Raw genomic sequence first — 56,427 nt, 5'->3', positions numbered from 1 at the left:
AGCTCGTTCCGGTGAAGTGCGCGGAGCTGTGTGGGAAGAGATTGATGCCAAGACCAAAACGTGGACGATCCCCAAGGAGCGCATGAAGGCAGGCCGGGAGCATTCCGTGCCACTTTCTCAAGCAGCCTGGGATGTTTTGCAACACGCGCGAGGTCTGTGGCCAGATGGCACAGAGCCTGCTGGTCTGATTTTTCCTGGCACCAAGAACAAGCCTATCAGTGATATGACTCTCACACAGTTGCTGCGTCGAATGCACCAGCCGTACACAGTCCATGGCTTCCGTGCCAGCTTCCGGACTTGGGGCGCTGACATTGCCCACTATGACCACGACATGTTGGAGATCGCGCTGTCGCACATCGTCGGTGATGCCACGGTGCGTGCCTACCATCGCTCCGACATGGTGGAGAAACGCCGGAAGCTTATGGGCGAGTGGGCTATGTACTTACAAGGAAAAAACGCTTTGACTCATCCTCAATGAGTTGAGCTAGCACGTTAATTTCAAAGGATAACTATGGCTCGCGCATCCCAATCCTCGGACGGAGTTGACAACGCTACGGGGAATGAACAGAACACGGATGAGAGACTAACCAAGAAAGTAGCCCCCGCGAAAAATGGAGCGTCTACTAGAAGGGCAGCCCAGACCAGAGAACGTGTGGCTGCAGAAAAAGCGGTTCAAGGTCCTGACAAGGACGATGTGATCAAGAACACGCCAGCTTGGGAGTCATGGAGCAAACGCTACACAGTCACTCTGCAGCACGCCGTCTATACGGTTCACAACATCGTTGCGAATGAGAAGACGTTCAACAAGTTGAAAGAGAAGGGCGATAAAAGAACCAAGAAGTACGGCAACCACTTGAGGACGTTGAAAGACTGGGTTCGTAACGCACCGGATGCACTGCCTAAAGAAGACCGGGACAAGGACGATGCAGTAACGGAGAAAACACGCATCTTGCTAGGGCCCTTTGTGAAGTGGGTGCGTGATGAAAAACCATTTCCTGGACTGAAGGTGCCTAAGGAATTTTTCAAGCTGAAGCCGCCAAGTCTTCATAGATCGCAACTTGAAACAGCTGTTTCCCCAGAGACAGGTGCAACTGCTAAAAATCCATCAGAGTCAAAAGAGCTAGAGAATTCTCCAAAAGAAGCCTGGGCCAAGCTCCTTGTTGCTCTTGCCATTTACGACTACGGACTGCGCCCAAAGTGGCCGGTTGAGAAACTAATGGTCGAAAGTACAGGTAAGAGAAATCAAGGCCTTTACGCAACAATGAGCAAGTTCTGCAAAGAGATCGGAATGCCGGGTCTTGGCAGTACGACCAGCGTGCGCAACGCGGTCCAAAGTGCGGTGGAGTCCCTGGAGAAAGACGAAGTTGAGCGTCTGCAGAGACGTCTTCAAACCATCGACGATAGAAAGCGTGGAGCTGGTTGATCTGAGGGGTTCGGAAACATACAAACGGACACTTAAACGTTTGAACTGAAGCCTACATCTTTTGTTGATGGGGCGTCTAATTCATAGTGATGGCATTGCAGCAGTCGCATCAAACGCCGTCATGAACTCCAACATCGCCGCCCCTGTCAGCACGCCGAAGTTCGGCACGTCTTTTCCTGTACCGATTCGCCTGAGCGCCCTCAAACTGCCTGTGGGCATGAATAAGTCCAAGACGCTGCAGGGCGTGAAGCACCAGCCTTTGGAGGGCAGTCACACGAGCGTCAACGTGATCGCTGCTGTCTCCAATCAGGCCGCTGAGGTAGTCGCGTCGGTTGGCCCCATCTCACCGGATACCGCTGTCGAATTCGACCGCACCGCGCCCTATAAGAAGCCTGTTCGCCGCGCCCCCAGCGTAAGCCTGGAGGGTGATGGCTATCTGCGCCTCGAAGACGTGCTGACCGTTTACCCAGTCTCGCGCTCGGCTTGGTACGAGGGCATCAGACAGGGTATCTATCCAGCCCCCGTTCCGCTTGGCCGCCGCTCTGTCGGCTGGTCTCGCGCAGCCATCCGAGCGCTCGTCGAGAGCCCACCCAAGTTCTAACTCCAGCGTAGTGCTGGGGCACTGAACAGCCCCTATCCACCTGTCATCCAGAACGTACCTGCCTTGCAGGTGCGGGGGCTTTGCTTTGCCTGCTTTTCTTTAACCGACCCAAGGAGCCTTAATTTATGAGTAATTCCAATCACTCCGAGCCAAGCACGCCCACGCCCCTCGCCCTGTCTCAGAAAAAAGAAACACCTGCCAGCACACGGACGCCACCAACTGGTGCAGCCCTCGCCGTCGCTGCGCCTCCCCGCTGCTACGCTCTTTCACTGCCTCCCACCGTATCTTGCACGCTCGCCATCTTCGGCTTGGCGCAGGATCTGCACATTCACGGCACGCTCTATGGCTTGCCTGTCGGTACGCAAACTGTCATCCGAATCCGTGCTGCCGACCATGCTTCGGCCCGCGAACTGAAGCGCCACTTGCAGCAGTTCTCCGACAAGGAGGACGGCGTCACCGTTTTGGGTCCCAAGACCTCTACGCCGCCGGACTATCGCAGTCCCGAGGGGCGCGCACTGATCGGCAAGGTCAAGCCGTTGGAAACCCTGGTGGTGGCAGTACCCCCTGCGCACAAAAAGGTACGCTGGTCCGACGCTGATCTGAACGCATTCAAGGAAGCTATTGAGTCCGAGGGTGTGCTCAGCATCGCTGTCTTCCAGGCGTTGAGCAAGGACGAAGAACTCCTGCTGCCAACCTATTTCGATGCGGCTTTCACCGTCTCCTGCTGCGAGCCCGACGAGGATTTCGCGTCAGCCTATATGGCGGCGCCCATGGTCGGCAGCCTGCTCGCCGCAACAGGCCACAAACCGCAAATCGAGAACATCCGCATGGCCGGTGGCCACATTGAACGCCAGTGTCAACCCTGCGTCTCCTCTGACAAATTGACCCGCGAGATGTATCGAATGCGCGAAGAGGGTCGCTCGATGGCCGAAATCAGCGACAAGCTGGGCTTCGACAAAAGCACCATCTCGCGCCGCCTGAGTGCGCTGCCGTACCACCTGCGCCGCCACTGCATTTGATCCCAGCGTTGCAAGCGTTGCGCTGTTTCCATCGAAAGCTTCACGGTCGATTTTCACGCAACGCCCGCAACTACGTCGTACCTATGCACCAGAAAACTCATCATGAAAAATCGCTTCAAACAGTATTCACCGCGTCTCACCCTTCTTCATGACGGTTTCGACCGCGTGAACCTCTGGCTTGATCGCCCCACGCTTCCGTTCGACGCTCAACGTCTAGCACCGCATTGCCGTGATTTCTCTCTTACTGCCACCCAGCCCAGGTATCACGCCAATCGCAAGGGGCAACTGGCGCTGTACCAGCCAACTGCGTCGTGCCTGCAGATGTTGCGTGACCTCTGCGGCGCAGAGATTGGAATAGGAGTGGTCTACGCGGAAATCAATCGCGATCTTGCTTTCAAGAACGCTCATCTGCTCAGCGCCATGCGCAGTGCGTTCATGGAATCTGCGCACATGCCCTACCAGCGAGGGTTGGTTTCAGATTTCAAAGGCACCTTCTACTGGGGCGTTCGCAGTAAGGCCGCGCATCGTCAGGGTAGCGTGATGTGTCTCTACACGGATCGACCTAGCAAAGTCATGAGCGAAAGCCAAAACCTGAGTTCAACCCCATGTTTTCATTTGGAGTGGCGTGTCAGCGGCAAGGCAGCTCTCGCACGGCTCGGACTGCGCGCACTTGCCGATCTCATCAACTTTGACCACGTTGGTCATTGGCAAGACAACCTGAACCTCTATCAGTTGCCGAGCAAGACTGATTTGGGTCGATTGCTTGCAAAGCTCGATGGCGGTAGTCCGGATGCGAGCAGTGTTGCGTACCTCAAGCGTGCAAATCGTTGGCTTGATGCCCATCGCATCGACGGGCAGTTTGTACTCCACAACGCGCTCAAGACCACCCCGAATCTCTCTCGCTATCTGCCTCGCAATACATGGTTGAAGCTGGTGCTGTCCTGCGAGTAAAAGCACGGTGGCTGCTACTGATATAGAAGCCAATTCTTTCAGAAAACACGTCGTAAAACAGGGTCTTTCAAGCCACTTGTTTCATCAAAAAAAGACGTGTTTTCTCGATGATTTTTTGTACTGCATGGCACATGCGAGCACCGAATCGCAGTGCTCAAAAACATAACCTTTTATGGACCTAGCACTCCACCAGCGTCGCATTGTGCGGACCACGCTGCCGCACGTGGAAGTGGTCGCCAGTCCTGGCAGCGGCAAGACAACCACGCTCATGCAGCGAGCAGCACACTTGATGCGCTTCTGTGTCTCAGTACGCAAGATTCTGGTGCTGAGTTTCTCTAATGAAGCTGTTAGTGAAATCGACCGCCGTTGGGTCCAGCATGTAACCATGCATGCGCGCAAGGCCAATGCGAAATTGAACGCCGATGGGGCGCAGCCAGTGATGATGACGGCGCACGCTTTTGCGCGCAGTGTGGTGGCGCGTGCTGGTGGCTGCGGCGACGTGATCACTCCATCAGTTGCAACTGCTCTTTTGAAGTCGGCCCTGCGCCGTTGCCTGCAGGACGCGCATCGCAAAAAGCTGTGGTCTCGATTCGATACGGCCCGGCGCCGGACCCGCACTCAGTTGGTGCGCATGCTGCTCAAAAGCCCTGAGCTGCTCTCATTGCTGTTGTCGGCCATGCAGTTCGCGCAGGCCGCGCAGATGCCCCTTGGCGATGCGATGCTCACGCCCCAATTTGCTGACGATTTAAAGCCCTTTGCCGTGATCGCCCCCGCCGTTCTGAGCCGGTATCGACTTACCAAGCAAGCGGCAGGGCGTATCGACTTCGGGGACATGCTGGAGCGTGCGATCACAGCCCTTGGTGATGGCCGCGTAGCCATCCCTTTCACACATGTTCTAGTGGACGAGTACCAAGACTGCAGTGCTGCGCAAACTCAGTTGCTCGCCGCGCTCGCCCACCATGGCTGCGAACTCATGGTGTTCGGTGATCCCGAGCAGGCAATCTACGGCTTCGGTGGCAACGGCTATACGCCCCTGCGCGAGATTGTTGATGGTGCGAAGGTCATGTCGCTGCCACAGTCGCATCGGCTGCACGCTGATAACGCGGCACTGGCCATGGCAGTAGCGAATGCTCGAACCTCAAAAATCGTGACGCAACGCCACGGCACGCAGCCAGTGCTGATACGCAGCAGCGACCTCACCGATCAAACGTATTCAGTGGTTCGAGACATTGAGCAGCTATTGGGCCAAGGCGTCGATCCCGCCCGAATTGCTGTGTTAGCACGCACGCGCTATTTTTTGGCTCCGGTGGAACAGCGCTTGCTCGCCAGGGGATTGAACGCAGCGCAGCAGGGCATCACACGCGATCTACGTCATGCTCAGCGCGTGCTACGGCTCGTCAAGTTGGTTGAGTGGCATGGGCGGCGACAAGTGCCCATCGACCCCGACAAAGTCGCTTATGTACTGCGCAATCTCACGTTTGCTGACCCGCAGCTTAGGTTGGAGTCGCTGGCGCGCAGTCTGGAGAGGGCTGCACGCTCGCCTTCGCTGGAAGGTCGTTACCGTGCATGCGGTGATGTGTACTTGCAAGCGTTGGGTGGCGTGCGTGCGAACACGGAGGTGCACCACGATCTGAACCGCTGGGCGCCAATCTGCCGCAATCATGCGTGTGTCGCCGACATGCTCCGGGCACTCAAGCAGCCAGACAAGCCGGTGATCCAGACCATGACCATCCATGCGGCTAAGGGGCGTGAGTGGGATCACGTGTTCGTGGTGGGCGTGGCCGACGGCCAACTCCCGCTGTATCTGGCCAAGGGCACCAAGATGCTGGGGGAGGAACGGCGGCTGCTCTATGTAGCGATTACACGGGCACGGGAGTCACTTCGGTTGTACTTCGCGCCAGTGGACCATGCGCGCAGCCAGCAGCGCTTTGAGAAACGAAGCCGGTTCTTGCGTCCGGCGTCGGTGATGCGTACCGTGCACGTGGTGCTGTCAGAGCCGCCACGCTAGCTGGTGGTCTTGATGGTTGACTTTGGCTATTTCCGCGCTGGCCGGATCGCGTTTTGAGCGATTTTTTGCCGCCGCTGCGCCACCGGTACAAGCTAAGCAGAAAAGTGCGCTGGTTGGCTGTTCTGGTGGCTGCAAACGGCATGCAGAACATCAGAATTTGGTCCGCCAGCGGCAATTCTTCCGTTCAAAGTCCATCAACATCCAGCACAGCAAAACTCATGCTTCGGTTACATGGTGGCTGTTACCAGCGGCTAAAAACACCTTCTTCGGGACCAACTTTTCATGAGTGCCCCTGATGCTTGCGCAGGACGTAGGCCATTGCTTTTTGTCATCTGCTGGGAAGCTCTCGCCGAAGATCGGACATTGACAATTTATACCTTTTCATATATATTTCAATCATGCCAACCCTTGAAAAACCACTGGAGTGGATCGGCAGCAGCTACAAGGACTTATTGGCATTGCCTGACGATGTGCGGCGCCACTTCGGTTTTGCGCTGTCCCTGGCGCAGGCTGGCGACAAGCACGACGACGCCAAGGTGCTCAAAGGCTTTGGCGGTGCCGGTGTGCTCGAAGTGGTGGAAGACGATGCCGGTGGTACCTACCGCGCCGTCTACACCGTCAAGTTCGCGGAAGCAGTGTTTGTCCTGCACTGCTTTCAAAAGAAGAGTAAGCGCGGTATCGCCACGCCCAAAGAGGACATGGACATTGTTCACGCCAGGCTCAAGATCGCCGAGGCGTATGTGAAGGAGTTGCGCAAATGAAAACTCATCTTGTCGATGGCGTTGAACTGCATCGCGGTTCTGGCAACGTGTTTGCCGACCTCGGCCTAGCTGACGCAGAAAAGCTCAAGATCAAAACCGGCTTGGTCGTCGAGATCAGGAAGGCCATGCGCAGCCGTGGCCTGACACAGCAAGAAGCAGCCAAACTGATGGGCATCACGCAGCCCAAAGTTTCCGACATGATGCGCGGCGACTTCAGCAATCTGTCCGAGCGCAAACTGATGGACTGCCTTACCCGGCTTGGCTACGACATTGAAATCAAGGTGCGGCCTGCCAAGTCGGAAGTCGGGCATCTGATGCTCGCTCCAGCGTGAGGGGCTAACATGCCCGAACCTATTTCCGAATCTCGTTTGGGCATGGCCGCTTCAGCACAGCCAGACGCCCGGATGCGGGCCGATGAAATGCTTGCCGCTATGCTGTACCCCTCTGGTGCTGATCTGGCAGAACTGCAGCAAGGCGGAAGTCACCTTGACCGATTGCTTGCTGCGCAGCAGGCTGATGTGAATGGCTTGGTTGCAGAATTCAAGCAGGCTCGCAAACCTCTGCAGCACTCGAGGGGGTAGATAGTGTGTTTATGTCTAGCCTAGTGCGGGCGTGGATGAGTAACTGGAGGATGGCTCTTGAGTTGATAGCGCTGTGCGCGTTAGTGCCGCGCCCTATCCATCGTGCATGGCGCTTTTTATAGACAATCTTTCCATGGGGCTTGAGGTCGCGTTCCAGTCAAAAGAGTTTCGTTCCACGTGTGAGAGTCCCGCGCGGGCTAGGCGCGAGCTTGGCGATAGCGCCGCCTCTACCTTGCGCAGGTGCATCGCCGATCTAGAAGCCGCTGATACTGTCGCGGAACTGATGGAGATTGGGCTGGAGTTTGAGAGTTGCGAGTCTAAGAAGGGGTTGATACGGTTTGGACTTGGTGAAGGGCAACACCTCTACTGCGAAGTGAACCACCAGCATACGCCTATGAGTGGTGAGGCCGTCGATTGGACCAAAGTATCGAGACTGAAGGTAGTCCATATTGGAAGCGATCTATGACACGCTCCACCGATTTTTCCCCTGCTTGGGCGTCCCCACCGGGTGAGACCGTCCGGCATCTTGCCGCCAAGAAGAATCTGCGATTCGACGATCTTGCGCAGGCGCTTGGTGTTCCTCGTGAAGACCTGTCGCAGTTCTTCAATGGCGAACTATCTATCACGCCTGGGCGTGCCAAGGGCTTGGCCGGTGTTGTTGGTGCAAGTGTTCATTTCTGGTTGGCGCGCGAGGCTCAATATAGGCAGGATGGTCAAACACTGCGGGATGAAAGTAGAAGATGGGTTGCCAGCTTGCCATTTGCGGACATGGCTCGGTACGGATGGCTGAACACTACGACCTCGACAGGTGACAAGCTACGACAAGCGCTGGAGTTCTTCGGGGTCACTACGGTTGACGAGTGGCGCGATACTTGGCTTTCTGATCGAGCAGGTCTCACTGCCTATCGCACGTCACCGGTTTTCGCGGCACAATCGGCTTCGGTTGCCGCGTGGCTAAGACAGGGTGAGCTGGCGGCGGCCGAGCTGTCTGCCAGTGCTTGGTCGCGTGACCGCTTTGAGCGCTTACTTCCATCATTGAGGCCGCTGACACGAGTCAATGAGCCAGGCGAATTCATCCCACGACTGCAAGAGCAATGCGCTGCTTGCGGCGTCGCAGTTGTTGTAGTGCGCGCGCCGAAGGGTTGCCCAGCCAGTGGTGCGACCCGTGTGAAGAATGGCAAGGCGATATTGCAGCTCAGCGTTCGCTACCTAAGAGACGACAGCTTCTGGTTCACCTTTTTCCATGAAGCCGGTCACCTTGTGCTCCATGAAGACCGACTGTTTCTTGAGTGGTCCGACAGGCGTGAGCTGGATAGCCAGGAGGAGGCGGAAGCGAACAAATTCGCCGGACAGATGCTCATCCCGCAGTCCGAAGAGGGGGCCTTGCGCGCACTGCCCCATGAGTACCGAAGCATCATGAGGTTCGCGAAGAATCTGTCCATATCACCGGGCATCGTAGTCGGGCAGCTTCAGCACCGAGGGCTGGTCCGCCAGGACAGGCTGAATTTTCTCAAGAAGCGGTATTCTTGGGCCGAGCAGAGCTAGCCCCGGAAGGGGATATAGCGGTTTGGGCTCTTCTGCCAGTTGCACATAGCGTCTTCCATGACTTGCATGCCCACGCCGAGATGGCGTTCAAGTTCAGCTACTCGCGCCTCCAATATCCTGGCCCCGGTATTGGAGTCTATCTGGCCGTCAAACAGTAGTCTGGCACCGCGCTTCGGCCCTGTTGCCTCGTTCATGTATGTAGAGTCCGCTTCGATATTGGCGAGCCCAACCTTGCCAAGCATGGTGAGGTAGTCAAAGCGGCCCGTTCGGCCAAAGCGCAGGACCTTGCGCATCTGCTCATAGAGTACGCTGAAGGTGCGACGTGCGTTCCCGTTTGCTTGAGCCTGTGCCTGAGCAACCATGGCCGTGTGCGAGCCAAAGCCCTTGATCCAATCGACGTAGCTGCGGACGACGGCGCCCGTCCCTTTGGGGCCAGGTTTGAGCGATTCGTATTTGCGGTGGTTACCGAACTTCCCGGCAAATTCTTCGTGGTGTTCCTCGATCCAGTCGGCATAGGATTGCGGATCGTTGACGACTCGCGCCCAACTCCAGGGCAATCCTTCAGAGGCGCCATAGAGCTCTGCTGCAAGTTGCCACTCGGTCCGAAGGTTGCGGCCGCAGTGAGTGGCCAGGAAAACAAGCCAGAATGCCTCCTCCGCCTGCGCCTTGGACAGGGCGACGGCTGCCCTGATAGGGTCGAAGTACGGGCTTCGCGGGTCGGCACGTGCAGCGCTAATAGGGCGCCCACGAACTGTCTGTACATAAGACACTCGCTGGAGGCTGTCGATGAGTTGCCAGATGAACGCGAGCATGTTTTCGGGAGGTGCTGCGCCATGCAGCGGCATCGTGTTTTGGTGAAAGGAGAGGAGCTGGGCTTCCAGAGCCAGTGCCCGCTGTTCTTTCTGTTGCGCGTTCATGTTGCAGCCTTTGGTGTGCCGTTTGCGCCATCGAAGATCGTCACTTGGTCTCTGACCGAGGGCACCATTCCGTAGCGCTTGTTGATATACATGGTGTAAACGTCGTTGCTTAGACGCCGTTTCAGCCGCTTGATTTCGTTCTGGTTGCCAGTCGTCTTACCAGCCTTGTGAATAGTTAGGAGAGTGGCGAGGTCCGCCCAGTAAGTGCCCATTGACTCTCGCGGATCAGTGGTACTCGCGTCGCCGCTCCTCACGGCTTCCTCGAAATTCAAAAGAGTCCTGACGGAAGCCCAGGGGTCGCCTAGAGGCATTGGTGGCATCGGGCGGCGGGGCTGCCACCCCTCATCCAGGTATCGAATAGCCTTCTTGTCATCTCGGTCGTACAAATGCAGGCTACCAACGGAGTGCCGGTACTCCCCCAGTTCGACGTCCAATGACCTGGCTACGAGTTCCTGAATCATGGTGAACGCGAACACGTCATGCGGCAGGCCAAGCCAAGCATCGTTGGACCGCATGGAGGTCAGCATGTGTAGTCGTCGGTCCCTGATTACGAACTGCATGGTGCAAGTGCAGGGAATATCGCTGTGATACTCAAGCGTATCGCGGCGGTCGAACAGCTGTACCACCGCTTGGCGCGAGTCCGGCTTACTCTTCAGCGATGCAATGACTCGAGCCAACTGGTCGTTTGGGCGCTTGCCGAACATTCTGGGGCCATATGCGCCGTGGATGGTCTGATCATCGTCGGACGACTTCTCGTACTCCGCGATGTAGTACTTGATGAAGTCCAGCGTATTGTTGCCGGCGAGTATCCAGAGCAGTTCACCCAGGCAGCTGAAAAGGATACCGCGCGATTCAGTACGACTAAGGCGAAGACGAGGGGCCGAAAGCTTCAGCAGGACGCCGTAGATTTCGCGCGCCGCCCCCTTCGTGGGCTCGATGCGGGTGCCGCGCGTAAGAAGCTGCCGATAAATTTTGGCCAGGAGGTCATCCAGGGAATCGGCACGTACATACACGGTGTTTGATCGCCCTAAGCGAAAAGGGCAAGCTGTGTGTCACTCGTCGAAGTGGCGAAGACTGGTGGGGATACAAAGGCCTGTCGCGCGATACGCACAACCTCTCGAGGGCTGACGGCACAAGCCCCGCTGCGAAGCGCGTTCAGTCGTTGGGCAGCCGTAACGTCGTAGTGGGGATGGCGCGCCCCACGATGAAAAGCGCTGGTAGGTACGCCAATGCGAGCTGCAAATGCATGGAGCTCATCAAGGCTCTCCGCCGTCAGGTGGAACCAGCCACGACCGTGCTTAGTAATATTGGAATCGTCGACGTACACCAATTTCCGCTCCCCCTCCAGAAAATGTAACACGACTACTCGGCCGGTGATCCAAGTTGGTGCTCAGTTGCTACATAGTGCGCCGGTGGCGCTCCGCTGCCAAAGAGAACTCCCCGCCACGTCCGGTGACGGTTGGGCCACGCGCTGTTGACACGCCGAAGCACGTGCCCACGGAGGGAGGGAAACCGGCAATTCCGAATTCGCCGCAGTAATCTCGATAGCATCCAGCAATAAACAGGTTGCCAAGTAGGCAATCAGGAGGCTCGGAGATGGAGTTCAAACAGCGGTCGCTTATGCAACTTGCCCAGCTGATCTGTGGCAACGGTGACCAGAGCAATACATTCTTCCGCTATCGCAGCAGCAGTTACCTGACCGAGTTCTTCCAGGACTGCGATACTGACTATGTTCACGATGGGTCGACACGTGACCGATGGGTGGCGGACGTGCTCAGAGCAATCCTTGCTGAACCTCACCCTAATGCAAGCACGCCCCCAGAGACCTTCTCGAGGGTGATCCGTACGTTGATGGATCAAGGCGACGCAATAAACGAGAGCTCTGAGCGCAAGGGGGCTTTGGAATCCTTGGCGGCAGCTTTGGCACGTGAGGGCTTTGAGCCGTTCTATGCCGACGACAAACAGTGCTACCTGCGTCATTTGGCGACGAACACGATTGCCGTCTCCCAGCCGAACCCACACCGTCCGTTTTCAGCGGCTGAGCAAGCAAGGCGCCAGCAACTCGAGAGTTACCTGACCAAATGCTCGGAAGACGAGTTGATCGAAGAGGTGCTCCTTCCGCTATTTAGGCAAATGGGGTTTTATCGCATTACCTCTGCTGGCCACAAAGATAAGGCCCTAGAGTATGGGAAGGATGTTTGGATGAAGTTCACCCTACCTACTCAGCATCTTTTGTACTTTGGCATCCAGGCTAAGAAGGGCAAGATTGACGCTTCCGGCGCGAGTACAACGAACGTTGCAGAGATTCACAACCAAGTGAGCATGATGCTTGGTCATGAGGTCTTCGACCCGGAAATTGGCAAACGAGTCCTTGTAGACCACGCGTTCATCGTAGCAGGAGGTGAGATTACGAAACAAGCGCGCAATTGGCTGGGCAACAAGCTTGATGCATCTAAGCGAAGCCAAATTATGTTCATGGATCGCGATGACATTCTGAACCTCTATGTGGTTACCAGTCTCCCGTTGCCACTGGGCGCTTTGCCGGTGTCATCATCGTCGAACGACGATGATGAAATGCCCTTCTAACACAGGTTGAAGGGCAAGACATGGGTGCCGACTGGCAGAACTATCAAGAGCAGGCCGCGGCCTTCTTTCGGTCGCTGGGTATGGACGCAAAGACTGACGTCACAGTGCAGGGTATCCGGACGACACATGATGTCGATGTGCTCGTGAAGTCGCGCCATGTGGGTTTCGATGTGACCTGGATTGTCGAGTGCAAGTGCTGGCAGAACCCGGTGAATAAACTACACGTGCTCGCCTTGCGCGAGATAGTCGCCGACACCGGTGCGGACCGCGGCATCTTGCTGTCCGAGCGTGGATTCCAGATTGGTGCAAAGGAGGCTGCAGCACTCACAAATGTCCATCTGCAGTCCTTAGCCGAATCTGAAGCAGCGGCGAGTTCCGAGGTCATCGCTATGCGCCTCGCTGAGCTCAATGATCGCACGCAGAACTGTCGGTTCCTTTACTGGGATCTTCCGAAATCCCTACGCATCCAGTACAACTTACGACCTGATGGTGGGGCGTCCGGCTACTCGGGTGACGTCGTCATCAAGCTCGTCGAGAACACCCTGCTGAAGGCGTTCAGGAGCGTTTACCCGTTTGAAGTTGACTACCTGTCGAGGGCCATTGCACCAAGGAATTTCCCAGAAGCGCTGAGCTCACCAGAACACGTTCTTGCGTATTTGGAGCCTTTGATCGTGGAGCTAGAGGGTAAGCTCTTGACATGCGTCGCAGCGCTCCCCGCCGGCCACCTACTTCGGTTGAACGCTAGTAGTGATATGCAGCGAATCGACTAGCCACTTGCGCTACGAATACGACGAATGCGACGTCACAGGCATACGCTCGCGCTTGCCTCCTTCGGCTAAGTTGTTGACCCCTATGCGGGCTCTTGACTGATTTTTTGAAGAAGGTGTTTTGTCCACAATTTCCACACGATTAGACGGCTTTCCTCGCGATGAGAATACAGCCGCCGTTCGCACCGAACGATGGAGGATTGAAACTCGGTGAGTTAGAAACCGCTTCCCCACTGCAGAGCCATCATCAGGGATGATTGTCGTCTTCTGCATGTCTCCAATCGAAGATGGCGGGTGGAAAAATTCAGCCCTCAAAGCAAACTCGGAATCTTCCTTCTCGCCACTGGGCGGATGTACTTGGCTAGTGTCACGTCAGACTTGTGTCCCGTCTGCTCTCGTATCTGCCACGGCTGCAATCCCTTCTCCGCTGCGCTGGTGCAATAGCCAGCCCTCAAGCTATGGCCGCTGACTTTCTTCGAGTCACCGCCTACGCGCTCTACCGAAGCCTTCACGACCAGCGCCACCGACTGCGCCGACAACCGCTGGCGTGCAACGCGGTCATGGCGGCTGACAGCGCGAAACACGAACCCCTCATTGATTTCCGAAACTTCCAGCCAATGCGCCAACGCATTCACTGGGCAACGCTCGCCATTGGCGTGTGGGATGAACACTGTACGGCCCCGAGCTTCTTGGTCAGTCTTGCTGGATGGCAAGAATATCTCTACCCCATTGGGCAGATGGTTCAAATGCTCCACCTGCACAGCCACAAGCTCCGACCTGCGCATGGCCGACGCGAAACCCACAAGGAGCAAGGCTCGATCCCGCGCTGCTTTGATGGGCTTTTTCTGCTGGTCGATCATCACCAGCGCCGCGAGCAGATCGTCTTTGACCAGCGGCTGCACTTGCCGCTGCTTGGTGCCCAGCGTTCGGCGAATGCCCTGCATCACGCGCTTCACAGTCTCGCTTCGAGCCGGAGATTCGAGAGATTTTTCGAGGTGCGCCTTGTGGATCGCAGTGAGCCGTCGCTCCAGGGTAGCTACCGAAAATTTTTCCGCGCAACGGGCTAGGTAATCGGCCAGAACCACTGGACTGGCTGGAATGGACCCGCCGTTGGCGAAAAAATGCTTCAGATCAGAGGCGTAAGCGCGCTTGGTGGCGGCTGACTGGCTGGCCGCCATGAACTGCTCAGCCGTGGCCGAAAAACCGCTCAAAACGCCCTCTGGCGGCGTTTGTGGCGTGGTGTTGGATGCTGTGGTGCTACATGCAGACAAAGCTGCGCCAGCGCCCTCCAGTGGAGTGCGAATTTTCTTCATGGTGAGTTCTATAGACGGGTTGGAAAAAACAATAAAAAACGGCCCGCAAATGGGGCCGTTTTAGTGGTTATCTGGCTGTCGATAACTGTGCATTAACACTACCTGAGATTCGAGGAAAATTCCCAGACTACAGGGGAGTAAACGGATGTGCGAAGCCGCACTCCAACGCTATGGCTGGAGACGGAAGCACTACTTTCAGCGGGTTAATGGACGGGAAAAATTTTCCGCGTTTTTAGGCGCGTAGACGTGTGGCGTCGGCACGCACCAAGGGCAGGGCAGCCAAATCAGACGGGGAGTTCGGTGAGAAAAAAACAAACTAACTTCGGTCGCGTCAGTCAGTAAACCTTGCCTTTGCGGAAAGATATATTTCTATTTTCTCAGGCTATTGGTGTCAAGGCAACTGAAACGTTTTTTCCTTTGATAAAACCGATAAAACAATCGCCTCTATATTATGAATAATATACAAGTAAACAAGAGCTTTTCAAGAGCCTAAGAGAGATGTTGAAGGTACATCATATTGGTTTTCTGATAGCTCAGACCGCAAGCGATGATCCAACAAAACGTGCAAGATATCGCGCATTTTATCTGGTGTGGCGACGATGCGGCCTTGATCGTCAAACTGGATTCCCCATCCTCGCAACTGATTAATATCACGAAGTCGCGTCATGTAATCCGGGCTGTTGTAATAGCCTCTTGCCTTGATAACTGCCATACGACGAAGGTGTGTCGCATTTTTCCCAATGAATGTGTCAAAAACGTCTATGTTGGCTATTGCCGCCGAGAATCCTAACTCTTGTTTCAATTCGATATAGGCTGACTCATAGGTGTCTTTATGACTTAGCAGCGACTCGAATGCCGGCTTGTTTGCCATGAAAACATGAGAGCCACTCATGAAGAAATCAAAATTCCTTGCAATCGTGAACGACGGATTTTCAACAATGTCCAAGCCCGCCTGATTGAAGACAATATTCATCATCCCTCTTTTCTTGCGAGTTGCCCAATCGGCATTTGTCTTCTTCACGCAATAAAGGATTGCGTTACCATGGCGCATGCGGAAAACATATCCTGCGGCGTTATTTAGCTGCTTGACGTTTTTAACCAGGCACTCCTCCATGGGCTTATCTACGAGTGCCCGAAGATTAAAGAAGAGGGTATCGCCTGACGGCACCGACAAAAATCCATCCTCAGTCGGTTGGCTGAGTAAGCTGTATGCCTCGGAAAGTGTGTGACTATATTGGTAACTTACCACCAACGATTTCAGCTCAGACTCAAGAGCATCACTCATTACGACAGACACAGCCGTAAACGGATTTGTCGCAGAGTTTGTCAAGCGCTTTTTGAATATCCAAAGTGAAGCAAATGATTCGGCAACATCGAAGGTGCGAAATGCTTGCAGGTCATTTTCCACTGTCATTTTTCCCCCTTGTGTAAAACGTAGATTCCGTGAACTAGGCAGGATTCAAGTCGGTCGCCTGGTTGAATCTGATCTTGTGACAGAGCCTTAACGCACCGCTTCTGCCCTTCGGTCAATATATTGAGTTCATACAGTTGCCAACCAGATACCAAAAGGAATGGATTCATGAGAATTTGACCCGATCGATACGTGATTACGAACATCAATAATATAAATAGCAGAAATCCATAGAATTTTCCTTCTGCACCAAGATCAATTCCCATGAAGGAAACAACATAAGGGAATACGTAGTTGATGAGGTCATTCGGAACTGACTTTGAATCAAGAACTTCAAGGGTTGAGTAAGCGTAAAGCCCATTCATCATAATAATGAAAAGGATCAAGCTCAACGCGCATATTGCCAGCAGACTGAGTGCTCGGCTTGGATTTTCTAGCTCTGGAAGGTGGCATGTGGATATCGCAGCTATTGTGCAAATGGGCTCCTTCCACGACGCATCCTTGATGTCTTGAACAACAAGAATCAAGCTCAAGGGGAAATAGGACCCTAGAAAAAGTAACAAGGCTGGTAGCAGACGCATTTTCATATCAGGGCCTCGTCCTGCTAAGTTCTTGGGATGAGGGTTTGGTTATGTGCAGAAGCCAATAACCTCGAAATACTCGCATCAAACGCCCGCTTAAAATCTGGGTCACCTGCATAGCGTTTATACAAGTCGAGTTCCCGGCGGCGCTCAATACTGACAGCGTGCTGGATCAGTTTCTCTAGTGCCAACTGCCGGTTCTGGGCATCGGGGTTGTCTTCGACCTGTGCCTTGTAGTCAGCATGGTTCACCACATGCTTAGCGATATTGATGAACTTGACGCGCTGTTCTTCGGGCGTGGCCTCCCAACCAGCGAAGTGTCGGTCGTTAAAGGCACGAACGATCTCTTCCAGCGGGTCTTTGTCACCCGGCCCCATGTGTGGGCCGCGCACGTTCGGGTTTTGCGGCTCCAGCTCGGTTTCAGCGGCATCAAGGCCAATCCTGGCTTCAAGCCTTGATCGTTCCAGCCCATAGGTGGAGAGGTCAACGCTGTTCAGCAACTCGTCCAGCTTGTCCTGGTCGGGGTCTTTGACCTTCAGCTTGGGGATCAGGAACTTCAGAAACCAATGCAGCATTTCCCAGTTCACGTTGTTGAACGGGATGATGGCCGCCACCTGGGCGTAAATCTTGACGAACTGCTTGCCCTTGATCTTGAAGTCGATGCGTTGCTCGTCGTCCAAGTCGGCCTCGAAGCGGGCCACCACCGTGTCAATGCTGGGGGCGAGTTCTTCGGCTTCGGCGCTGGCAAAGAACTTCTCGTTGAAGCTCGTCACCTCGGCCCAGTCGTAGATGCCAAAGTTATCGAGCACGTCTTTCAAGTCGTGCAATACGTTCACGTCCGTTGGCTCGCTCAGGCTGGTGGACGTGTAGAACGGGTCAAACGCCGCCTTGATGTCATCCACGGAGTTGTAGAAGTCGAGCACGAAGGTATCGGCCTTGCCCAGCTTCCAGTTGCAGCGGTTGAGCCGGGACAGCGCCTGCACGGCCAAAACGCCTTGCAGCTTCTTGTCCACGTACATCGTGTGCAGCATGGGTTCGTCGAATCCGGTCAGGTACTTGTTGGCAACCACCAGAATCTTGGCATCGTCCTTCTCGAACTCATCGGGCAAGTCCCGCGCAGAAAAGCCGTTCAAGGACTCTTCGGTGTACTTGATGCCATCAACCGTCTTTTCGCCGGAAAAAGCGACCAACACCTTGAAGGGCGCATTGGCTTCTTTCAGGGCCGCGCGGATAGCAAAGAAATAGCGGATGGCGCATTCAATGTTCCGTGTCACCACCATGGCCTTGGCCTTGCCCTTGAGCTTCTTGGCCTGCCAGACGCTGGCCGTGAAGTGATCGACCATGATCTTGGCCTTCACCTCGATGGTCTTGGGGCTGGCTTCAACAAAGGCTTTGAGCTTCTTCTGCGCCTTGGCGGTATCGAACAGAGGGTTGTCCTCCACCGACTTCTGCACCTCGTAGTAGCTCTTGTACGTGGTGTACTTCTCCAGGACGTCCAGGATGAATTTTTCCTCAATGGCCTGCTTCATGGAATACAAGTGGAAGGGGTAGAACTTGCCATCTGAGGCTTGGCGGCCAAACTTTTCCAGCGTGGCAGGCTTGGGCGTGGCAGTGAACGCAAAGTAGCTGGCGTTCTTGCTCATCTTGCGCTCGTTCATCGCCGCCAGAATCTGGTCTTGAACATCCACTGGTTCGTCACCGTCTTGGCCCGCCAAGGTTTCATTCACCTTGTCAGCAGCCACGCCGGATTGAGATGAGTGCGCCTCGTCGATGATGACGGCGAATTTGCGGTCAGACAGTTGCCCGATGCCATCCACGATGAACGGGAACTTCTGCACCGTGGTAATGATGATCTTCTTGCCAAGCTCAAGGTTGTATTTGAGCTCCTGCGCACTTTCGCAGTGGGCAACGATGTTCTTGGTTTCAGAGAACAACTTGATGTTGTCTTTGAGCTGGGTGTCCAGAACGCGCCGGTCTGTCACCACCACCACGGAGTCAAACAGGTTTGCCATACCTGTGATGTCGTACTGCTCCACCAGTTGATATGCCAGCCAAGTGATGGAGTTGGACTTGCCCGAGCCTGCCGAATGCTGAATCAGGTAGGTCTGGCCCACACCCTTCTGCCGGGCATCTACCAGAATGCCGCGCATCCCGTCGAGCTGGTGATAGCGTGGGAAGAACAGCGCCTTGCGCTCCTTGCCGGTCTTCTTGTCCTTCTCGACGGTGAATTTGGCGAATTGCTCAATGATGTTGGTCAGGCTGCGGCGTGGCAGGATGTCTTGCCATAGGTACGCCGTCTTGTGCCCGTTCGGATTGACCGGGTTGCCCTTGCCGTAGTTGAACCCTTTGTTGAACGGTAGAAAGTTGCTGTCGTTGCCCGCCAGTTGGGCGCACATGAAAGCTTCGTCCGGGTCTACCGCGAAATGCACCAGGCAGCGACCAAACTCGAAAAGCGGTTCCTTCGGGTCACGGTCTGAACGGTACTGGCGAACGGCGTTCTGCACGTTCTGGCCTGTCCATGGGTTCTTGAGTTCCAGCGTAGCCACCGCCAGGCCGTTGACGAACAGGGCCATGTCTACCGACTTGAACGCATCCGTCCGGCTGTAATGAACTTGCCGGGTCACGCTGAAGCGGTTGGCCTCGAAGTTGGCCACCACCTCCGGGTTGAGGTCGTTGTATGGCAGGCGGTAGAGGAGATCGAAGTGGGCATCGTCAATGTCCAGCCCTTTCTTCAGAACGGCCAGAACGCTGTCTTTCTTGATCTTCTTGTTTAGCCGCTCCAGCACCAGCCGCTGCCAGTTGGGGCGGTCTTTCAGCTTCGCCAATTCCTTGGGCTGGGTGGCTTCGAGGAATTCCCAAAAGAGCGAGCCATCAACAGCGAACTCCCTGTCAAAGTCAGCCGGATCGCCAACGCGATAGCCGTCCTTCGCGAGTGCGTTTTCGATATGCGATTCAAGCGCGGCTTCGTTGGTTTTGCTGACCATTTTCTCCCCCTTACACCCGAATCTGCCCAGTAACCGTTGTGGCTATCAGAGTGGTCCGCATTTCTTGCAGATTATCAATCTCAACTTCAACAGGCCGCTCCACTTTTTTAAATTGCTCTTGTATTGAATGAATTGCCGCAACTATTTCTTTTTGTTCAGCCAACGGTGGGCAGGGCACCTTGATTCCACCAAACCTGTCGGAATATAGCCGCAGGAACCCCGATGAACCTGTTCCCAAACCCTTTGACTCAGTGAGAAACACCCCTTGAATCGCTGAGTTGCGGAATAGCGCTAAGAAATACTCTTGAACAACGTCTACGATGGGGTCAAAGACAGCATAGTCAGGACTTACGAGACCATGTTCGTTTGCGATAGCAAACAGGCCCATAGACGCACGCATTCGATTCATTACAAGCTGGCCAGGTTGTACAAGTTTGTAACCAATAAGTTGATCTGCTGTGATCGGCTTATCGGAAACATCGTGATGGCGAACCAATTGCCCGGACATGCGAAGTGAATAGAGTACTTCTTTCCCCGTATTTGACCTATGGTCAATCTCTTTGAAGATATGCTTTAAATATCGAATGTCCCAATGCGTTGGAACTATGCCCGCCCAAGCAATGCCAGATTGATGCCTTGGGACTTCCATACTCAAACCATTTGTTACGGCACGGTTAATCAATATTCTTTTCTGCTCTTGCAACAGCTCAAGAAGTCTTTTCTTCTTATCAATGGCGGCATCAATCTCTGATGTTTTTTGATCTAAAAATTTGACGATACGTACTTGCTCCGCAATTGGCGGGATTGGCATGGCAAGACTGAAAAATGCGTTGCTAGTTATAACATTCCGAAGCCCCGTATAAAGTGGGCGCAGTTGTTTGTTGTTATCAAGCGAGAGATAGTAGTAATAGGCGAAGGGGCTCGAAACCTTTTCGTTGCAGCGAACAACCGTGTACGCACCAGTAATCATTCCGTGATGCACTGCTCGACCAACAGTCCTAGGCGTTTCTTCTACGTCGAACAGACAAAAGATAAGATCATTAGGCGCGACTATCTTGTAGGTATTGAACTCAGCAGGGAACTTGCCCTTTGGATTTTCCATGTCGCGCAGGATTACCCCTTGCAACGTCAGTGACAGCAGCTTGAAAGATGCTGAGTTTTCACCAACAACATCTTTCTGTTCAGAGAATAAAAATTTGTTCTTCTTTATATTCCAATGGGCTGGGATTTCTCTGATCGATTCGACGCCACTCGCTTTATAACTTTCATACCGTTGCATCCGCCACCTCCTGCAAACGGTTCAAAGACCAGAGCTGCTTGGCAATGCCTTGATAGGCTGCATACCGTTCGTCAAAACTGACCTTCTTGAATTCGTCGAATGACTTGAAAGGGAGGCCGGTGCGTGCCATCAGTTGTAGGAAACCGGGATTGTGCTGGTAGCAGGCGCTGTGCAGCGAACGCGCCAGCAGGTTTTCCTTCTGGTAGTGCGCCACCTTGTCGGAAAAGGTCTTGTCGTTCAAGCTGGCATTGATTTTCTTCGGCAGGAGGACAAGGCCACCAATGCGGTTGCGGTAGCTGGCAAACTCTTGTGCATGGGCGAATTCGTCTGCATGGCGCTCGAAGTGGTTGGCCCACAGGTGTTCGATTTCGTAGGCGTTTTTGCCTGAGCGCACGATGTATTCCAGGTAGCGCCCCGGCTGACCGCTCTGTTCCTCCACCCAGTGAGTGAAGCGGGCCAACTGACGGTGTAGGCTCTTAGCGTTCCAGTTAATCAGCGACGGCTGATCTTCAAGCGGGAAATCCTTCTCGTCGCCGGTCAGACGTGCAATCAGCTTCTCGCGCAGTGCCTCTAGTGACAGGTTGCGCAGTTCCTTGGTCAGCAGGAAAGTGGCGTACTGCAAGGTGGAATAGTCGATGGACTTGAAATTCCATAGACGGCGATTCAGCCAGCAGTCCAGATAGTCAGCGGTCAGGCGCAGCTTGGCTTTAACAGTTGCTTCGTCATCGGTGGGCAGCAGTGGTGCCAGCAGCACCTGAAACTGCTGGGTGAAGCCATGGTCTGAATTGAAGCGGATGGACTCAAGCCCCGGCTTTAAACTCTCGCAGGCCTCCAGGAGTTCCAGATACACACGAGCAAAGAAGCGCAGGTCTTGCCGCACCCAGCGATTGAAGTCATCGCTGACGTTCAACCCCACCAACTCGTGATTGGTTCGCACCCAGCGGTGGTACTCCGTGCCGATGAGATCAAAGTCTTCAGGTTTGGCACCTTTTTTCCGCTCACGGATGTCGCCAGCGTACTTGGCGCGTAGCCATGCCTTGAAGAAATCAGCCTCGGTTTCCTTGGTATCGCGGTCGTTGTCTCGCTTGGCAAATGTCAGCAGCCATTGCTTGATTTCCTTGTTGGCCTCAGCCCGCTTGGTCGCATCGGTGATGCTGGCCAGCAGGTAGCCCTTGAGCATGTCGGTGTTGCTCAAGGAAAGGCCACGGTCATTCATGGTCTCGAAGATGGTGTAAGCATCGGCATCGGCGTATGCCGTGATTTCCACCAAGTGCACCTTTTCCAGCAACCAATCGACAAAGTAAGGCAGCGCCTTGGTACCGGATATGTCTTGCGGGAAAGCATCGCCAATATCGTTGAAGCGCCCAATCAGGTTGTGAACCGATTCGGACTGGTCGGCAGTGTCATAGCCCTTGCCATCAAACAAGGCCTCCATGCAGTCATTGCGCTCCGGCACATTCAGGTTGAAAGACTTGGTGCCAAACTTCTTGGAGAAGATCAGTTCTTCAACGGGTTCCGCATCGTCGCGGTCTTTTTGCTGGCTATGCAGGTAGAGCAAGAGCAAAGTCAGGCTGGTCATGCGCTGCTGGCCGTCAACAATGAGGCGTTCGCTGATCTGCTGCTCGTTCTTACGCTGGCTGATAACAATGGAGCCAAGGAAGTAGTGGCCGTAATTGGCAACGTCGGCGCGTTGGTGGGCTTCTTGATAGTCCTCCAGAAACGCGCCGGTCAGGTCAGACACAAGCTCAACCATCTGCTTGGTCTGCCACTTGTATTCGCGCTGGTAGTAGTCGATACCGTACTTAGCACCGGACAGCAGTTCGCGCACCGTGCGGGTCTTGCCTTGGATTTCTTGCATCACTTGGCTCCCGATACAAAGCTGACCAGTTGTTTCAACAGACCATCGGTTTCAGCTTCCAGTGCCAGGATTTCCGCCGTCACTTCTTCGAGGCTGCGCAATGGCTTGTGCTGATAGAAGTATTTGTTGAAGCTGATCTCGTAGCCGATCACGGTTTTGTCGAGCGCAATCCAAGCTTCGTCAACGTGGGGGCGCACCTCTCGGATGAAGTATTCATGGATAACGCTGGAGGCCGTGGGCTCCTTGCTTTTGGCCAAAGGCACGTTCTCGGTGTCGCGCAGCTCACTGTCGGGTTCGTACTCGACGAATTCGCCTGCCTTGGTGCTGGGCCAATAGCCGTAATCACCCAGCCGCTCGGCGGTGGTCTGCAATTCTGAGAGCATGTCTTTAAGTTTGGAACCACTCAGCTTGTGCTGCTTCTTGATAACTTTGGCAGCCCGTGGATCGCGCCAGCTCACGGCATTCAAAACCTGCTTGCGCTCTGGTGTGGAAAGCTTCAACTTCAAGGCGGCGCAAGCCTCATCCACCATGGTTTCAAACAAGTTGAAATCGAGGTGTTCATCAGCTCCCACCTTGGCGGCAATCTGCTGTGCGGCCAGCATGATGTCGCGCTGAGCCTGCCATGTGGTCTGTGCCAGTAGCTCTTTGCGGTTCTTGGGCGAAAGGGTGATTTCTTCGCGCTCAAGATGGTTCTCAATGGCTTCGGCGTGGGATTTGAGGTCGCTGTAGACCTCGTCACCGTATTTGCCATAGACCCATTTCATGATCTCTTGCATGCCCGGTGCGAAGCGTAGTGTGGCGATGCGCTCCGGGCTGAACTGCGCGGCCAGACGCAAGGGGCGCTCAACCGTCACTTTGTAATAGCCAAAGTCCCGGTTGTCGAATACCTTAGATATACCTTCATTCGCAAGGCTCAGGTAAAGCTGGGTGATCTGTTGGATGTGCTCGGCGGTGAATTCGCAGTTCTTTTCGCCGAGGTTCTTACGCAGCTTCTGGTACAGGTTAGATGCGTCGATCAACTGCACCTTGCCTCGCCGCTTCTCCGCCTTATGGTTGGACAGCAGCCACACGTAGGTGGTGATGCCAGTGTTGTAGAACAGGTTGTTCGGCAACTGAATGATGGCTTCGAGGTAGTCGCTCTCGATGATGTGACGACGGATGTTGCTTTCGCCGCTGCCTGCATCGCCAGTGAACAAGGCCGAACCGTTGTGGACGGATGCAATGCGCGAGCCAGAAAAGCGAGTTGCGTTCTTGTCGCTCAGGTCTGAGCGCCTTTTCATCTTGTCCACCATCTCCATCAGGAACAGCAACTGACCGTCCGATGAGCGCGGAATTGCTGGATAGAAGTCGAACGACTCACCGGTGTAGTCCGAAAGATTGACTTGAAAGCGATGATCAAGAACCTCTTTGCCCTCAATGATTCCTTTCTGGTCGCTCTTCCAAGACTTGCCGTAAGGCGGGTTACTCAACATGTAGTCGAAGCGAGTGCCCGAGAAGTCGTTGGTGGCCAAAGTCGAGCCAAATTTGATGTTCTCGGGGTCGTTGCCCTTAATCATCATGTCGGACTTGCAAATGGCGTAGGTCTCGGGGTTGATCTCTTTACCGTACAAGAACACGCCCACCTTGGCCTTGATCTCGCCTTCGGCATCGGTCACGAAGTCTTGCGATTCGGTCAGCATGCCGCCGCTGCCGCACGCGGGGTCGTAGATCGTCAGCGGGTTTGGTAGCTGGTCTTTCACAGGGATGAACACCAGATTGGTCATGAGGTTGATAACCTCACGCGGCGTGAAGTGCTCTCCCGCCTCTTCGTTGTTCTCTTCGTTGAACTTGCGGATCAGTTCCTCGAAGACGTAGCCCATGCCAAGGTTTGACAGACCTGGCTGTGTACGACCATCCGGCCCCTTCCGGTCGTCTGGGCTGAGGTTGATTTCCTCAGATACGAACTTTTCAATCACGTCATGCAGTACGTCCGACTGCGCCATCTTGCGAATCTGGTTGCGCAGGTCAAATTTATCAACGATCTCTTTGACGTTATCGGAAAAGCCGTCAAGGTAGTTCCTGAAGTTGGCTTCGAGCTGCGACGGATTGCCTAGCAATGACTTGAGGGTGAACTTGGACGTGTTGTAGAACACGTAGCCAGAGGCTTCGCGCAGGCCATGGGGATCAAGATCGGCCATGTCTGCGTCTTCGCGCTGGAAACGCACCTCTTCCAGCACCGTGGCTTTTGAAGGCTCCAGCAGGCAGTCCAGTCGCCGAAGCACGAACATCGGCAGGATGACATCGCGGTATTTCCCGCGAACAAATACATCACGAAGGCAGTCGTCGGCGATTGACCATATGAACGAGACGATCTTGTTGTGTGTTGAGTGATCCATTTATCAGTTCAGATTGTTGTTTTGCTCGCTAACGCTTAGGTTGTGGTGCGCAATTTAATGAGCAACGTCCATTGCATCCAACTGTAACTGGTCAGAACATCAAGCCTTGATGTTGTGCAAACCTTGCAATCCACGATGACAATCAGACGTTTAAGGCCGGAAAATTGCTTAAAAACGACGAAATTGACCAGTTTTGACGCCAATAAAGCACTTTTAAACATCAAAAGTGACAATTTTTATTGTTATATCCTTAATGATATATAATATCAAGAAAACAACGTTATTTTGAATAAAAGCCGTATTCGGCTAGATTTCAGCGGTTTTTTGGTGGTTTCTCATAAAGCTTGGCTGAAATTCAGTGATTTCAGAGACCGTTAAGTTGCACCATCGCTATGCCCGAGCTTTGTGCACGCCTAGCTTCGATCGCGCGCCACTGCTAGTGCACGTGCTTGAGCCGTGTTTCTTGTAAGTCATTAACGGCTCACCAGATTCTTTTCTCGTCTGGAGCAGAGGACTCGGCTATCTACCTGTTCGATCAGATTGGCGTGGTTTCGACCAAGGAGTATCCCGATGGCGACCTACGTGTCCCCGATCTGCGCGGCAGTGGATGCCACCGGACTTAACTCGTGCGGTCGCAGCAGAGCAGCCTATGCCCCAGGCAATGCATCCTTCCGCCGCCATCACATGAGCCGCCTCCTGCATCGCATTGGGGTAGTTCTGCCTCGCTTGTTGGACGGGCAAGCACTGATCCGAGAAAGCGGCGCTATCGAGCAGAGGTGCTGGCGCGAACTCGGATACGAAAAGCAGCCCGTTTTCGATGGTGATGTGCCTGCATTTTTGATGGTGGACGGTGTCGGTTATCCAGTTGCCTTGTCATCCCCAGCAGACCCGGTAGAACTGGCAACTCGGCTGGCTGCATTGGAGCCATCACCACCGCCAGCGGTGTCACGCATCGGTACGAATCTGGACACGCTGGCGTGGCTGCTGAACTTCACTCCATTCGAGTTTCAGTGGCTGCTGTGGTCCTACTGCGTTCGGCGCTTTGGCAGTGGGATCTTGCCAGGCATCCCATTGCGTGATGCCACTCACGGCTGCACCGAGCTGGCGCTGTTGTGCGAGATGCCGGTGGACGCAGTACGAGATGCCGTGGCATCACGCCGGTTATACGCCTGGGGCTTGCTGGAAGGCGGGGATGCCGAAGGTGCGATGCCATCCATGCTCAGCGGCTGGCTGTTGGCCACCGACCAGTTTGTCGAGTGGATCGAGCAGCCTTATGGCTCGGACACTGACCTGTTGATAGCGCTCTGCCAGGCGCAAGTTTCGTTGCCAGCCTCTCGCTGAGGCTCTGTCTCTCGGCGGCTGTTTTTCTGCAGCCGCGCTGATTTCTTTCACCCGCGTTTTCTATCCGGTACCTGCTTGCGGAGGACTACGCACGCCCGTTTTTTTTCACCTTTTTGTTTAGTTCCACATCTACGGAGATTTTCATGACCACAACACCCACGTCCACAACCAATGCAGCGGCTCCTGCACCGACCACACCAACGAACATTTATTCCAACACCGCCCGGTTCCCGCTTGGCCAGATTGTGACAACGCCCGGAGCATTGGAACTGCTGCAAGAAACCGGCTTCAGCGCAGCCGCTTTGATCTCACGACACTCTCAAGGAATATGGGGTGATCTGTGTGAAGAAGACCGCGCAGAAAACGAGTTTGCTGTGACCCGACGCCTGCGGATTCTGAGTTGCTACCGGCTGGTGGATGCCGAGCGGCTTGCGGCTACGCCACTCGACAAGCGTAGTGCTCTGCCCACCATCTGGATCATCACAGAAGCCGACCGCAGTGTCACCACGCTGTTGCGTCCAGATGAGTATTGATATGTCCAAAGCCGTCTCATCGAAGCGCGCTGAGCCGTCTTACACGTTTCAGCGCATCCATGCGGCGCTGCAGACCGGCCATGCACTCACTGTTCAACAAAAGCGCGAAGAGCCGGTGCCGGTCTTCATGCAGCAGTCGGTTCTGGACGCATCTTGTGGGACTCACATGCTCGCGATGCTGTTGGTCATCCTTGGACTTGCAAAAGCCTCGGCGCTGCACGACATGTCACGGCGCAAGCATGGTGTAGCAGCCGCAGTGTGGACCGCAATGTCTCCGTACTACTTCACCGGCATCAATCCGAAAGATTGGGCGGATGAAGTAAACCGGCTGGGACTGCCACTCGAACTCACCGCTCGCTACTGCAGTGAGCACGATGTAGATGCCCCCGCCGTCAAATGGCTTATGCAAGGCGATCTGGTTGCCATTGCATTTGCCTCGGTAAAGCATCACCGCACCAAGCACTGGGCTCTCGCGGTAGGTGTGGAGGGCCCGGTAGTCGGTCAAAGCCACTTTCCGCAGCGCATCCTGCTACTGGACAGTGGTGGCGCAGAACCATGTTTCCATGCCCATAACGCACGGCTGCGTTTGCCAGATGCAGGCCCCGGTAGTCGTCGTGCCAAGCCTGGTTGGCACAAAGAGCCCAAGCAGAAGATGATCATCTGGATGCATGAGTCGGAGTCTTGGCAACCCGAGGCAGTGCGGTTACTCGCAGCCATACGTGTGCGGAGAACGTCATGACACTGAACCGGCGCGAATTTTTGCGGACGCTGGCTCTGGTGTGCATGCCAACTCCTTCGGTCGTGTACTCGGAGAGGGTTCTTGACGATCTGTGGGCGGCGACAGAGCCAGAAGCGATGCCAGCATTGGACTGGGGCGATCTGAGCGCGGTGATGGCGTGTTGGGGGCGGTTCACATGGAGCCATGTCGTTACCGGCTATCACTGCGACCTGCAAACCATGCTCCACGACAGCATCACGGCCACCGGAAAGCAGGTTTCACCAGAACGCCCATCGACTGTCATCGTTGTACTGCGGGGCGGCTCCGGCTTGCATCTGGATCAGTGCAGAGCGGTATCCAGCGCGTTCCCTAGCGCAGTGCCAATCTGTTCTGAACTGTGGTTTGCTGCAGCGCCTGCCCCGGCGTTGGTGGACAAGCTGCGACTGACAGTGGTTGTGAGCAGCTGAAGCGAGCTGACCAGAGGCTACTTGGCGGCAGCTTTACCCGGCGCTTTGGTGCGCTTGGCTGTTGGCTTCTTGTCGAGCACCGCTTGATTGGCGCGACGCAGTGGCCCACCCTCGGTGGTGGGTGGATGTGCCAGCCGAATGTCACTGAACAGGTCAGCCAGGGTGATGTTTAGCACGTGGCAGATGGTGGCCAGTGTCAAAACACTCGGATTCACCAGACCCAACTCCAGTTTGGACACCCGAGTGCGCTCCACTTCAGCGCTCATTGCCAATTCCAACTGCGTCATGCCGCTTTGCTCGCGGAAGTGCCGCAGGTTCTGACCGACCGCCAGCGTGATGGCATTGGGTATGAGCCGCACTTTGCGGCGGCGCTGAACCAGCGTCTCGCTGGCAGTGCTTTGTTTCTGTGGGGCAGTCCGTGACATGCTCCACAGGCTCTCGAAATGTGCCTGTTGAGGAAACGTCTTATAAGGAACATTGCATGCCAAAATGTTCCTTGAGAGGCACAAATTTTTACAACCAATAGGAAGAAAAAATGAATCCCAAAAGAGCTACTGCCGTGACCTTGGCGGCAACGTCCGTGGTTTTGCTGGCTGCATGCGGAGACAAAGCGCCGTCCTGCGCTGATCCGGCCACGGTATCGCTGGTGCAGCAGATTTACCAGCAGAGCTTTGACAAAGAGCATGCCAGCATGAGCCCTGAGCGTCAGCGCAGCGTGCAGATCACCAGCAAGAACACCAAAGTCACGGTGGAGTCCATCACCACTGCTCGCAGCGACGAATCGACAGGGAAGAAGACCTGCTCAGCAATCCTCACCGCAGTGATGCCGCAAGACGCCATCCCTACCGATCAACGGATGCTCAATCACCTGCGCGGCACGTATGAGCCTCAAGGCGCCGCGTTGGAGGGCAATACGGTCAAGGGCAATGTGACCTACACCGTTCAGCGTACCGAAGACAGCAAGGAGATTCTGGTCAAGCTCACGGGGCACTTGGCATTCATGGGGTTGTTCCACGACCTGGCGATGCTCCGGGTGTTCGACAAGAGCGAAGCGGAGATTGCCAAGATCGCTGGTGAAGCTCTGCCAGCGGCTGAGGTCAAGCCAGCGGAGCCAACTCCAGCAGAGGTTTCACCAGTCGCCCAACCTGCGCCAGCCGTAGCTGCGCCAGCGCCTGTGAACACAGCACCCGCTGCAGCGCCAGTTACTTCACCAGCCAACGTGACGGCTGCAGCTCCGGCTGTGACCGTGCCGCACCTATGCACGGCTGCTGAGACCCCGATCTTTGCGTGTTCCACCGGCAAGAAGCGCGCCTCGGTTTGTGCTGGTCGAGCTGGTGGCTATGAGCAGTTGACATACCGGATAGCGCCGCTGGACGGCGCTGCGGAGATGGAGTATCCGAACGGTGGTACTGGCGCAGCTTCAGCTTTCCAGCGTGGCTTGCAGGTCGTTCAAGACGGTACTGCAGTGAACTTCCTGTCCTTCGACAAGGGCAACTATCGCTATGTTGTTTATGCCGGTGACGGTGAAAATGGACGCAAGGGAGTGGTGGTGGAGCAGGGCGGCAAGCGCATTGCTGATCTGCGTTGCCAGAGTGACGCAATGTCTCGGATTGATCCAGTGCAGCTTCAAAAGATGGGGCTGAGCCTAGACAGCCGGACGCTGCCACTGCAGTGAGCACCTATGTTGGAATCAAAACAGAATATGAAAAATCGACCTCGCACCGCTATCTGCTCGCTTCTTGGTGTCGTAGTGCTGTTGATGGCATCGGCCTCATCCTGGGCAGCCTCAGACGATGTGATTCCCGTCGAGAAGTACCAACCACCCATCGTGGAGCAGTATCCACCGGCATCATCCCATGGCTGGAACATGGAACGACCGCTGGTGAACAATGGGCTCAACCTGTTCGCCCCCAACGTTTCGTCCTATGACGGCAAAGGCATGCTGTTCTCTAGCTGGACAGCACAGAACGGTCGAGTGTTCGAGCGCCCAACCATCATCATCGTTCATGGTGGTCATGGTGTGGCACCCGGCAACCTTGACACCGCTGTGTGGGCCAAACGCAATCTCGACGCCAATATTCTGATTCTCGATTCGTACTGGTCGCGGGGGCGCACTGAAAACTGGCTCAGTTGGACCCGCTTCGGTGCCAACATGCGTGTGCTCGATCTGATCGCCGCTGCTCGGTTCACGCAATCCGAAGGTGCTGATCCTAAGAAGACGTTCGTGATTGGCGACAGCCAAGGCGGGTGGACAGTGCTGAGAGCGTTCACGAACCACAACCTCAGTGGTGAAGTGAAGTCGCTTCTGGCTGGTGGTGTTTCGCTGTACCCCAACTGCTACGTGAAAGAGTCCATTTTTGGTCGTTCACCCAGCGGTAGTACAGATCGCGAAGACGCTCCTCCGCTGGGCAACTATGTGGCGCCTGTGATCGCTTTCACCGGAACTGCCGACACGGCCACACCGCTGTCTCAGTGCAACGTGGACAAAGTATTCAAGGGCGTCGAGAAGTGGACAAACTTTGAGGGCGCTACGCACGCATGGGATTCACCAACCCGAGGTGTTGGTCGTCGGGCGGAAGACAACGTGTGCACTCGGGCACTCAACAAGTACAACCCGTTCCCGATCTGCAGCAGCAATAAGTTCACGGACATTGCGCGGAGCGACATTCTGGCGTTTGTTGAGAGACACCTTCCAAAAGCACCGTGACCGAGCAAGCGGGCACTAGATCAAGCCGGACAGCATTCAATGTGCCAATTGCTCTCAAGACGAACGAGCCTTCGGTGTGATCAGAATTTGTACTGATCGTCCGAGGCGGTCTAGCGGAATCCTATTGAAGCCACCAATGAAAGATGGTTAGAAAAGTGGCTAGAAAACAAAAAAGCCACCTTGCGGTGGCTTTTTGCTTTCTAAATCAATAACTTAGAAAATTTTTGTGGCGGAGAGGGCGGGATTCGAACCCGCGGTGGGGATTAGCCCACACACGCTTTCCAGGCGTGCGACTTAAACCGCTCATCCACCTCTCCGAAGCCTGCTATTGTAGCAGTGCTTTCAGGTCATTTTTTGGTTCGCGGAAGTCCTGCGGAATTTAGTTGGCAGGCCAGGCTTGGAGCGGCGCGGATTCGATCTCGGGGCTGGCCGGCGCAGCGTCGCCGACTCTCACGACGCGGTTGCGCCCTGCGTGCTTGCCGCGGTACAGGGCTGCATCGGCCTCTTGCGTGGCGCGGTCCAGGTCCTGTGCGGTGGCAAAACCCTCGGAGATCCCGATGGTTACGGTGCAGAGGATGGGGCTGCTCGGGTCAGCGGGCATCGCCACCTGGCTGTGCTCGATCGCCGTGCGCATCCGGTTGGCCAGGCGCAGGGCGCCGGCTGCATCCGTGTCCAGGCAGACGATCACGAATTCTTCTCCGCCCACGCGGCTGGCCAGGTCCGCCTGGCGGGCGGTGTTCCGCAGCACGTCGGCCACATGCACCAGCACGGTGTCGCCGACCTTGTGGCCGTGGGTGTCGTTGATGTGTTTGAAGTGGTCGATGTCCACGATCAGCAGGTGCGCGGGGCCTGCGGTCCGTGATCGGAAATGTGCCTGCAGCCCGTCGACCAGGCCGCGCCGGTTCAGCAGCCGCGTCAGCGGGTCGTGGGCCGCCATGGCGCGTAGTTCGTCCGTCAGGCGGCGCAAGACCAGCCAGATGAGGGAGGGCGCCAGCACGGTCGCCAGGAAGGACATGTAGAGATAAAACACCGTCTGGAACCGGCTGTCCATGTCCAGTGCCGGCAGCCCGTCCCGGACAATGATCACAAACTTCATGGCGTTCAATGCCAGGATGCCGCCGATCAGGATGGCGAACAGCGCCATTTCCCCCCGCAGGTCCTTGGCAAAGGTGCGGGTGCCGTAGACCACGGTGACCGTCATGGCCAGAAAGAGCAGGGCGGAGGCGCCAGCCAGCATGGCGTACCGGGCCGTGGACCCCAGTGTCCATTGCACCAGCATTTGCGCAGCGGTATAGGCCAGCGCCATGCTGACCAGCGGGCGCCACAGCCGCGTAGGGCGGCCGAAAAACCGCATGGCGCCCACCCAGTACACGGCGGGTGCACACAAGGTCAGCGTGTGGTTGAACACGCTCATCGCATTCCACCCCGGGGGGCCGCCGAGCAGTTGCAGCACGTAGGCCGAGCCCAACAGCAGGTTGCCGACGGCGAACACTTCCATGCCCATCTTCTTGTCACGCAGGCGTGCGCTGATCAGCAGGAACATGGCGCCAAAGCACAGCAGGTGCACGCACAGCATGCCGACGATGAGGGTGGCGCCCATGGGTTCTTGTACGGGGAGAGGTGTGTGAATGGCTGGTGAGGAAAATGTCCGCCATCCTAGCCGAGGCTGTACTGCGTCACCCCTTTGGCAAGGGTGATGTTGCGTACCAAAAAAACAAACCAACCGCCTGTTGCATTGGCAGGATTACTGCGCCTGACATCAAAAAACCGGTGCCGGACGCTGAAGGCATTGCCTTGCAGCGTGCCGGTGACCGGTTCAATAGTTCAACGGTATCGCGGGCCGGTGGCAGCCCCCGTGCCGCATGACATCAGATGCGTGGTGTGCTGGTGGTCTGCACCATCTTCATTGCCGATGCGATCAGCGCCGAGACTTCGGTCATGTTGCTGGGCACGATGAGGGTGGTGGTCGCATCCGACGCGACCTGGCTGTACGCCTCCACGGCCTTTTCTGCGACCTTCAGTTGGACGGCCTGCTCGCCGCCCGGCTGGCGGATGGCGGACGCGACGCGTTCGATGGCCTGTGCATTGGCTTCGGCCACGGCCTTGATGGATTCGGCCTCGCCCTGCGCCTTGTTGATGACGGCCTGTTTTTCACCTTCGGAGCGGGCGATGAAGGCCTCACGTTCACCCGTGGCGATGTTGATCTGCTCCTGGCGGCGGCCTTCGGATGCTGCGATCAGCGCGCGCTTTTCGCGCTCAGCGGTGATCTGGGCCTGCATGGCGTGCAGGATTTCCTTAGGGGGAGTCAGGTCCTTGATCTCGTAGCGCAGCACCTTCACACCCCAGTTCAGCGCGGCTTCGTCGATGGCCTGGACGATTTGCGCGTTGATGATGTCGCGTTCTTCGAACGTCTTGTCCAGCTCGAGCTTGCCGATGACCGAGCGCAGCGACGTCTGGGCCAGCTGGGTGACGGCCATGATGTAGTTGCTCGATCCGTAGCTGGCGCGCATGGGGTCGGTGACCTGGAAGTACAGGATGCCGTCCACCTGCAGCTGTGTGTTGTCGCGCGTGATGCAGATCTGGCTGGGCACGTCGAGGGGAATTTCCTTCAGGCTGTGCTTGTACGCGACCTTGTCGATGAAGGGCACCAGCAGGTTCAGGCCGGGCGCCAGCGTGCCGGCGTATTTGCCCAGGCGCTCCTTGACCCAGGCGTTTTGCTGGGGCACGACCTTGACGGAGCGCGCGATGAAGATCACGGCGATGATGAGTATGACGACGGCAACGGCAAGTTCCATGGGACAGCCTTTCTGAATGGTGAGTGAATAGGGGAAATTGAATAGGGAAATGGGCAGCCAGGATGAGTGCGGGAGGCCCGTTACACCGGGTCCACCAGCAGGCGGTTGCCTACCAGTTCTGCGACGCGGTGCATGCCGGTCGATGGGGTGATGCCGGGGCGGTGGATGGCCGTCCACTGCGCGCCGCGGTACTTGACGGTGGTGGTGCCGTCGATGTTCCAGCTGTCGATGAGCACAGTCTCGCCCACGTCCATGTTGACGCTGCGGTCCGCGCGTGCAGACGGGTCTCCGGGGCGCCGCTTCTTGAGCTGGTAGGACGCCACGACAGCGCCGCCGCCCACGACCGCAGCCGCCACGATCTGCAATGCGAACGACAGTCCCAGGTGGGCGCCCAGGGCCGCTGCAGCCAGGCCGACGGCCACCATGAGCAGATAGAAAGTGCCGGTGAGCAGTTCTGCCACGACCAGTGCCCCTGCTGCCAGCCACCAGATGGTGGATTCCTCCATAGCGAACCTCCTCGTTGTGGTTGTGTTTGTTGCACCACATTCTGGGTCAAAAGCATGGCAGTTCAAAGGTGCGTCAACGTTATTCCTTACACTTCGCGCCTATTTCGTTTTTTGGCCGGCAGGGCACGGTTTCACGGAGGCTGCGCATGAAGTTTCGTTTTCCCATCATCATCATCGATGAGGACTATCGTTCCGAGAACACCTCGGGTCTGGGCATTCGCGCGCTGGCGCAGGCCATCGAGGCCGAGGGTTTCGAGGTGGTGGGGGTCACCAGCTACGGTGATCTGTCGCAGTTCGCGCAGCAGCAAAGCCGCGCCAGTGCGTTCATCCTGTCCATCGACGACGAGGAATTCACGGTGGGCGAGGGGCTCGACCCCATCGTGCTGAGCCTGCGCAACTTCATCGGCGAGGTGCGCCGCAAGAACACCGAAGTGCCGATCTACGTGCACGGCGAGACCAAGACCAGCCGCCACCTGCCCAACGACATCCTGCGCGAGCTGCATGGCTTCATCCACATGTTCGAGGACACCCCCGAATTCGTGGCGCGCCACATCATCCGCGAGGCCAAGAGCTACCTGGAGAGCGTGCAGCCGCCGTTTTTCAAGGCGCTGCTGGACTACGCCGAAGACGGCTCGTACAGCTGGCACTGCCCCGGGCATTCGGGCGGCGTGGCCTTTTTGAAGAGCCCCGTGGGCCAGATGTACCACCAGTTCTACGGCGAAAACATGCTGCGCGCCGACGTGTGCAACGCGGTGGAAGAACTGGGCCAGCTGCTGGACCACAACGGTGCCATCGGCGAGAGCGAGCGCAACGCCGCGCGCATCTTCAATGCCGACCACTGCTTCTTCGTGACCAACGGCACGTCCACTTCCAACAAGATGGTGTGGCACCACACCGTGGCCCCCGGCGACGTTGTCGTGGTGGACCGCAACTGCCACAAGTCCATCCTGCACAGCATCATCATGACCGGGGCCATCCCTGTGTTCATGAAGCCCACGCGCAACCACTTCGGCATCATCGGCCCCATTCCGCAAAGCGAGTTCGAGCCCGCGGCCATCCAGGCCAAGATCAAGGCCAACCCGCTGCTCAAGGGCGTGGACGCCAAGAATGTGAAGCCGCGCGTGCTGACCCTCACGCAGTCCACGTACGACGGCGTGCTCTACAACACCGAGACCATCAAGGGCATGCTCGACGGCTACGTGGAGAACCTGCACTTCGACGAGGCCTGGTTGCCCCACGCCGCGTTCCACCCGTTCTATGGCACGTACCACGCCATGGGCAAGAAGCGCACGCGCCCCAAGCATTCGGTGACGTATGCCACGCAGTCCATCCACAAGCTGCTGGCCGGCATCAGCCAGGCCAGCCACGTGCTGGTGCAGGACTCGCAGACCACCAAGCTGGACCGCCACCTCTTCAACGAGGCCTACCTGATGCACACCAGCACCAGCCCGCAGTACAGCATCATCGCCAGCTGCGATGTGGCCGCTGCCATGATGGAGCCGCCCGGCGGCACCGCGCTGGTGGAAGAGAGCATCCTGGAGGCGCTGGACTTCCGCCGTGCCATGCGCCAGATCGAGAACGACTTCGGCAAGAAGGACTGGTGGTTCAAGGTCTGGGGACCCGACAAGCTCGTGGAAGAGGGTATGGGCCGTGCGGAAGACTGGATCATCCGCAGCGACAGCAAGAGCAAGAAGGCCGGCGCCAAGTGGCACGGCTTTGGCCAGCTGGCCGATGGCTTCAACATGCTGGACCCGATCAAGTCGACCATCGTCACGCCGGGCCTGAACCTGGACGGCAAGTTCGACAAGACCGGCATCCCCGCGTCCATCGTCACCAAATACCTGGCCGAGCACGGCGTGGTGGTGGAAAAGACCGGCCTGTACAGCTTCTTCGTGATGTTCACCATCGGCATCACCAAGGGCCGCTGGAACACGCTGCTCACCGCGCTGCAGCAGTTCAAGGACGACTACGAGAAGAACCAGCCCATGTGGCGCATCCTTCCGGAGTTCTGCCAGCAGCACAAGCGCTATGAGCGCATGGGCCTGCAGGACCTGTGCCAGCACGTGCACGAGATGTACGCCAAGTACGACATCGCGCGCCTGACCACCGAGATGTACCTGTCGGACCTCACGCCCGCCATGAAGCCGTCGGACGCTTACGCGCACATCGCGCACCGCAAGACCGACCGCGTGGAGATCGACGAGCTTGAAGGCCGCATCACCGTGGGCCTGGTCACGCCGTACCCACCGGGCATTCCGCTGTTGATTCCGGGCGAAGTCTTCAACAAGAAGATCGTGGACTACCTCAAGTTCGCGCGCGAATTCGCCAAGCTGTGCCCCGGCTTCGAGACCGACATCCACGGCCTGGTCGAGGTCGAGGACGAGAACGGCCAGGTGCGCTACTACGCCGACTGCGTGGCCGACGAGAAGAAGGGCAAGAACCCCAAGCCATTGGCGACAGCGAAGAATCTGGTGCAGGTAGGCGGCGACGGCCCCTACGGCCGCACGATCTGATCCTGCGCGCCTTCTGCCGGGCAGGTTGACCGGCTGCGCACCTTGCTGTGCACGCCCCGGTGCACACAGCCCGTTCACCACCATCGCTCCTCGGTGCAAGCCGCGGGGCGATTTTTTTTGTATCCGCGCTGTTGCAAATCTTTTTGAATCCGGCAGGCGAAGCCGGGCGTATTGACTGGTAGCCGCGTGCATTTCATGCGGTGTGAGACATCCCTTTCATACTTTCAGGAGATTTCCATGCGCACTTCTTTCAATGCCCGTATCGCTGCCGGTTTGTTCGTTGCCTTGTCTGCCGGTGCAGTGCCCGCCTTCGCCGCCGACGTCATGGTGGGCGGCGCCCCCATGCTGGCCAGCAAGGACATCATCGACAACGCGGTGAACTCCAAGGACCACACCACGCTGGTGGCTGCCGTGAAGGCTGCCGGCCTGGTGGAGACGCTCAAGGGCCCAGGTCCCTTCACCGTGTTCGCACCCACCAACGCCGCTTTTGCAGCGCTGCCCGCCGGCACGGTGGACACCCTGCTCAAGCCTGAGAACAAGCCCACGCTGACCAAGGTGCTGACCTACCACGTGGTGGCCGGCAAGTGGGACGCTGCAGCGCTGTCCAAGATGATTGCCGACGGCAAGGGCATGGCCAGCATCAAGACCGTGGCGGGCGGCACGCTCACCGCCAAGGCCAGCGGCAAGGCCATCATGCTGACCGACGAAAAGGGCGGCACGGCCAGTGTGACCATTGCCGACGTGTACCAGTCCAACGGCGTGATCCACGTGGTGGACAAGGTCCTGCTGCCCAACTGATCGCTGATTCGTTCGTGAGCCCCTGAGGACACGAATGACACCCAGGCGCCACGCCGTGCAGTGATGTGCGGCGTGGCGTTGTGCTTTCAGCGGCGACAGTGGCCTCAGCGGCTCAGCGGCTCGGCGGCAGGTCTTCGCGCACGCGCACAAAGCTGGCAAAGCGCGGCAGCCCACCGTCGTGCGTACCGCGAAACCGGTAGGTGACCCAGCTGCCGATGGGCGGCGGATCGGCCCGCTGCGCGTCGCTGAAACCGGCGCCCAGTTTGAATCTCTGCCCTGATGGCATCTCGACCAGCAGCGCCCCCAGGCGGCCCTCCAGACGGCCCTTGCCGGGCACGTGGGCCACCACGCGCGCTTCGGTGTCTTCGTGGGTCTTGACCTTGATGAGGTCATCGCTGCGCCCGCCCTGGTACAGCGATGCGCCTCGGTGCAGCATCAGGCCTTCGCCGCCCGCACGCACCGTGCGCTGCAGCAGTGCCTGCAGTGCGGCGTCCGTCGCCACGCGGTGCTGCTGCACGGCCTGAACCCACGGCTGATTGATGGTTGCGACCACGGCTTGCAGCGCGGGGATACGGTCGTCGAACGTGCCCGGGTGCCGCGGCAGGTCGAACACCATGAACCGCATCTGCCGCCACGCGGCATCGTCGGCATGCTGCTGCCGGGTGGTGGACTGCGCATGGGCAAAGCGCCCGCGCCCCGCCCACAGCTCGCCATCCATCGGCGTGTCGGGCCAGCCTGCGGTGAACCACGCCGGCGCAGCCACAGTCTCTCCACCGCGAGTGCGCAGCGTGCGGCCATCCCAGTAGCCGCGCACGCCGTCGTACTTTTCGCTGACCCAGTAGTCCGCCAGGGGCATACCCGGGCGGTACACGTTGGCCAGCAGCAGCGCCGGTGCGTCGCCTGCGCGGGCGGGCGCACCGATGGCTGTGGCTGTCCCCGACAAGGCCAGCCAGGCCAGCCAACGTCTGCGAAGCATTTGCTATTGAATTGATAGCTGCTACCGCTTGACTATCCAGCGGTAGCGCTTGTTTTGGCTTGAAGACCGGTGGTCAGGCGGAGTCGGACCCGGTCAGACCTGGTCGGCGCTCAGGCCCGCGGTCTGGCTGAAGCCGCCGTCCACGTAGGTGATCTCGGCGGTCAGGCCCGAGGCCAGGTCGGACAGCATGAAAGCGGCCACGTTACCCACGTCCTCGATCGTCACATTGCGGCGCAGCGGCGAGGCGTCGGCCACGCGGGACAGCAGCTTGCCGAAGTCCTTGATGCCGCTGGCCGCCAGCGTCTTGATGGGGCCGGCGCTGATGCCGTTGGCGCGGATGGCGCGGCCGTCTTCGGTGCGGCCCACGGCTTCGGCCAGGTAGCGCACGCTGGCTTCCAGGCTGGCCTTGGCCAGGCCCATGGTGTTGTAGTTGGGGATGCTGCGCAGCGCGCCCAGGTACGACAGCGTGAGCAGCGACGACTTGTCGTTCAGGTAGGGCAGGGCGGCCTTGGCCATGGCCGGAAAGCTGTACGCGCTGATGTCGTGCGCGATGCGAAAACCTTCGCGCGACAGGCCTTCGAGGAAGTTGCCCGCAATGGCCTCGCGCGGTGCAAAGCCGATGCTGTGCACGAAGCCGTCGAACTTGGGCCAGGTCTGCGCCAGGTCGGCGAACATGCGCTCGATCTGCTCGTCGCTGGACACGTCGCAGTCAAGGATCAGCTTGGAGTCGAACTCGGCGGCAAAGTCGGTGATGCGGTCCTTGAAGCGCTCGCCCACGTAGCTGAAAGCCAGTTCGGCGCCTTGTGCGTGGCAGGCCTTGGCGATGCCGTAGGCGATGGAGCGGTTGGACAGCACGCCCGTGATGAGCAGCTTCTTGCCGGTCAGAAAACCCATTGTTGTTCTCCTGTGGAATGCGTGAAAAAAGAGGGCGCTTCGGTGTCGCCCAGCGGGTCAGGGGGGAATCCCCAGAGCCTGTGCGGCGGCCGCGCCGACGTAGTGCAGAATTGTCGCATGCGGTTTTGGCTCACTTTCTTGCTGACGGTATGCGCGGCTCCGGCCTGGGCCGCCCACGGCTATGCGCTGTGGGGGGACCTCAAGTACCCCGAAGGCTTCTCACATTTCGACTACGTGAACCCGGACGCCCCCAAGGGCGGCGAGTTGCGCATGGTGAGCAACCTGCGCTACTCCACCTTCGACAAGTACAACCCGTTCACCATGAAGGGCTCGGTACCCGCGTACCTGAGCGACCTCATCTTCGAAACCCTGCTGACCGGCTCCATGGACGAGACCGCCTCCGCCTACGGCCTGCTGGCCGAAGACGTGCAGGTGGCCGACGACCGGCTCAGCGCCACCTTCCGGCTGCGGGCCGAGGCACGTTTTCACAACGGCGACGCGGTCGAAGCCGCCGACGTGAAGCACACCTACGAGATGCTGATCAGCCCGCAGGCATCCCCCAGCTACGCCACGATGCTGCAGGAAGTGGCCGGCATCGACGTGCTGGACAAGCGCACCGTGCGCTTTCGCTTCAAGCAGCCCAACCGCGAGCTGCCCCTCACCGTGGGCAGCCTGCCGGTCTTCAGCCGGGCCTGGGGGCGCGGCCCGGACGGCAAGGCCAAGCCGTTCGACCAAATCGTGACCGACACCCCCATCGGCAGCGGCCCCTACCGCATCGGCGACGTGAAGTTCGGCCGCGACATCACCTACCAGCGCGACCCGCAATACTGGGGCCGCAATCTCAATGTGGTCAAGGGCGCCTTCAACTTCGACCGCATCACCGTCAAGATCTACAAGGACAACACCGCCCGCCTCGAAGCCATGAAGGCGGGCGAGTTCGACTTCATGACGATTTACTCGGCCGGCGACTGGGCCCGGCGCATCGACGGCAAGCTCTTCAAGCAGGGCGTGCTGGTCAAGAAGGACATGAAGCACCGCTTGCCCGCAGGCTTTCAGAGCTATGTGCTCAACACCCGCCGCCCCCTGCTGCAGGACGTGCGCGTGCGCGAGGCGCTGGGCCTGGCCATCGACTACGAGTGGATGAACCGCCAGATGTTCTATGGCGGCTACCCGCGCGTGAAGGACCTGTTCGGCAACACCAGCTGCGAGGCCACCGGCACCCCGGGGCCTGAAGAAATGGCTCTGCTCGAGCCCTGGCGCGGCAAGGTGCCCGACACCGTGTTCGGCCCCATGTACACGCCGCCCAGCACCGAGGGCGAAGGCCATTCGCTGCGCGACAACCTGCGCCGCGCGCGGCAGCTGCTGGCCGACGCGGGCTGGACCTACCGCGATGGAGCCCTGCGCAATGCCGACGGCAAGGCGATGGAGATCGAGTTCCTGGACAGCAAGGAAGGCGGTGCCCGCACTGTCACGCCATGGATCCGCAACCTCGAAAAGCTGGGCATCACCCTGCGCTTCGCGTCGGCGGATTTTGCGCTGTACCTGCAGCGCCTGGACAAATTCGACTTCGACATGATCAGTTTGGCCTACCCGGGCACCTACAACCCCGGTCAGGCCATGAAGGAGCTGTTTGGCAGCCAGGGCGTCAAGGTGGAGGGCTCCAGCAACCATGCCGGCGTCAACAGCCCTGCCGTGGATGCCCTGGTCACCAAGCTCACCCGCGCCACCAGCCAGGCCGAGATGCTGCCCGCCTGCCGCGCGCTGGACCGTGTGATCATGCACAGCCACTACCTCATTCCGCAGTGGACGCTGGCCTCGCACCGCGTGGTCTACAACCAGCAGCGCCTGGCCTATAAAGAGCCCATGCCGCCCTATGCCAAGGCCGAGGAATGGCTGATGTTCTCGTGGTGGAGCCAAAAGCCGTGACACACACCCTGCCGCGCTGCGCGATGCCCCCGTCGGCTGTGATGCCGCCACAGCGCCACAGCACGCGTCTTTTCACCCATCACTGAACATGCTCGCCTACATCGCCAAACGCCTGCTGCTCATGCTGCCCACCCTGCTGGGGGTGTTGCTGCTGACCTTTGCGGTGATCCAGTTCGTGCCCGGCGGGCCGGTGGAACAGTACCTGGCCGAGTCCCGTGCGGCGGGCGCCAAGGGCGGTGTCGAAACCGGTGGCATGGCCTACCGCGGCGACCAGGGCGTGGACCCCAAGCGGCTGGAGCAGATCAAGGCGCTGTACGGGTTCGACAAGCCTGCGCACGAGCGGTTCTTTCAGATGCTGGGCCAGTTCGCACGGTTCGACCTGGGCAAGAGCTTTTTCCAGAACAAGGACGTGTGGAGCCTGGTGAAAGAAAAACTGCCGGTGTCCATCAGCCTGGGCCTGTGGACGTTTTTCATCAGCTACCTGGTGGCCGTGCCGCTGGGCGTGGCCAAGGCCGTGCGGGCGGGTTCGCGGTTCGATCTGATCACCACGCTGCTCGTGCTGGTGGGCTACGCGATACCGGGCTTTGTGCTGGGCGTGGCGCTGCTCGTGATCTTCGGCGGGCAGCTGCAGTGGTTCCCGCTGCGCGGGCTGACCTCGTCCAACTGGGAAGAACTGTCCTGGGGCGCTCGCATCGTCGACTACCTATGGCACATCACGCTACCCGTTACGGCCATGGTGCTGGGCAGCTTTGCGGTGACCGCTATGCTGACCAAGAACGCGTTCCTGGAAGAGATTCGCAAGCAGTACGTGCTCACGGCCCGCGCCAAGGGGCTGTCGGAGCGGCAAGTCTTGTGGAAGCACGTGTTCCGCAATGCGCTCATCCCCATCGTCACCGGCTTTCCGGCGGCGTTCATCGGGGCGTTCTTCACGGGCTCGCTGCTCATCGAGACGCTGTTCTCGCTCGACGGCCTTGGCCTGCTGAGCTATGACAGCGTCATCCGGCGCGACTACCCCGTCGTGCTGGGCACGCTGTATCTCTTCACCCTGATCGGCCTGTTGACCAAGCTCGTCAGCGACCTGTGCTACGTGTGGGTGGACCCGCGCGTGAAGTTTGATTGACCCCCTCCACGGCATGAGCATCGCTTCTTCTTCGCCATCGCTTTCGCTGTCCCCGTCCCGCCGGGCCTGGCTGCGCTTCAAGCGCAACCGGCTGGGGTACTGGAGCCTGTTGATCTTCAGCGTGCTGGTGCTCATCAGCCTGGGTGCAGAGCTCATCAGCAACGACAAGCCCATCATCGTGCGCTACGAGGGGCAGACGTACTTCCCCATGCTCAAGAACTACCCCGAGACCACCTTCGGCGGAGACTTCGAGACGCCCACCGACTATCTGGACCCCTTCATCAAAGATCGCCTGAAGCAAGGCAGCAACTGGGCGGTCTACACCCTCAACACGTACGGTCCCAACACACTCAACTACTTCGCCAAGTCCCCCAACCCGTCGGCGCCCACCACCGACAACTGGCTGGGCACCGACGACCGGGGCCGCGACCTGCTGGCGCAGTTGCTGTACGGCTTTCGGGTGAGCGTGCTGTTCGGCCTGGCGCTCACCGTCACGGGGGTGCTGCTGGGGGTGCTCACCGGCGCGATCCAGGGCTTCTTCGGCGGCAAGGTGGACCTGGCGTTCCAGCGCTTCATCGAGATCTGGGGCTCCATGCCCGAGCTGTACCTGCTCATCATCTTCAGCGCCGTGTTCGCGCCCAGCGTGTCGCTGCTGCTCATCCTGCTGTCGCTGTTCGGCTGGATGGGCCTGTCGGACTACGTGCGCGCCGAGTTCCTGCGCAACCGCCAGCTCGACTACGTGAAGGCCGCACGCGCCTTGGGCGTGGGCAACGGCCAGATCATCTGGCGCCACATCCTGCCCAACAGCATGACGCCTGTGGTGACCTTCCTGCCGTTTCGCATGAGTGCGGCGATCCTGGCGCTGACCTCGCTCGACTTCCTGGGCCTGGGCGTGCCGCCCGGCACACCGTCGCTGGGCGAGTTGCTGAGCCAGGGCAAGAACAGCATCGATGCGTGGTGGATCTCGCTGTCCACCTTCGCCGTGCTGGTGACCACTTTGCTGCTGCTCACCTTCATGGGTGACGCGTTGCGGGATGCTCTCGACCCCCGAAAGGCCGACCAATGAACGCCTCCACGCCCGGCACTGGTGGCTCATCACCGTCATCGCGCGGCAACGCTGCTGCAGCCCCCCTGCTCGACGTGCGCGACCTGCACGTGCGCTTCGGCGCCAAGGAAGTCGTGCGCGGCGTCAGCTTCACCATCGCCCCTGGCGAGAAGCTCGCGCTGGTCGGCGAATCCGGTTCTGGCAAGACCATCACCGCGCTCAGCCTGCTGCGGCTGGCGGGCAATGCGGCCATCACGGGCCAGGCCCATCTGCGCGGGCAGCGCGACCTGCTGGCGCTGACCGAACGAGAGATGCGCGGCGTGCGCGGCGGAGAGATCGCCATGGTGTTCCAGGAACCCATGACCGCGCTCAACCCGCTGATGACCATCGGCGTTCAGATCGCCGAGATATTGCAGCTCAAGAAGGGCCTCACCGGAGCGCAGTGCGCCCAGGCCGCCATCGAGCTGCTGGCCAAGACCGGCATCCCCGAGCCCGCGCGGCGCGCCAACAGCTTTCCGCACCAGCTATCGGGCGGGCAGCGCCAGCGCGCCATGATCGCGATGGCGCTGGCCAGCGAGCCGCAACTGCTGCTGGCCGACGAGCCGACCACCGCGCTGGACTTGACCCTGCGCGGCCAGATCCTGGACCTGCTGTCCGACCTGCAGCGGGCCAACGGCATGGCCGTGCTGCTCATCACGCACGACCTGAACCTGGTGCGCCGCTTTGCCGACCGCGTGGCCGTGATGGAGCAGGGCGTGCTGGTGGAGCAGGGGCCCGTGGCCGACGTGTTCAACGCGCCGCAGCATGCCTACACCCGCCGCCTGATCGCCAGCCAGCCGCGCCGTGATGTGGCACCTGCCGACTCGCCCCCGGGTACACCGCCGGTGATCCACACGCAGGATCTGCGCGTCGTCTACCCCACGCCGTTGCCGGGCATCCGCGGCTGGTTCAAAAAAGGCGAGTTCGTGGCAGTGCAGTGCGCCACGCTGTCGCTGCTGCCCGGTGAAACGCTGGGCGTGGTGGGCGAGTCCGGTTCGGGCAAGTCCACGCTGGCGCAGGCCATTCTGGGCCTGCTGCCGCACACGGGGCAGCTGCAGGTGGGCGGGCAGGCATGGCAGTTGCCCGCCATGCGCAACACGCCGGCCAACCAGCAACTGCGCCGCCGCGTGCAGGTGGTGTTCCAGGACCCGTTCTCGTCGCTGTCGCCGCGCCTCACCGTCGAAGAGATCGTGGGCGAGGGCCTCAAGGTGCACGAGCCTGCCCTGAACACCGCCGAGCGGCGCACCCGTGTGGAGGCCGTGCTGTCGGAAGTGGGGCTGACCGAAGCGCAGTACCCGCGCCTGCTGGAGCGCTACCCGCACGAATTCTCGGGCGGCCAGCGCCAGCGCCTGGCCATTGCCCGCGCGCTGATCGTGCAGCCGCAGGTGCTGGTGCTCGACGAGCCCACCAGCGCGCTGGACGTCAGCATCCAGCAGCAGGTGCTGGGCTTGCTGCAACGGCTGCAGAAGGAAAAGGGATTGAGCTACCTGCTCATCACGCACGACGTTGAAGTCATTCGCGCCATGGCGCACAACGTGCTGGTGATGAAAGACGGCGCGGTGCTGGAGCACGGCGTGGTGGACCAGGTGCTCGACGCGCCGCAGCACCCGTACACCCAGCGGCTGGTGGCGGCTGCCACGGTGCCGGACGTGGCGTAGAACTCTGCGTTGACGATGCTCCGTGCCCGCTGCCGCTTGTCAATCAAACGGTATGCGCTATTGAATCGATAGCGTCAGGGTATGGTGTGGTATGGCAGAGCTGCGGAATGCTTCGTGGAAAAGCTTCTTTCCAGCACTTGTCTCGAAGAGACTGCATGACCCAGATTCCTCAGGCTGCCCAATGCCGCCTGAAGCTGGATATTGCTATCTCTGGGTCACAACGCACGCTCGCCCCTCAGTCATCACTTGAAAACGATCAGGTCCTCACGGCGCGCTTGGCGTGCTGCTCGCCAGCGGCTGGCGCCCACAGGATTTTGCGCACATCGATGCCCATGGTCTGGGCGCGCTCCAGCAGATGTTCACGCACATGCCCGGGCAGGGTGGGGGTGCGCGACAAGATCCACAGGTAGTCCTTGCTGGAGCCCACCACCATGGCCCACTGGTAGTTCTCGTCCAGCGCCACCACGTTGTAGCCGCCGTAGAACGGGCCGAAGAACGACACCTTCAGCGCTGCCTGCGCAGGGTCGCCCACAAAGCTGGCGGTACCCTCGGCCTCCTTCCACTCTTTGCGCGCAGCGTCGTAGCCCCGGTTGACCACCTTCACCGTGCCGTCGTCGTTGCGTGTGTAGGTTGCGCTGGTCTGTGTCAGCCCGCGTTCGAACGAATGGTCGATGCGCGCCACTTCGTGCCAGTGCCCGGTGTAGCGGTTCACATCAAACCCGCTGACGGGCTGAATGCCCTCCGGGCTGCGGGGCGTGGAGCACGCCGAGAGCACCAGCACGGCCAACAGCGCTGCCGCGCCCACCACAAGGGGCCATGGCGAGCGGCGGCTGGGAAGTATGTGGATGCGCATGGTGTTCTCCTGCAAGGTGTTGTGGGTGGGAGCGCCGCTGGTTGCGCGCCGGTCCTGCTGTCTGACTGCCCACGAATGTAGATTTGCCCAAGGGCTGCCTTTGTAGGTGGGCGCTGGCACGGTGTGTCGGCAACTGGTACGCAGGTGCAGGCAGCCGGAGTGGGTGGGCGGTGTGGGTGGGCGGTGTGGGTGTACTGCGCGATGCGATGCGGTACGGCACATTCGTCTGGCCGTGGCGGGCGCGCACTTGTGGCCAGCGGGCCCGGGGCGACACAATGGCTGCACCGCCCCTGCTTGCTGCTTGTGGATCACCTCACCACGGCTTTCACCAACGCCCACACCGTGCCCCATTCCACCCGTTCTCTACCTGCCCAGTTGCTGGCGCTGTACCGCCATGTCCATGCCCGCGAGCCTGCTGTTGCCGCTGCCGGAAAGCCGCCACAGTCCTTCATCTGGGCGCTGACCACACCATCGTGGCCAGCGGAGCCAACCCGCTGGAGCCGGCGTTGGTGGTCACCCTGGCGCTGGGCTACCACCAGACAGCGCACGATTTCTTTCGGAGTGCTGTGCCCACGCCGCAGGAGCTGGAGACCGCCATTGCCGCGGTGGAAGATGAAATTCACGCAGCGCACCGACTGCAGCGCAGCGACCCGGGTCACGGCGCTTTGTATGCCCAGGCCCTGGCGGCCGGGGCGTCGCCGCCTTGGTCTTCCGACCCGGGGCTGCACGAGTTGGCAACGCTGGCAGGCATTCCACCGGGCCCCGTGCGCGTGCTGTCGCTCAATGCGATGGAGCGCCTGTTCAACCGCCTGGCCTCCGTGTCCGAAGGCCGCCCCGCCGCACACGAAGGACTGCCTGACAGCGCGTCCTTTGCCGCGCGCCTGTTGGTGCTGCGGGAGCTGATGCACCACATGCCGTTGACGGCGGTCACGTTGGTGGGGGAGATCGTCTCGTAGGCAGTGTTTGGAGTGGAAAAGGGCTGCCAGCGCTTGATGGTCAATCGTAAGTAGCTACTTTATTGATAGCAATGGCGCAGAGCCTGAACGCAGCTGCGCCGTATCGGCGGGCGCAAGAATCACGGCGCTGGTTGCCTCGGCTTGGGTGTGAACGCTGCCAAGCCACTCGAGCCATCAGGCATAGGTATCGACCGACTCCCCCAGCCCCGGCTTGCGACTCGCCGCACCTTTGATTGCAGACGCTGCAGCGGGCTTGTCCTTGTCTGCCTTGGCCTGCTGCTGCGCCTGCACCCGGTCCATCTGCTCCTGCTGGCTCTGGCGCTGGATGGCGGCGATCTGCTGCTGCACCATCTGGATCTGCGCCTGCAGCAGCTTGATCTTCTCGGCCTTGGCCTTCGCTTCCATGTTCTGGCCCGCCACGCCGCGCAGTTCATCGGTCAGCTCGCGCAGCTGCTTTTGCAGCTTGTTGATGTTGCTGGCGGCATTGGCGCTGGATGCTACGCCCGAAGAAGAGGTGGCACTGGAGATCTGCATGCCGTGTTATCGGCATTTACGCGGCAATCTCAAGGGCTGGTTATGCATTCGCGGATGGATGGGTGGCGTCAACTGCGCAGCGGCGCGGCAAACCAGTCCCGCAAGAAATCGGCCAGGGCCCGCGTCTTGGCAGACAGGTCGCTGCGCGTGGGGTACACCAGCGTCACATCGGCGGCAGGCAGCAGCCACGCAGGCAGCACGCGCACCAGCCGGCCAACTGCCAGGTGGGCCGCCACGTCCCATTCGGACCGCATCAGCACCCCGTGGCCTTCCAGCGCCCAGGTGGTGGCGGCCGCACCGTCGTTGGTGCTGAGCATGCCGCGCACCTTCACCGTCTCTTGCCGCGCGCCCTGGTGCAGGTGCCAGGTGCCGTACGTCTCGTCGCTCTCGCGGATCACGATGCACTGGTGGGCCAGCAGGTCGGCGGGCTGCGCGGGCTCGCCCGCCTGGGCCAGGTAGGCCGGTGATGCGCACAGCACGCGCTGGTTGGCCAGCAGCCGGCGGGCGGTCAGGCGCGAGTCCGGCAGGTCGCCAAAGCGCACGGCGGCGTCGAAGCCTTGCTCCACCAGGTTCACGGGGCGGTCGGTCAGGTGCAGTTGCACCTCCACTTCCGGATAGGCCCGCGCAAAAGCCGACAGGGCGGGCGCAATGTGCGTGCGACCAAAGCCCAGCGTGGCGGCCAGTTTGATCAACCCACGGGGCAGGCTGCGCGCGCCGGCGACCGTGCGCTCCAGCGCTTCCAGGTCGGCCAGGATGCGAACGCCGTCCAGCAGGTAGGTCTCGCCTTCCGGGGTGAGGTTGATGCGCCGGGTCGTGCGGTGCAGCAGGCGCACGCCCAGGCGGTGCTCCAGCTGCGCCAGGCGCCGGCTGACTGCGGGCGGGGTGATGCCCATCTGCTGTGCGGCCGCCGCCAGGCTGCCTTCCTTCATGAGCAGGGAAAAGAAGCGCAGGTCCGAAAAACCGTCCATGGAGATGCCTGATTCGTGTGTTGGATGTATGAATGAAGTAATTTTGACGGTATTTATGGCTTTGAACATCACTCCTAAGATCCCAACCACAACAAATACCCGCAGGAGACAAACCCATGACCGCTGCTTTCACCATTCCCCTCCGATCGCGTCGCTTGGCGGCCAGCGCCGCCGCACTGGCCGCGCTGGCCCTGCTGTCGCCCGCCGCGGCCCTGGCACAACCGGCCGGCTATCCCAACAAGGCGATCAAGCTCGTGGTGCCCTACGCGCCGGGCGGCAGCGCCGACATCGCGGCGCGCCTGGTGACGGACGAATGGGGCAAGGCGCTGGGCGGCTCGCTGTTCATCGAGAACAAGGGCGGCGCAGGCGGCAACATCGGCGTGGACATGGTCGCCAAGGCTGCGGCGGATGGCTACACCATCGGCCTGCAGACCGTGTCCCTCGCCATCAACCCCAGCCTGACGGCCAAGATGCCGTACGACACCCTGAAGGACCTGGCGCCCATCGGCATGGTGGCCAGCTCGCAGCACGTGCTGGTGGTCAACAACGCCTTGCCGGCCAAGACCGTCAAGGAACTGGTGGCGCTGCTCAAGGCGCAGCCGGGCAGGTACTCCTACGGCTCTGCGGGTGCGGGCAGCACCTTCCACATGTCGGCCGAGCTGTTCAAGGCGGTGGCAGGCACGCCCATCGTGCACATCCCGTACCGCGGCGGCGGCCCGGCCATGATCGACACCATGTCGGGCCAGGTGGCGATGAGCTTCCCCGTGCTGTCGGCCGCGCAGCCGCATGTGCAGGCGGGCAAGCTGCGGGCGCTGGGCGTGACCGGCACCCAACGCTCCGCGCTCATGCCCGACGTGCCCACCATTGCCGAGGCCGGCCTGCCGGGCTACGCTTTTGAAACCTGGTTCATCGTGTTCGCTCCGGCGGGCACACCCCGGCCCATCATCGACAAGCTCAACACCACGCTGAACCAGGCCCTGAGCACGCCTGCGCTCAAGGAGCGCATGGCCAAGGACGGGTTCGATCCCATCCCTTCGACGCCCGAACAGGCCCGTGCGCGACTCGAGAAGGAGATGCCGCAGTGGGCCAAGTTGATCAAGGAGCGGGGCATCACTGCCGAATAGGTCCCGCCGGAATTCCAATGACACCATGACCACGACGACCCCGCTTTTCCCTGGCTTCAACGCCCACCGCGTGCCCACGCCCGACGGCCAGCACATCCACGCGCTGGTCGGCGGCACGGGCCCGGCCCTGCTGCTGCTGCACGGGCACCCGCAGACCTCGGCCATCTGGCACAAAGTGGCGCCGGTGCTGGCCCAGCACTTCACGCTGGTGCTCGCGGATTTGCGGGGCTATGGCGATTCGGCCAAGCCCACCGGCGATGCGGAGCATGCGCTCTACAGCAAGCGCACCATGGCCGCCGACATGCTGGCCGTGATGCAGCACCTGGGCCACCCGCGCTTCACCGTGCTGGCCCACGACCGGGGCGCGCGCGTGGCGCACCGCCTGGCCGTGGACCACCCGGCGACCGTGCAGCGTTTGGTGCTGCTCGATATCGCACCCACGCTCGCGATGTACGAGCAGACCAGCAACGCCTTCGCCCGTGCCTACTGGCACTGGTTCTTCTTGATCCAGCCTGCACCACTGCCCGAGCGGCTGATCGAAGCCGACCCCGCCGCCTATGTGCGCGACGTGATGGGCCGGCGCAGCGCGGGCCTGGCCCCGTTCGACCCCCGGGCCCTGGCCGAGTACGTGCGCTGCCTGGGCCTGCCCGGCGCGGCCCACGGCGTGTGCGAGGACTACCGCGCCGCCGCCGGCATCGACCTGGTGCACGACCGGGCCGACCGCGACGCGGGCCGCCAACTGGCCGTGCCGCTGCTGGCCCTGTGGGGCGAGCAGGGCGTGGTGCACCAGTGCTTCGAGCCGCTCAAGGAGTGGCAGCGCGTTGCGGCCGACGTGCGCGGCCATGCGCTGCCCTGCTGCCACTACATCGCCGAAGAGGCGCCCGAAGCGTTGCTCGACGCGGCGCTGCCTTTCCTGCTGGCCGGCCGATAGCCCGCACGCGCATCCGCAGACCCACACAGACACCCACACCCACCACGATGACCATGACCACCCCCACCACGCTCTACCAGAAGCTGGTCGCATCGCACACCGTGGCCGTTCTCGATGAACAGAACGTACTGCTCTTTTGCGACCTGCACCTGATGAACGAATACACCAGCCCCCAGGCCTTCGCCGGCCTGCACGAGGCCGGGCGCGGCGTGCCCGTGCCGGGGCAGAACGTGGCGGTGGTGAGCCACATCATCCCCACGCACCCGGTGCGCTGGCGCACCATCCAGGACCCGCCCTCTGCCCTGCAGGCCAGCAACCTCAAGGCCAACTGCGACCGCCACGGCATCCCGCTGTTCGACACCAACGACCCGCTGCAGGGCATCGAGCACGTGATCGCGCCCGAGCACGGCATGGTGCGCCCGGGCATGGTCATCATCTGCGGCGACAGCCACACCACCACGTACGGCGCCCTGGGCGCCTTGGGCTTCGGCATCGGCACGTCCGAGGTCGAGCACGTGCTGGCCACGCAGACCCTGGTCTACCGCCTCGCCAAGGACATGCGCATCCGCGTGGACGGTGTGCTGCCCACGGGCACCACGGCCAAGGACCTGATCCTCATGGTCATCAGCCGCATCGGCGCGCAAGGCGCACGCGGCTACGTGGTGGAGTTCTGCGGCAGCGCCATCAGCGCGCTGTCGGTGGAGGCGCGCTTCACGCTGTGCAACATGGCGGTGGAGGCGGGTGCGCGCGGCGCGCTGATCGCGCCCGACGCCACCGCCATCGACTACGTGCTGGCCAAGGCCCCCGACATCACCGGCGACGTGCGCACGCAGGCCCTGGCCCACTGGGCCACGCTGCGCAGCGACGCGGGCGCCGCGTTCGACGTGGAGCATGTGTTCGACGCGGCCGAGGTGGCCCCGTTCGTCACCTGGGGCACCAGCCCCGACCAGGCCATGGCCATCCACGCCACCGTGCCACGGCCCGAAGACATCGCCGATGCCGTGCAGCGCAGCAGTGCCGAGCAGGCCCTGCGCTACACGGCGCTGTCTGCCGGCCAGCCGCTGGCGGGCGTGCCGGTGCAGCATGTGTTCATCGGCTCGTGCACCAACGCCCGGATCGAGGATTTGCGCGAGGTGGACCGCGTCGTCGGCCACCGCCATGTGGCCCACGGCGTGCGCGCCATGGTCGTGCCCGGTTCCGGCGCCGTGAAGGCCCAGGCCGAGGCTGAGGGCATTGCCGGGCGCCTGGTGGCCGCTGGCTTCGAATGGCGCCAGCCCGGCTGCTCCATGTGCCTGGCCATGAACGACGACGTGCTGGCCCCCGGCCAGCGCTGCGCCTCCACCACCAACCGCAACTTCGAGGGCCGCCAGGGCCGTGGCGCCATCACCCACTTGATGAGCCCGGCCATGGCCGCCGCCGCTGCCGTCACCGGCTGCATCACCGACGTCAGAACCCTGGAGGTGACCGCATGACCGCCGACCATAACCACAAGCACAACCACGCCACCGTGCGCGGCCACGCCGCCGTGCTCGACATCGCCAACCTCGACACCGACCAGATCATGCCCAAGCAGTTCCTGCGCGGCATCGACAAGTCGGGTCTGGCGCCGGGCCTGCTGTACGACCTGCGCTTTGACGGCGCCGGGCAGCCGCGTGCAGACTTCGTGCTCAACCAGCCAGCGTTTGCCGGCACCGACGTGCTGCTGGCCGGCAGCAACTACGGCTGCGGCTCCAGCCGCGAGCATGCCGTGTGGGGCATGCAGCAATACGGCTTCCAGGCCGTGGTCGCGTCGAGCTTTGGCGAGATCTTCTACTCCAACGCCATGAACAACCGCCTGCTGCTGGCCATGGTGGCCGAGGCCGATGCCCAGGCTTTCAGGCACGAAGCACGCGCCGCTGCGGGCCCGCTGGCCATCGAGATCGACGTGGCGCAGCGCCAGGTGCGCACGGCGGGCCACAGTGCGCCGTTCACCATCTCCGAGCGGCACCGGCGCATGTTCCTCGACGGGCTGGACGTGATCGGCGCGTCGCTCACCTACCGGGACCAGATCGAGGCGTTTGCCGCACAGCACTGGGCCGCCCAGCCCTGGGTGCGCGATGTGGCGCGTTTGACGCGGGACCGCCTGAGGGCATGACCGCCCAGCGCGGGCGCTGCCCGCCGCTGTGACCTGATACCGGTGTGCGCGGGTGCACGCCGGTAGACGCCGGTACGCGCGGGGTGTGGGTCCCTGCAAGATGGCGTGATGTGGTGCCAGGTGGTGTGCCGATGGCGGCCGCCTGCACCGGTGCGCCGCAGGCGCCCTATAGTGGCGGCTCCTCAGGCCTTCATCCCCACCCATGCCATCTTTTTCCCTTACCCGTGGCGACTACGCCGATCTGCAAAAACGCATCGTCGCTCAGGCCAAGGCCCAACTGCGGCGCGGTGATGGCGCTCGCGCTGGCGGCAAAGGGGGATCATCCAACGACGATCCCGGACGGTGGTGGCTGCCGCTGGTGCTGTGGGGCGTCTCCGTGGTGCCGCTGGTGCTCCTGTTCCGCTGGCTGGAGTCCTTGCCCGACATGGGCACCCATCTGGCCATGGGGGCCGTGGGCATCGTGGTCGGCGCGTTGGCATTCTGGGCGCTGGTGCGCAGCGGCAGCAGCTCCCTGCAGCAGGCCATGTTCGAAGACGATGGCTACTGCCTCGCGCCCCAGACGCTGGATGTGCGGGAGGACTGCATCGAGCAGCGGTCCCACGCGGCCCACACGCTGTGGCAATGGGCCGGGTTCAAGCACCGGCAGGAGAGCGATAACTTGGTGTTCCTGTTCGTGGACAACGCCGTGTGCCTCATGGTGCCCAAGTCCATCCTCACGCCCGAGGCCTGCGCGCTCATCGAGCAGCGCGTGCCACTGCAGGCGCTGTGAAGCGCCGGTTACACCGGTTGCGCCGCGCGGCGCACCGGGCTGGCTGACTCAGGGCTTGGGTGCAGGCGCTGCGGCGGGCTTGCCGGCCTGCGCCGCCTTCGCGGTCTTGTTGTAGACCTCCATCACGGTGGCGAAGTCGCGCTCGAAGTTGATCGGCAAAAAGGTGTCGTTGCCCGGCAGCAGCTGGCGCAGCTTGGGCGAGAAGCTGTAGCTGTACGAGCACTTCTTCACCCGCGCCTGCAGATCGGGCGACACGTCCTTGCCCAGGGTCCAGGTCTCGGTCATGAAGGGCGGGCTCTCCCACAGCGTGCGAATGCTCGACCCCTTCACATCGCCCTTGACCACCATGCGCTGGTACAGGTCGCTGGCCACCGCGGCGGCAGGGTAGAAGCCATGCATCACACCGGTCACCGAGCGCTCGTGGCCGTTGGAGAACACCACCTCGTAGTTCTGGTCCGGCACCAGGCCAATGGCCGGGAACAGCGCGCGCGGCGCCAGGTTGCCCGAGTTGGACGTGGGCGTGGTGTGCGCGATCTTCTTGCCCACCAGGTCCTGCGGCTTGGTGAACGGGCTGTCCACCCGCGCGATCAGGATCAGCTTGTACGAATTGCGCTGCCCGCTGGCCTTGTTGCCCGGCACGCCGAACGGCGCGGGTTGGCCGGCTGCGATGAGCTGCGGCACCAGGCCGGGGTTGACCTGGGCCAGCTGGGCCTTGCCCGCGATCAGGTTGTCGATGAGGTCCTTCTCGGGCAGCACGTCGATGTTGGTGCTGCGCTCCAGCGACTCGCCCTGCAGGTTCTGCAGGTCGATGTTGCCGCACCGCGCCAGGTGGTTGAAGTAGTCGCCCCACAGCAGCATCGTCTCGCTCTTGGCATACGTCTTGGGCATGGCCACCACCAGCTTTTCGCGCGGGCCGCTGAAAGCGGGGGCCGGGGCTGCGGCGGCGCGGGCAGCAGCTGCGCGGGCCTGGGGCGTGGTGGCAGCGTCGGTCTGGGCCTGCGTGGCCACCGGGCCGAGCGTGAGCGTGGTGCAGAGCAAAAATGCGCCGGAGCGGGCGTGGGAACGCATGGTGAATCTCCCTCAGTGTCTTGTGGTGGTGCCGGCCTTACGCTTGGCTCGCGCAGGCGTGGTCTGAATTGGCCCGCAAGGTGATGTCGAACGGGGGCTGGCAGCAGCTACAGGCAGCTAGCGAGTATGCATGAAGCTTTCGCTTACAAAGGCCGAATGCGTCCAGCGGGGTAACAGACGGGACTCCCAGAGTTTGCATTGTCATAGGCGAAATCGCAGCGGTTGACACTGCGTCAAGTGGTTTGCAAGCGCCATGGACAAGGTGGAGGTGGCGCCACATCGCGCAGTTGGTAACAATTCGTGCATTCCAACGCGAGCCCCTTTTCTACCGCCTCTACCGCCGAGCCATGTCGCAAAACGCCCATACCCTGCACCTGTTCTTCGAAGACCCGATCAAGCTCAAGACCTTTCAGCTGGTCTACCAGTACCTGGTGGCCGACAACACCGAGCAGGCCGAGCGCTGGGCCGACAAGCTGGGCGGCGTGGACCTGGGCGCGCTGTGGGATGCGCAATGGTTCAACCAGCAAGTGTCTGCCGAGCGCACCCACCTGCTGCTGCGCTTTGACACCGGCACCCACGATGACCTGCCCCTGCGCGCCCTGGAAACTTTGTTCGCCCATGGTCTGCAAGCGGCAGTGCTGGAGGTGTTCTACGACCAGGTGGGCGAGACCGAGCGCATGCACTTCGACCAAGGCCAGTGGGTGTCGCGCAAGGCGTTCTTCGCGGCCTACCCGCAATGGCGCGCGGTGGTGGAGCCCGCGGTGGAACGCGACAGTGCGAGCGATGGCAACGCTGAAGACAGCAGCGAAGACGAATACTGCCACTCCAAGGACCCGGCCAAACCCGTCAGCGTCAGCAAGCTGCGCCAGCAGGAGGCCGAACGCAAGCAAGAAGCGCAAGAGGCCGCGCAGGCCTTCATCGACATGGCCCGCGCCATGGGCAAGAGCGGCAAGTCGCCCGTGCAGGGGTTCATCGCCGTGCTGTTGTTGCGCGCGGGGTTCAAGGGCCTGCTGCAGGCCATCGCCTTCACGGTAGTCACCGTGCTGCTGTTCAAGGGCTTGTGGCTCTGGCTGGGCTTGGGGCTGGTGCTCGCCATCGTGCTGCCGCTGTACTACATGCTGAGCGAATACAAGGACATCCATGGGGATGACGATGACAGCGATGCGGAGGGTGGTGATGGAGATGGGGATGGAGGTGGCAATGACGACGGTGAAGCGCAATTGGCCGAAGCGCCCGCTGGCGACGACGCCGACGATGCCGCCAACACCCCAAAGGCCCCCCAGGCCGGCCACTGAACACAATGACTGACGACGAGGGAGCGATTCCAACATGCTGACAAACATCGAATGGTGGGGCGGGCTGATCTTCGTGCTGGGTGCCATCACCTACCGGCTGGTCATGGGCGCGCTGGAGAAGAACGAAGACGGCATCCACTGGTACCGCGGGCTGATGCACGCGTTCTTCCTGCTGCCCGCCGTGGTGCTGGCCGGGTACTTCTACCCCCTGCCGCGCGCCGGATGGCAGTACGGCTACCTGGCTGTCCTGGGCGCGTCGCTGGCCGTCGTGCTGGTGATGCTGGTGCAAGAGATCACCGGAGACAGCCCCGCGGATGCAGAGAAGAAAAAGGCCGACAAGGCGAAGACGAAGGGGGAGGGCGCGGAAGAAAATCCGCAAGCCAAGAAGCAGCCGTTCGACGCCGCTGGCGGTGACGAAGATGACGACGAGCCAGGCTGGCTGATGACCGTGGTGGGCGCGCTGGCGCTGTACAGCCCGGTGCTGGTGGCCTGCGGCCTGGGCTGCCACAAGGCCTGGCCCATGGTGCAGCGGCTGCTGTGATGCATGCCGCCCCCGGGTGTGCCTGGGGCGCATTGCAGGGCCGGCCGGCTGCGGCGCCCATCACAATCGGCAGGGGCCGGCCGGCCCCTTCATCTACTTATCCATGACCCTTTGCCCCGCGCCCATGTGCGCCCACGCCTTTTCCGTCCATGGCCCAAGATTCCTTCGCTGAGCTTTTGTCGCTCTACATGCGGCGCATTCGCGCCAGCGCCTCCGGCGTCGCCACCGAGATCGGCCTGAGCCGCGAGGCGGTCAACA

General features: G+C 59.9%; 54 protein-coding genes and 1 tRNA gene (2 of these 55 cut by a window edge). 34 read left to right on the top strand and 21 right to left on the bottom strand.

What is annotated here, in order from left to right:
- The 11 genes from ASF16_RS22010 to ASF16_RS25710 all read left to right on the top strand — a co-directional run.
- Positions 1–478 carry the 3' portion of a site-specific integrase gene (locus ASF16_RS22010; RefSeq protein ID WP_162241096.1) on the top strand. The gene continues 803 nt to the left of window position 1, outside the view, so only the last 478 of its 1,281 coding nucleotides appear in the window; its start codon lies off the left edge, out of view; its stop codon occupies positions 476–478.
- Between the two features lie 174 nt (positions 479–652).
- A complete protein-coding gene (locus ASF16_RS26380) occupies positions 653–1,423 on the top strand; it encodes a hypothetical protein (RefSeq protein ID WP_156372190.1) in 771 nt (256 codons plus the stop codon).
- A gap of 121 nt (positions 1,424–1,544) precedes the next feature.
- Positions 1,545–2,024, top strand: coding sequence for an AlpA family transcriptional regulator (locus ASF16_RS25715; protein ID WP_235507477.1), 480 nt, complete (start codon positions 1,545–1,547; stop codon positions 2,022–2,024).
- A gap of 125 nt (positions 2,025–2,149) precedes the next feature.
- Positions 2,150–3,043 carry a helix-turn-helix domain-containing protein gene (locus ASF16_RS22000; RefSeq protein ID WP_156372189.1) on the top strand — a complete coding sequence of 298 codons (894 nt, stop codon included), beginning with the start codon at positions 2,150–2,152 and terminating at the stop codon, positions 3,041–3,043.
- Positions 3,044–3,145: 102 nt separating this feature from the next.
- Positions 3,146–3,994, top strand: coding sequence for a hypothetical protein (locus tag ASF16_RS21995; protein WP_156372188.1), 849 nt, complete (start codon positions 3,146–3,148; stop codon positions 3,992–3,994).
- A gap of 172 nt (positions 3,995–4,166) precedes the next feature.
- Entirely contained in the window at positions 4,167–6,002 is a 1,836-nt protein-coding gene (locus ASF16_RS21990) for a UvrD-helicase domain-containing protein (RefSeq protein ID WP_056172193.1), read from the top strand.
- Between the two features lie 22 nt (positions 6,003–6,024).
- On the top strand, positions 6,025–6,288 hold the full coding sequence (locus tag ASF16_RS26375; protein ID WP_162241095.1) for a hypothetical protein: 264 nt from the start codon (positions 6,025–6,027) through the stop codon (positions 6,286–6,288).
- A gap of 112 nt (positions 6,289–6,400) precedes the next feature.
- On the top strand, positions 6,401–6,763 hold the full coding sequence (locus tag ASF16_RS21985; protein ID WP_056172191.1) for a type II toxin-antitoxin system RelE/ParE family toxin: 363 nt from the start codon (positions 6,401–6,403) through the stop codon (positions 6,761–6,763).
- Positions 6,760–7,095: a helix-turn-helix domain-containing protein gene (locus tag ASF16_RS21980; protein WP_056172190.1), complete on the top strand. Its 336-nt coding sequence runs from the start codon at positions 6,760–6,762 to the stop codon at positions 7,093–7,095. The genes ASF16_RS21985 and ASF16_RS21980 overlap by 4 nt, the downstream gene beginning before the upstream one ends.
- Positions 7,096–7,104: 9 nt before the next feature.
- On the top strand, positions 7,105–7,344 hold the full coding sequence (locus ASF16_RS26370; protein WP_156372186.1) for a hypothetical protein: 240 nt from the start codon (positions 7,105–7,107) through the stop codon (positions 7,342–7,344).
- A 462-nt stretch (positions 7,345–7,806) separates the two neighbouring features.
- On the top strand, positions 7,807–8,889 hold the full coding sequence (locus ASF16_RS25710) for an ImmA/IrrE family metallo-endopeptidase (RefSeq protein WP_082517092.1): 1,083 nt from the start codon (positions 7,807–7,809) through the stop codon (positions 8,887–8,889).
- On the opposite strand, the gene ASF16_RS21960 is transcribed toward ASF16_RS25710, so the two are convergent.
- From ASF16_RS21960 to ASF16_RS25705, 3 genes are read right to left on the bottom strand one after another with little or no spacing between them, the layout of a single operon-like run.
- Positions 8,886–9,806 carry a hypothetical protein gene (locus tag ASF16_RS21960; protein ID WP_056172181.1) on the bottom strand — a complete coding sequence of 307 codons (921 nt, stop codon included), beginning with the start codon at positions 9,804–9,806 and terminating at the stop codon, positions 8,886–8,888. The genes ASF16_RS25710 and ASF16_RS21960 overlap by 4 nt on opposite strands.
- Positions 9,803–10,819, bottom strand: a complete 1,017-nt coding sequence (locus tag ASF16_RS21955) for a thymidylate synthase (protein ID WP_056172180.1) — start codon at positions 10,817–10,819, stop codon at positions 9,803–9,805. The genes ASF16_RS21960 and ASF16_RS21955 overlap by 4 nt, the downstream gene beginning before the upstream one ends.
- Before the next feature lie 14 nt (positions 10,820–10,833).
- On the bottom strand, positions 10,834–11,133 hold the full coding sequence (locus ASF16_RS25705; RefSeq protein WP_235507484.1) for a DUF4031 domain-containing protein: 300 nt from the start codon (positions 11,131–11,133) through the stop codon (positions 10,834–10,836).
- Positions 11,134–11,402: 269 nt separating this feature from the next.
- Between ASF16_RS25705 and ASF16_RS21945 the strand changes: the two genes are divergently transcribed.
- Positions 11,403–12,392: a hypothetical protein gene (locus tag ASF16_RS21945; protein WP_056172176.1), complete on the top strand. Its 990-nt coding sequence runs from the start codon at positions 11,403–11,405 to the stop codon at positions 12,390–12,392.
- Positions 12,393–12,412: 20 nt separating this feature from the next.
- Complete coding sequence (locus ASF16_RS21940; protein WP_056172174.1) at positions 12,413–13,162, top strand: restriction endonuclease; 750 nt, start codon at positions 12,413–12,415, stop codon at positions 13,160–13,162.
- A gap of 308 nt (positions 13,163–13,470) precedes the next feature.
- Here ASF16_RS21940 and ASF16_RS21935 read toward each other — a convergent pair whose 3' ends face one another.
- The 7 genes from ASF16_RS21935 to ASF16_RS21915 form a co-directional block, all read right to left on the bottom strand.
- Positions 13,471–14,472: a site-specific integrase gene (locus tag ASF16_RS21935; RefSeq protein WP_056172171.1), complete on the bottom strand. Its 1,002-nt coding sequence runs from the start codon at positions 14,470–14,472 to the stop codon at positions 13,471–13,473.
- Between the two features lie 481 nt (positions 14,473–14,953).
- Positions 14,954–15,886, bottom strand: coding sequence for a Kiwa anti-phage protein KwaB-like domain-containing protein (locus ASF16_RS25700; RefSeq protein ID WP_082517090.1), 933 nt, complete (start codon positions 15,884–15,886; stop codon positions 14,954–14,956).
- Positions 15,883–16,470, bottom strand: coding sequence for a hypothetical protein (locus tag ASF16_RS26365; protein ID WP_156372185.1), 588 nt, complete (start codon positions 16,468–16,470; stop codon positions 15,883–15,885). The genes ASF16_RS25700 and ASF16_RS26365 overlap by 4 nt, the downstream gene beginning before the upstream one ends.
- Before the next feature lie 17 nt (positions 16,471–16,487).
- Complete coding sequence (locus ASF16_RS21930; protein ID WP_056172169.1) at positions 16,488–19,448, bottom strand: type I restriction endonuclease subunit R; 2,961 nt, start codon at positions 19,446–19,448, stop codon at positions 16,488–16,490.
- 10 nt (positions 19,449–19,458) lie between these two features.
- Positions 19,459–20,727, bottom strand: a complete 1,269-nt coding sequence (locus ASF16_RS25690; RefSeq protein ID WP_082517089.1) for a restriction endonuclease subunit S — start codon at positions 20,725–20,727, stop codon at positions 19,459–19,461.
- Positions 20,714–22,585: a DUF262 domain-containing protein gene (locus ASF16_RS21920; protein ID WP_056172165.1), complete on the bottom strand. Its 1,872-nt coding sequence runs from the start codon at positions 22,583–22,585 to the stop codon at positions 20,714–20,716. The genes ASF16_RS25690 and ASF16_RS21920 overlap by 14 nt, the downstream gene beginning before the upstream one ends.
- Positions 22,585–24,960 carry a class I SAM-dependent DNA methyltransferase gene (locus ASF16_RS21915; protein ID WP_056172163.1) on the bottom strand — a complete coding sequence of 792 codons (2,376 nt, stop codon included), beginning with the start codon at positions 24,958–24,960 and terminating at the stop codon, positions 22,585–22,587. Before ASF16_RS21915 ends, ASF16_RS21920 begins: the two co-directional genes overlap by 1 nt.
- 570 nt (positions 24,961–25,530) lie before the next feature.
- On the opposite strand from ASF16_RS21915, the gene ASF16_RS26360 reads away from it, so the two are divergent.
- From ASF16_RS26360 to ASF16_RS26355, 4 genes are all read left to right on the top strand, one after another.
- Positions 25,531–26,301, top strand: a complete 771-nt coding sequence (locus ASF16_RS26360) for a hypothetical protein (protein WP_156372184.1) — start codon at positions 25,531–25,533, stop codon at positions 26,299–26,301.
- 143 nt (positions 26,302–26,444) lie between these two features.
- The gene (locus tag ASF16_RS25685; protein ID WP_235507476.1) at positions 26,445–26,834 is read left to right on the top strand and encodes a type I restriction endonuclease subunit M; all 390 of its coding nucleotides are present in this window, start codon (positions 26,445–26,447) and stop codon (positions 26,832–26,834) included.
- A gap of 1 nt (position 26,835) precedes the next feature.
- Entirely contained in the window at positions 26,836–27,573 is a 738-nt protein-coding gene (locus ASF16_RS21905) for a hypothetical protein (protein ID WP_235507475.1), read from the top strand.
- Entirely contained in the window at positions 27,570–28,019 is a 450-nt protein-coding gene (locus ASF16_RS26355; protein WP_156372183.1) for a hypothetical protein, read from the top strand. Before ASF16_RS21905 ends, ASF16_RS26355 begins: the two co-directional genes overlap by 4 nt.
- 17 nt (positions 28,020–28,036) lie before the next feature.
- On the opposite strand, the gene ASF16_RS21900 is transcribed toward ASF16_RS26355, so the two are convergent.
- The gene (locus ASF16_RS21900) at positions 28,037–28,444 is read right to left on the bottom strand and encodes a helix-turn-helix domain-containing protein (protein ID WP_082517088.1); all 408 of its coding nucleotides are present in this window, start codon (positions 28,442–28,444) and stop codon (positions 28,037–28,039) included.
- 110 nt (positions 28,445–28,554) lie between these two features.
- Between ASF16_RS21900 and ASF16_RS21895 the strand changes: the two genes are divergently transcribed.
- Positions 28,555–29,694: a hypothetical protein gene (locus ASF16_RS21895; protein ID WP_056172159.1), complete on the top strand. Its 1,140-nt coding sequence runs from the start codon at positions 28,555–28,557 to the stop codon at positions 29,692–29,694.
- 6 nt (positions 29,695–29,700) lie between these two features.
- Positions 29,701–30,726 (top strand): dienelactone hydrolase family protein, encoded by a 1,026-nt coding sequence (locus ASF16_RS21890; protein WP_235507474.1) that lies wholly within the window; start codon positions 29,701–29,703, stop codon positions 30,724–30,726.
- Between the two features lie 227 nt (positions 30,727–30,953).
- Here ASF16_RS21890 and ASF16_RS21885 read toward each other — a convergent pair.
- The 4 genes from ASF16_RS21885 to ASF16_RS21870 form a co-directional block, all read right to left on the bottom strand.
- Positions 30,954–31,043: transfer RNA gene (locus tag ASF16_RS21885), tRNA-Ser, on the bottom strand.
- Between the two features lie 62 nt (positions 31,044–31,105).
- Complete coding sequence (locus ASF16_RS21880; RefSeq protein ID WP_056172155.1) at positions 31,106–32,326, bottom strand: GGDEF domain-containing protein; 1,221 nt, start codon at positions 32,324–32,326, stop codon at positions 31,106–31,108.
- 268 nt (positions 32,327–32,594) lie between these two features.
- Positions 32,595–33,521: an SPFH domain-containing protein gene (locus ASF16_RS21875; RefSeq protein WP_056172153.1), complete on the bottom strand. Its 927-nt coding sequence runs from the start codon at positions 33,519–33,521 to the stop codon at positions 32,595–32,597.
- Between the two features lie 80 nt (positions 33,522–33,601).
- Positions 33,602–34,027 carry an NfeD family protein gene (locus tag ASF16_RS21870; protein ID WP_056172151.1) on the bottom strand — a complete coding sequence of 142 codons (426 nt, stop codon included), beginning with the start codon at positions 34,025–34,027 and terminating at the stop codon, positions 33,602–33,604.
- A gap of 146 nt (positions 34,028–34,173) precedes the next feature.
- Here ASF16_RS21870 and ASF16_RS21865 point away from each other — a divergent pair, with 146 nt between their 5' ends.
- Positions 34,174–36,540, top strand: a complete 2,367-nt coding sequence (locus tag ASF16_RS21865; protein WP_056172149.1) for an arginine/lysine/ornithine decarboxylase — start codon at positions 34,174–34,176, stop codon at positions 36,538–36,540.
- Between the two features lie 237 nt (positions 36,541–36,777).
- Positions 36,778–37,338, top strand: a complete 561-nt coding sequence (locus tag ASF16_RS21860; RefSeq protein WP_056172146.1) for a fasciclin domain-containing protein — start codon at positions 36,778–36,780, stop codon at positions 37,336–37,338.
- Between the two features lie 112 nt (positions 37,339–37,450).
- Here the strand turns inward: ASF16_RS21860 and ASF16_RS21855 are convergent, their stop codons facing one another.
- Together ASF16_RS21855 and fabI are read right to left on the bottom strand one after the other, a co-directional pair.
- Positions 37,451–38,314 (bottom strand): DNA ligase, encoded by an 864-nt coding sequence (locus ASF16_RS21855; RefSeq protein ID WP_056172143.1) that lies wholly within the window; start codon positions 38,312–38,314, stop codon positions 37,451–37,453.
- 93 nt (positions 38,315–38,407) lie between these two features.
- The gene (fabI, locus tag ASF16_RS21850; RefSeq protein ID WP_056172141.1) at positions 38,408–39,208 is read right to left on the bottom strand and encodes an enoyl-ACP reductase FabI; all 801 of its coding nucleotides are present in this window, start codon (positions 39,206–39,208) and stop codon (positions 38,408–38,410) included.
- Between the two features lie 117 nt (positions 39,209–39,325).
- Here fabI and ASF16_RS21845 point away from each other — a divergent pair, with 117 nt between their 5' ends.
- From ASF16_RS21845 to ASF16_RS21830, 4 genes are all read left to right on the top strand, one after another.
- Positions 39,326–41,134 (top strand): extracellular solute-binding protein, encoded by a 1,809-nt coding sequence (locus tag ASF16_RS21845; protein ID WP_056172140.1) that lies wholly within the window; start codon positions 39,326–39,328, stop codon positions 41,132–41,134.
- 88 nt (positions 41,135–41,222) lie between these two features.
- Complete coding sequence (locus ASF16_RS21840) at positions 41,223–42,254, top strand: microcin C ABC transporter permease YejB (RefSeq protein WP_056172138.1); 1,032 nt, start codon at positions 41,223–41,225, stop codon at positions 42,252–42,254.
- A 13-nt stretch (positions 42,255–42,267) separates the two neighbouring features.
- A complete protein-coding gene (locus ASF16_RS21835) occupies positions 42,268–43,320 on the top strand; it encodes an ABC transporter permease (RefSeq protein WP_056172136.1) in 1,053 nt (350 codons plus the stop codon).
- The gene (locus tag ASF16_RS21830; protein WP_056172135.1) at positions 43,317–44,996 is read left to right on the top strand and encodes an ABC transporter ATP-binding protein; all 1,680 of its coding nucleotides are present in this window, start codon (positions 43,317–43,319) and stop codon (positions 44,994–44,996) included. Before ASF16_RS21835 ends, ASF16_RS21830 begins: the two co-directional genes overlap by 4 nt.
- Before the next feature lie 256 nt (positions 44,997–45,252).
- Here the strand turns inward: ASF16_RS21830 and ASF16_RS21825 are convergent, their stop codons facing one another.
- Positions 45,253–45,849, bottom strand: coding sequence for a lipocalin family protein (locus ASF16_RS21825; RefSeq protein ID WP_056172132.1), 597 nt, complete (start codon positions 45,847–45,849; stop codon positions 45,253–45,255).
- A gap of 473 nt (positions 45,850–46,322) precedes the next feature.
- Here ASF16_RS21825 and ASF16_RS21820 point away from each other — a divergent pair, with 473 nt between their 5' ends.
- Entirely contained in the window at positions 46,323–46,805 is a 483-nt protein-coding gene (locus tag ASF16_RS21820) for a hypothetical protein (RefSeq protein ID WP_056172131.1), read from the top strand.
- 174 nt (positions 46,806–46,979) lie between these two features.
- On the opposite strand, the gene ASF16_RS21815 is transcribed toward ASF16_RS21820, so the two are convergent.
- Together ASF16_RS21815 and ASF16_RS21810 are read right to left on the bottom strand one after the other, a co-directional pair.
- On the bottom strand, positions 46,980–47,339 hold the full coding sequence (locus ASF16_RS21815) for a FlxA-like family protein (protein WP_056172129.1): 360 nt from the start codon (positions 47,337–47,339) through the stop codon (positions 46,980–46,982).
- Positions 47,340–47,407: 68 nt separating this feature from the next.
- A complete protein-coding gene (locus ASF16_RS21810) occupies positions 47,408–48,307 on the bottom strand; it encodes a LysR family transcriptional regulator (RefSeq protein ID WP_056172127.1) in 900 nt (299 codons plus the stop codon).
- A gap of 116 nt (positions 48,308–48,423) precedes the next feature.
- On the opposite strand from ASF16_RS21810, the gene ASF16_RS21805 reads away from it, so the two are divergent.
- The 5 genes from ASF16_RS21805 to ASF16_RS21785 all read left to right on the top strand — a co-directional run bounded on the left by ASF16_RS21805 (position 48,424) and on the right by ASF16_RS21785 (position 53,265).
- The gene (locus ASF16_RS21805) at positions 48,424–49,431 is read left to right on the top strand and encodes a tripartite tricarboxylate transporter substrate binding protein (RefSeq protein ID WP_056172125.1); all 1,008 of its coding nucleotides are present in this window, start codon (positions 48,424–48,426) and stop codon (positions 49,429–49,431) included.
- A gap of 25 nt (positions 49,432–49,456) precedes the next feature.
- Positions 49,457–50,362 (top strand): alpha/beta fold hydrolase, encoded by a 906-nt coding sequence (locus tag ASF16_RS21800; protein ID WP_056172123.1) that lies wholly within the window; start codon positions 49,457–49,459, stop codon positions 50,360–50,362.
- A 53-nt stretch (positions 50,363–50,415) separates the two neighbouring features.
- Positions 50,416–51,834, top strand: coding sequence for a 3-isopropylmalate dehydratase large subunit (leuC, locus tag ASF16_RS21795; protein ID WP_056172283.1), 1,419 nt, complete (start codon positions 50,416–50,418; stop codon positions 51,832–51,834).
- The gene (gene leuD / locus ASF16_RS21790; RefSeq protein WP_056172122.1) at positions 51,831–52,496 is read left to right on the top strand and encodes a 3-isopropylmalate dehydratase small subunit; all 666 of its coding nucleotides are present in this window, start codon (positions 51,831–51,833) and stop codon (positions 52,494–52,496) included. Before leuC ends, leuD begins: the two co-directional genes overlap by 4 nt.
- A 202-nt stretch (positions 52,497–52,698) precedes the next feature.
- Positions 52,699–53,265: a YcxB family protein gene (locus ASF16_RS21785; RefSeq protein WP_056172120.1), complete on the top strand. Its 567-nt coding sequence runs from the start codon at positions 52,699–52,701 to the stop codon at positions 53,263–53,265.
- 48 nt (positions 53,266–53,313) lie between these two features.
- Here ASF16_RS21785 and ASF16_RS21780 read toward each other — a convergent pair whose 3' ends face one another.
- On the bottom strand, positions 53,314–54,333 hold the full coding sequence (locus tag ASF16_RS21780) for a PhnD/SsuA/transferrin family substrate-binding protein (protein WP_056172118.1): 1,020 nt from the start codon (positions 54,331–54,333) through the stop codon (positions 53,314–53,316).
- Between the two features lie 347 nt (positions 54,334–54,680).
- Between ASF16_RS21780 and ASF16_RS21775 the strand changes: the two genes are divergently transcribed.
- The 3 genes from ASF16_RS21775 to ASF16_RS21765 all read left to right on the top strand — a co-directional run.
- A complete protein-coding gene (locus ASF16_RS21775; RefSeq protein ID WP_235507473.1) occupies positions 54,681–55,628 on the top strand; it encodes a hypothetical protein in 948 nt (315 codons plus the stop codon).
- 34 nt (positions 55,629–55,662) lie between these two features.
- Entirely contained in the window at positions 55,663–56,169 is a 507-nt protein-coding gene (locus ASF16_RS21770) for a hypothetical protein (RefSeq protein ID WP_056172116.1), read from the top strand.
- 149 nt (positions 56,170–56,318) lie between these two features.
- A protein-coding gene (locus ASF16_RS21765) for a hypothetical protein (protein ID WP_056172115.1) crosses the window boundary here: on the top strand, positions 56,319–56,427 show its start. 1,118 nt of this gene lie beyond the right edge of the window; the window shows 109 of its 1,227 coding nt (coding positions 1–109); the start codon lies at positions 56,319–56,321; its stop codon lies beyond the right edge, outside the window.

The organism is Acidovorax sp. Leaf78, from assembly GCF_001422735.1.
GTDB lineage: Bacteria > Pseudomonadota > Gammaproteobacteria > Burkholderiales > Burkholderiaceae_C > Acidovorax.
Note: the sequence above shows the minus strand (reverse complement) of the source record. Positions and strands in the feature narration are given on the sequence as shown.

What these genes read in the sequence shown, in the direction of transcription:
- ASF16_RS25715 (WP_235507477.1), top strand. Translation starts at nt 1,545, where the DNA reads ATGAACTCCAACATCGCCGCCCCTGTCAGCACGCCGAAGTTCGGCACG.
- ASF16_RS22000 (WP_156372189.1), top strand. Translation starts at nt 2,150, where the DNA reads ATGAGTAATTCCAATCACTCCGAGCCAAGCACGCCCACGCCCCTCGCC.
- ASF16_RS21995 (WP_156372188.1), top strand. Translation starts at nt 3,146, where the DNA reads ATGAAAAATCGCTTCAAACAGTATTCACCGCGTCTCACCCTTCTTCAT.
- ASF16_RS21990 (WP_056172193.1), top strand. Translation starts at nt 4,167, where the DNA reads ATGGACCTAGCACTCCACCAGCGTCGCATTGTGCGGACCACGCTGCCG.
- ASF16_RS21985 (WP_056172191.1), top strand. Translation starts at nt 6,401, where the DNA reads ATGCCAACCCTTGAAAAACCACTGGAGTGGATCGGCAGCAGCTACAAG.
- ASF16_RS21980 (WP_056172190.1), top strand. Translation starts at nt 6,760, where the DNA reads ATGAAAACTCATCTTGTCGATGGCGTTGAACTGCATCGCGGTTCTGGC.
- ASF16_RS26370 (WP_156372186.1), top strand. Translation starts at nt 7,105, where the DNA reads ATGCCCGAACCTATTTCCGAATCTCGTTTGGGCATGGCCGCTTCAGCA.
- ASF16_RS25710 (WP_082517092.1), top strand. Translation starts at nt 7,807, where the DNA reads ATGACACGCTCCACCGATTTTTCCCCTGCTTGGGCGTCCCCACCGGGT.
- ASF16_RS21960 (WP_056172181.1), bottom strand. Translation starts at nt 9,806, where the DNA reads ATGAACGCGCAACAGAAAGAACAGCGGGCACTGGCTCTGGAAGCCCAG.
- ASF16_RS21945 (WP_056172176.1), top strand. Translation starts at nt 11,403, where the DNA reads ATGGAGTTCAAACAGCGGTCGCTTATGCAACTTGCCCAGCTGATCTGT.
- ASF16_RS21940 (WP_056172174.1), top strand. Translation starts at nt 12,413, where the DNA reads ATGGGTGCCGACTGGCAGAACTATCAAGAGCAGGCCGCGGCCTTCTTT.
- ASF16_RS21935 (WP_056172171.1), bottom strand. Translation starts at nt 14,472, where the DNA reads ATGAAGAAAATTCGCACTCCACTGGAGGGCGCTGGCGCAGCTTTGTCT.
- ASF16_RS25700 (WP_082517090.1), bottom strand. Translation starts at nt 15,886, where the DNA reads ATGACAGTGGAAAATGACCTGCAAGCATTTCGCACCTTCGATGTTGCC.
- ASF16_RS26365 (WP_156372185.1), bottom strand. Translation starts at nt 16,470, where the DNA reads ATGAAAATGCGTCTGCTACCAGCCTTGTTACTTTTTCTAGGGTCCTAT.
- ASF16_RS21930 (WP_056172169.1), bottom strand. Translation starts at nt 19,448, where the DNA reads ATGGTCAGCAAAACCAACGAAGCCGCGCTTGAATCGCATATCGAAAAC.
- ASF16_RS25690 (WP_082517089.1), bottom strand. Translation starts at nt 20,727, where the DNA reads ATGCAACGGTATGAAAGTTATAAAGCGAGTGGCGTCGAATCGATCAGA.
- ASF16_RS21920 (WP_056172165.1), bottom strand. Translation starts at nt 22,585, where the DNA reads ATGCAAGAAATCCAAGGCAAGACCCGCACGGTGCGCGAACTGCTGTCC.
- ASF16_RS21915 (WP_056172163.1), bottom strand. Translation starts at nt 24,960, where the DNA reads ATGGATCACTCAACACACAACAAGATCGTCTCGTTCATATGGTCAATC.
- ASF16_RS26360 (WP_156372184.1), top strand. Translation starts at nt 25,531, where the DNA reads ATGGCGACCTACGTGTCCCCGATCTGCGCGGCAGTGGATGCCACCGGA.
- ASF16_RS25685 (WP_235507476.1), top strand. Translation starts at nt 26,445, where the DNA reads ATGACCACAACACCCACGTCCACAACCAATGCAGCGGCTCCTGCACCG.
- ASF16_RS21905 (WP_235507475.1), top strand. Translation starts at nt 26,836, where the DNA reads ATGTCCAAAGCCGTCTCATCGAAGCGCGCTGAGCCGTCTTACACGTTT.
- ASF16_RS26355 (WP_156372183.1), top strand. Translation starts at nt 27,570, where the DNA reads ATGACACTGAACCGGCGCGAATTTTTGCGGACGCTGGCTCTGGTGTGC.
- ASF16_RS21900 (WP_082517088.1), bottom strand. Translation starts at nt 28,444, where the DNA reads ATGTCACGGACTGCCCCACAGAAACAAAGCACTGCCAGCGAGACGCTG.
- ASF16_RS21895 (WP_056172159.1), top strand. Translation starts at nt 28,555, where the DNA reads ATGAATCCCAAAAGAGCTACTGCCGTGACCTTGGCGGCAACGTCCGTG.
- ASF16_RS21890 (WP_235507474.1), top strand. Translation starts at nt 29,701, where the DNA reads ATGTTGGAATCAAAACAGAATATGAAAAATCGACCTCGCACCGCTATC.
- ASF16_RS21880 (WP_056172155.1), bottom strand. Translation starts at nt 32,326, where the DNA reads ATGGGCGCCACCCTCATCGTCGGCATGCTGTGCGTGCACCTGCTGTGC.
- ASF16_RS21875 (WP_056172153.1), bottom strand. Translation starts at nt 33,521, where the DNA reads ATGGAACTTGCCGTTGCCGTCGTCATACTCATCATCGCCGTGATCTTC.
- ASF16_RS21870 (WP_056172151.1), bottom strand. Translation starts at nt 34,027, where the DNA reads ATGGAGGAATCCACCATCTGGTGGCTGGCAGCAGGGGCACTGGTCGTG.
- ASF16_RS21865 (WP_056172149.1), top strand. Translation starts at nt 34,174, where the DNA reads ATGAAGTTTCGTTTTCCCATCATCATCATCGATGAGGACTATCGTTCC.
- ASF16_RS21860 (WP_056172146.1), top strand. Translation starts at nt 36,778, where the DNA reads ATGCGCACTTCTTTCAATGCCCGTATCGCTGCCGGTTTGTTCGTTGCC.
- ASF16_RS21855 (WP_056172143.1), bottom strand. Translation starts at nt 38,314, where the DNA reads ATGCTTCGCAGACGTTGGCTGGCCTGGCTGGCCTTGTCGGGGACAGCC.
- fabI (WP_056172141.1), bottom strand. Translation starts at nt 39,208, where the DNA reads ATGGGTTTTCTGACCGGCAAGAAGCTGCTCATCACGGGCGTGCTGTCC.
- ASF16_RS21845 (WP_056172140.1), top strand. Translation starts at nt 39,326, where the DNA reads ATGCGGTTTTGGCTCACTTTCTTGCTGACGGTATGCGCGGCTCCGGCC.
- ASF16_RS21840 (WP_056172138.1), top strand. Translation starts at nt 41,223, where the DNA reads ATGCTCGCCTACATCGCCAAACGCCTGCTGCTCATGCTGCCCACCCTG.
- ASF16_RS21835 (WP_056172136.1), top strand. Translation starts at nt 42,268, where the DNA reads ATGAGCATCGCTTCTTCTTCGCCATCGCTTTCGCTGTCCCCGTCCCGC.
- ASF16_RS21830 (WP_056172135.1), top strand. Translation starts at nt 43,317, where the DNA reads ATGAACGCCTCCACGCCCGGCACTGGTGGCTCATCACCGTCATCGCGC.
- ASF16_RS21825 (WP_056172132.1), bottom strand. Translation starts at nt 45,849, where the DNA reads ATGCGCATCCACATACTTCCCAGCCGCCGCTCGCCATGGCCCCTTGTG.
- ASF16_RS21815 (WP_056172129.1), bottom strand. Translation starts at nt 47,339, where the DNA reads ATGCAGATCTCCAGTGCCACCTCTTCTTCGGGCGTAGCATCCAGCGCC.
- ASF16_RS21810 (WP_056172127.1), bottom strand. Translation starts at nt 48,307, where the DNA reads ATGGACGGTTTTTCGGACCTGCGCTTCTTTTCCCTGCTCATGAAGGAA.
- ASF16_RS21805 (WP_056172125.1), top strand. Translation starts at nt 48,424, where the DNA reads ATGACCGCTGCTTTCACCATTCCCCTCCGATCGCGTCGCTTGGCGGCC.
- ASF16_RS21800 (WP_056172123.1), top strand. Translation starts at nt 49,457, where the DNA reads ATGACCACGACGACCCCGCTTTTCCCTGGCTTCAACGCCCACCGCGTG.
- leuC (WP_056172283.1), top strand. Translation starts at nt 50,416, where the DNA reads ATGACCACCCCCACCACGCTCTACCAGAAGCTGGTCGCATCGCACACC.
- leuD (WP_056172122.1), top strand. Translation starts at nt 51,831, where the DNA reads ATGACCGCCGACCATAACCACAAGCACAACCACGCCACCGTGCGCGGC.
- ASF16_RS21785 (WP_056172120.1), top strand. Translation starts at nt 52,699, where the DNA reads ATGCCATCTTTTTCCCTTACCCGTGGCGACTACGCCGATCTGCAAAAA.
- ASF16_RS21780 (WP_056172118.1), bottom strand. Translation starts at nt 54,333, where the DNA reads ATGCGTTCCCACGCCCGCTCCGGCGCATTTTTGCTCTGCACCACGCTC.
- ASF16_RS21775 (WP_235507473.1), top strand. Translation starts at nt 54,681, where the DNA reads ATGTCGCAAAACGCCCATACCCTGCACCTGTTCTTCGAAGACCCGATC.
- ASF16_RS21770 (WP_056172116.1), top strand. Translation starts at nt 55,663, where the DNA reads ATGCTGACAAACATCGAATGGTGGGGCGGGCTGATCTTCGTGCTGGGT.